This is a genomic window from Citrobacter rodentium NBRC 105723 = DSM 16636, from assembly GCF_021278985.1.
GTDB classification, from domain to species: Bacteria; Pseudomonadota; Gammaproteobacteria; order Enterobacterales; family Enterobacteriaceae; genus Citrobacter_A; species Citrobacter_A rodentium.
Genome location: NZ_CP082833.1, coordinates 5277993 through 5333095, shown reverse-complemented (window position 1 = coordinate 5333095; position 55103 = coordinate 5277993). Strand labels below are relative to the sequence as shown.

Genomic DNA, 55103 nt, shown 5'->3' with positions numbered 1-55103 from the left:
GCGTCGACTGCACGGCGGCAATCTCGCCTGAAGCCAGAGATTCACGCAGTTGCGCTGCATGCTTCTTTGGCACCATCACATACTGCGGACCGCTGAGGCCCAGCGTAGACCCTTTCACGCCAGCGTTAAAGGTCTTCAGCTTGCTGACAGGCATACCCGCCATATCCGCAACCTGCGCCATTTCAACCGGGCTGTTCAGGCGTACACGCGCCAGAGCGCGGCTTTCATCCGGCGTTGGCAGGTTTACGCCGTAGCGCTTGCTGTTCTTGAGAATATCACTCAGGGCCAGCATTTTAGGGACGTACAGCTTCGTTTCACGCGGCAACGGCAACGACCAGAAGTCGGTGGATTTACCACGCGCCTTGTTCGTTTTAATCGCCTTCATGACCCGACCTTCGCCGCTGTTATACGCCGCAACGGTCAGTAGCCAGTCGCCATCAAACATTTTGTTCAGACGCTGCATCATGTTGAGCGCTGCGGTTGTGGAGGCCACAACGTCGCGACGCGCATCATAGCTGCGGGTCTGTTTTAACCCATAATTGCGCCCCGTGCTCGGTATGATCTGCCAGATGCCTGCGGCATTGGCGCCAGACGTCGCGTGAGGATCAAAAGCGCTCTCCACTATGGGTAGTAGTACCAGTTCCATAGGCATGTTACGTTTTTTAACCTGCCCGGCTATCCAGTACATATACGGCTCTGCCCGTAAAGTTACATCGTGGAGATAGCTCTTATTGCGTAAATACTTCTGTTTCTGTTCGCGAATCCGGTCATTTTCCGGAATTCCCATCTTTAGCTCGTCGCCAATGAAAGCCCACAAGTCCTGATCCGGCGCGAGGGACGTCCCATCGTCCATCCATCGTGCCTGACTCGTAAACTTTCCTGCTTCCCCTTGACCAGCTGCAGAAAGGCTCTGTGCGTGCTGTTGGACGTTGCCTGCGTGCTGAGACGACTGGCAACCCACAAGCAGGACAGAGGCGAGTAATATCGCTTTTGCCTTCATGTGTGTGTCAATAGTTGCTTAAAAGACGACCGATCATAACGGCGAAGTTTTGAAAAGGCAACCCGGAATTGTCAGAAGCTGTCTTTCTTTGACCTTAACCATGCAAAACGCTGCTCAGGTTGTTGCAATATTGTTTCTTTGTTGATTTCTTTAATTAGATCAGCATCTTCTGTTCGCAAAAAAATATTATTTTGTCGCTCATTTTTCAGAATTACGGGGAGTGTCATTTGTTTTTTTGCCCGTAACTCATTAACTTTTAGGTAATAATCATTTATGAACGAATCGTGCGGAAGTATGCTAAGGGCAAACTTCATATTCGCTAATGTATACTCATGCGCACAACAAATTAACGTATCGTCAGGAAGCGCAGCTATTTTTTTAAGTGACTGATACATCTGGCTTGCCGTGCCCTCAAACAGGCGACCGCAGCCACCGGAAAACAGCGTATCTCCGCAGAAAAGATAAGGGTGACTGAAGTAGCAGATATGTCCTGAAGTGTGACCGGGCGTGGCAAAAATTCGAAATTCATGCCCCAGAATGAGAATGGAATCGCCATCATTGACTATCCGGGTCGCCCCTTTATCTTGCGTTTCTGCTGGCCCATACACCACAAGATGTGGGAACTTCTGCACCAGCGCCTTCACGCCGCCCACATGATCGTGATGATGGTGGGTGAGCAAAATGGCCTCTGGCTGCCACTGATTTTCAGCGATAGCCTGCAACACCGGGGCGGCATCGCCCGGGTCGACGATCAGGCATCGGCTCTGGTTATCGCTCAGAACCCAGATGTAATTGTCCTGAAATGCCGGAATACTGTTAAGATTCATAAATTACCTCTCAATGCGTAACGGATGGTTGTGATGAAACCGGCAAGGAACCCGAAAACAGTCGTCGCTCCTGAACGCTGGGGCGATATGCCCTGGGGCGAATACTATCGGCAGGCGCTGGAACAGCAGCTTAACCCGTGGTTCGCCAAAATGTATGGTTTTCACCTGCTTAAAGTGGGCAATTTGAGTGCGGAAATCAACTCGGAAGCCTGCGCGGTGTCTCATCAGGTTAGCGTGTCGATCGGCGGTTCGCCCGTCCAGGTTCAGGCCGATCCGCTTTTTCTTCCTTTTGCGCCAAAGTCAGTCGATGTGTGCCTGCTGGCGCACGCGCTGCCCTGGTGTACGGATCCGCATCGTTTACTGCGCGAGGCCGATCGCGTGCTGATTGATGACGGTTGGCTGGTGCTGAGCGGGTTTAACCCGGTGAGCCTGATGGGGCTGCGTAAGCTGGTGCCGGTGCTGCGCAAAACTCCGCCTTATAATAGTCGAATGTTTACCCTGATGCGTCAGCTGGACTGGCTGTCATTACTCAATTTTGAAGTGCTGCACTACAGCCGCTTTCACGTGTTGCCGTGGAAAAAGAATGGCGGAAAAATGCTGAGCGCGCACCTTCCCGCGCTGGGCTGTATGCAGCTGATTGTGGCGCGTAAGCGGACCATTCCACTTACGCTGAACCCGATGAAACAAAGCAAGGCCAAAGCGCGCATTCCCCAGGCCGTTGGGGCGACCCGGCAATATCGCAAGCCGGACGATCAGGCTTCGACCTGATAGCCGATATCTTCCTGCGTAGGGTTCATGGCGGCCGCGCGGGCCAGTTCATCGCAGCGTTCGTTTTCCGGATGACCGGCGTGGCCTTTTACCCATTCCCATTTGATCTGATGCTGACCGAGCGCGGCATCCAGACGCTTCCAGAGATCGACATTTTTTACCGGCTTTTTCTCGGCGGTTTTCCAGCCGCGTTTTTTCCAGTTGTGGATCCACTGGGTGATCCCCTGGCGCACGTACTGGCTGTCGGTGCTTAAAATGACTTCGCAATGTTCTTTCAGTGCCTCCAGCGCGACGATGGTCGCCATCAGCTCCATGCGATTATTGGTGGTGAGGGTATAGCCTTCGCTGAAGGTTTTTTCGCGCCCGCGATAGCGTAAAATCGCACCATAACCCCCGGGACCTGGATTCCCCAGACAGGAGCCATCGGTGAAAATTTCTACCTGTTTAAGCATCTCTGGTAGACTTCCTGTAATTGAATCGAACCGTAAACGACAAGTCTGACATAAATGACCGCTATGAGCACTGCAATTACACGACAGATCGTCCTGGATACCGAAACCACCGGTATGAACCAGATTGGCGCGCACTATGAAGGGCATAAGATTATTGAGATCGGCGCCGTGGAGGTCGTGAACCGGCGTTTGACGGGCAATAACTTTCACATTTATCTGAAGCCCGACCGGCTGGTGGACCCGGAAGCGTTCGGCGTCCACGGCATTGCGGATGAATTCCTGCTGGATAAGCCGACGTTTGCAGACGTAGCGGATGAATTTCTTGACTATATTCGCGGCGCCGAGCTGGTGATTCATAACGCTTCGTTTGATATCGGCTTTATGGACTACGAGTTCAGTAAGCTCAATCGCGACATCCCGAAAACCAGCAGCTTCTGTAAAGTCACCGATAGCCTGGCGTTGGCGAGAAAGATGTTTCCCGGCAAGCGTAACAGCCTTGACGCGCTCTGCTCGCGCTATGAGATAGATAACAGCAAGCGTACGCTGCACGGCGCACTGCTCGATGCCCAGATCCTCGCCGACGTCTATCTGGCGATGACCGGCGGACAGACATCAATGACGTTTGCGATGGAAGGGGAGACGCAGCAGCAGCAGGGTGAGGAGACAATCCAGCGCCTTGTACGTCAGGCCCGCAAATTACGCGTTGTTTTCGCCAGCGATGAGGAGGTGGCCGCCCATGAGGCGCGTCTCGATCTGGTGGAGAAAAAGGGCGGAAGTTGCCTCTGGCGGGCCTAAGGCGGCGCGTTAATGCTGTAAAAATCATCGTTCGGGCGATTTTTACAGCAAACGATTAAAAACGCGAGAAAAAGCGTTGACGAGGTGGATGGCAATCCGTAATATGCGCTTCGTTCCCGAGAGGAACACAACGCGGAGCGGTAGTTCAGTTGGTTAGAATACCTGCCTGTCACGCAGGGGGTCGCGGGTTCGAGTCCCGTCCGTTCCGCCACTATTTGAGGCCATGCTATTGATTAGCATGGCCTTTTTTATGTGTGCATTTTTCGGTATGTCATCTGGTATGCCGTTGCCGTCTGGCTTGCTCCGGCTGATCCGGGAAAGCGTCGGACAGGTTATTTCTCATCTCGTCATTTTAAGTGCGCCCCTTGAAGGGACGCACTCATATTGTTTTGGACTGCATAGAGCTATGTTAATTCCGCGTACTCCCGAACATGCAGGCCCCATGCGCCCCCCCGCTTACCGAGGAATAAGGTGCACAAACCTTCTGGCACTGAGCGTCTGAAAAACCTGCCTGAGTACATGCAAATACTTCTGAGGCCATAACACCAGAGAGTAATATTACAGAAATAATTAACTTATTCATGATTCTTTCTCCGCTTCGTTAATATAACGTCAGGTATATACATTTTCCATTTTGAACGGGCAGAATATTCCATTACTCCACGCATTTTTATAAAGTAATTGATTTTTTTCGATTCAAATCCTCCTGGTTTGTTGATGGTTAAGTTTTTTTAATTGATAGCGTAAGTCTTTGAGGTTTCTTTAACTTATGACGCATCCCCGTAATAGTTAATTTTGGAATTCAATAAATGACACACTGAAATATTTATTTGAATGTGAGTAAGGTTATCTTTTAATTAATAGCTTTCAATATGTGGACAGGGTACCCGGAGATTTTGTTCACCGGGCACCCTGTTAGTTATTCAAACCATCACAAACAGGGTAAAAAAGTCCATGGTGCGAGAGCTGTCCATTTACATACATCCGCGCATTCACTCGCCCCTTTTCCTGTAGCTATGCAGGCAAGCGCATAAGCCGGAGCTGTTGCTGACGCAGACAAGAGCACAACGGAAAATACAGCTGTAGCGATTCTATGTTTTTTCAGAAATGCTAACATATCTTACCTCCTGTTGTTTTTGAATTAACAGTGAAAGAAACTGACCCGACTCTTGCGTGGGAGTTTCCGTATATTAGTTAACAACCTTGCCGCCAACATTTCAAAAGAAGTATAATCTGGTTGATATACTGTTTATCAACGGACCAGAAGAAACAATAAACACAGACTTGCAAAAGAAACGTTTTTACTCTCTCCCCCCTGACAATTAATTGTTTTTTCTGGTTTTTGACGGGGGGCGTATATTTTATTCAACAATAAATTACTGGCTCAATAATGAGTGAGTAATCCCTCAGAAAAATATAGCTTGTCATTATAGCCAGCTAATTAAGCAACATAACCTGACGGTAATTATTTGCTCTGATTCTATTTTTATTAATTTTACTCTCGGGAAAAAACAGCTGGATGAACTCAATAATGTCATTTTTATCCATTCGATACTTTTCTGTGCCGGATACCGCCTTTCATTCGACCACGTGAAAGGGTTCACCTGAGCAATATGCAGTCAGCGACCGGCATTCCGTCGTTTCCGCGTCGCAAAAATTATCGCAGCGTAAACCCGTCGGCATCCTGCCAGGCCGGAAAATTCTCCCGATACTCTTTAAGCGCGCTCAGCGACAGCTCGGCATCAATGCGCGTTGCCTGATGCGCGTCCGCGGTGGCGATGACTTCACCCTGGGGATTGATCACCCGGCTGTCGCCGCGATAGTGATGGCCGTTGCCGTCCGTACCGACGCGGTTGCAGCCTGCCACATACGCCTGGTTTTCAATGGCGCGCGCGCTCAACAGCGTCTGCCAGTGCAGCGAACGGGGAGCGGGCCAGTTGGCGACGTACAGCGCCAGATCGTAGTCATTGAGATTGCGCGACCACACCGGAAAGCGCAGGTCGTAACAGACCTGCGGCAGGATTCGCCAGCCGCGCCATTCGACCACCACCCGGCGGTTACCCGGCAGGTAATGGCGATGCTCATCGGCCATCCGGAACAGATGGCGCTTGTCGTAAAAATGTATTTCGCCCTGCGGTTCCACCAGCAAAAAGCGATTGACCGCGCCAGAGGACGTTTGCAGGGCCGCGCTCCCGGCAATCATCGCATTGCACTGTTGCGCTTTTTCCCGCATCCACCCGCTCAGCGCCTGCTGAGAAAGCGAATTCTGCGCCGCCTCCATGGCGAAGCCGGTGGTGAACATCTCCGGTAAAACAATCAGGTCGCGTCCGGTAATCAGTTCCAGCTGACGATCAAAATGACGCAAATTAGCCGGACCATCCAGCCACGCCAGCGGTTGTTGCAACAGCGTAATTTTCAAACCAGGCACGATCGGAACTCCTCGTTGAACAGCGTTTTGACACTGTAGCACGCGCTTTCAGGAAAAACAGGCAATAAAAAGCCCCGCCAGGCGGGGCTGTATGGTGAAGCGAAGGCGTCAGGCGGCTTCGACTTTACGCACTTTCTCCGGCAGCTTTACCGGCTGCGTCGCCAGCGCATCGGCGTCGAAATCATCAACGTTAATGCTGCGCAGACGGCTCTCTTCCGCTTTGACCAGAATGGCCGCTTCCTCTTTATCGATTAAGCCTTTCGCCAGGGCATTCTGCGCCAGTTCATCCAGACGGGTGAAGGGCAGGTTTTTGCCAATCTCTTTACAGATCCGCTGGTGGACAGGTTCGGCGGCCATGACATCCCGCAGCGCCTCTTCCAGCAGACCCGGCGGATTATGCTCGCTCGGTTTCAGATACTGACCGCGGCCAATACGGTCGCGGGTCGCGCTCGGCACCTGGAGTATTTTCGCCACTTTGTGATCCAGCTTGTCAGACGGCGCCAGATAGTGACGGCCAGTCGGGAAGAGCGCGGCGTTCAGCAGACCCGCCACCAGGCGGTTCGGGAAGTTCTGTAACAGATCGTCCATTGCCTGTTCTGCCTGGTATAACGCATCCTGAACGCCCCAGTGAACCAGCGGCAGGTCGGCTTCATGACGGCCTTCGTCGTCATAACGCTTCAGGACCGCCGAAGCCAGATACAGCTGGCTCAGTACATCGCCCAGACGCGCCGAGATCCGCTCACGACGCTTCAGACTGCCGCCGAGCACCGCCATCGATACATCCGACAGCAGCGCCAGGTTCGCGCTCAGACGGTTAAGATGCTGGTAGTAGCGTTTTGTCGCATCGCCGGTCGGCGAGGCGCTGGTAAGACCGCGGGTCAGGCCGAGCCAGAAGCTGCGCACCGTATTACTGCCGACGTGACCGATATGTTTGAACAGCAGTTTATCAAAGGCGTTGACATCGTTGTTTTGCGCCGCCGCCATTTCTTCAAGCACATACGGATGGCAGCGGATTGCTCCCTGACCAAAGATCATCATGCTGCGGGTGAGGATATTCGCCCCTTCCACGGTAATGGCGATCGGCGCCCCCTGGTATGCGCGGGCGAGGAAGTTGCTTTCGCCCAGCATAATGCCTTTACCGCCAGTAATATCCATCGCGTCGATAATTGAACGCTGACCGCGGTGTGTACAGTGATACTTAACAATCGCCGACAGCACCGCCGGTTTCTCGCCGAGCATAATGCCATAGGTAATCAGCGTCGCTGCCGCGTCCATGACGTAAGCGTTACCGGCAATGCGCGCTAACGGCTCTTCAATTCCTTCCATCTTACCGATGGAGATTTTGAACTGACGGCGAATATGGGCGTAGGCGCCGGTGGCCATCGCGACGGACTTCAGGCCGCCCGTGGAGTTTGACGGCAGGGTAATACCGCGACCGACCGACAGACATTCCACCAGCATACGCCAGCCCTGACCGGCCATTTTCGGTCCGCCGATAATGTAATCGATCGGCACAAATACATCTTTACCGCGCGTCGGACCGTTCTGGAACGGCACGTTCAGCGGGAAGTGACGGCGGCCAATCTCCACGCCCGGCGTAGAGGTCGGAATCAATGCGCAGGTAATGCCCAGCTCTTCTTCACCGCCCAGCAGTTTTTCCGGGTCGGAAAGCTTAAACGCCAGTCCCAGCACCGTGGCGATAGGCGCGAGGGTGATATAACGTTTGTTCCAGGTCAGACGCATCCCCAGCACCTGCTGGCCCTGCCATTCGCCCATGCAGACGATGCCGGTATCCGGAATCGCGCCCGCATCGGAGCCTGCTTCCGGGCTGGTCAGCGCGAAGCAGGGAATTTCCTGACCGCGCGCGAGGCGGGGCAGATAATGATCTTTCTGTTCCTGGGTGCCGTAATGTTGCAGCAGCTCGCCCGGACCTAACGAGTTTGGCACGCCAACGGTGATCGCCAGGATCCCGGAGACTCCGGACAGTTTTTGCAGCACGCGGGACTGAGCGTATGCGGAGAACTCCAGCCCGCCGTACTCTTTCTTAATGATCATCGCAAAGAAGCGGTGCTCTTTCAGATACGCCCACAGCTCCGGCGGCAGATCGGCCAGCTCATGGGTGATCTGAAAGTCATTCGCCATCCGACATGCTTCTTCCACCGGGCCGTCAAGAAAAGCCTGCTCTTCGGCGGTCAGGCGCGGCTGCGGATAGTTGTGCAATTTTTTCCAGTCCGGTTTGCCCTGGAACAGATCGCCCTCCCACCAGGTGGTGCCGGCATCGATCGCTTCTTTTTCAGTGCGCGACATCGGCGGCATCACCTTACGAAAACCGCGAAATACCGGAACGGATATCATCGACTTACGCATCGGCGTGAGGTTAAACGGCAGCAGAATAATGGCCAGCGGGACCAGCAGCCAGATATTCCACACGCCAGCTGCGCCCAGCGCAGCTGTCCAGGCGAGCAGAATCAGGCTGCTGAGTAAGAGGCTGACGCGGTGATAGAACAGCGCGCCGAGCAGAACGATTGTCGCGAGAATACTCAAAATCATCATAACAAAAAGCTCCCTTGCTTGTAGGAGGTCTGACCACTTGTGATGATATGGTTGTAGTGGATGTAAATTCTTTTATCAATGTGTTTACAAAATAATTACAACAAAGCTCACATTGTTGCCGTTTCAGGCGGCACAAAAACGCAAAAGCCATGCGCGAGATGCAGGCTTATGCTTCTCGCATGTACCGCTATCCGGTACACTGCTTCCTGTCTTTACATTCATGCTGAAGGATATCCTCATGTACCAGGATCTTATTCGTAACGAACTGAACGAAGCGGCGGAGACGCTGGCTAACTTTTTAAAAGATGACGCCAATATTCACGCCATTCAGCGCGCGGCGGTCCTGCTGGCAGACAGTTTTAAAGCGGGCGGTAAGGTTCTTTCCTGTGGCAACGGCGGCTCCCACTGCGACGCCATGCACTTTGCGGAAGAACTGACCGGCCGTTACCGTGAAAACCGTCCGGGCTATCCGGCGATTGCGATTTCCGACGTCAGTCATCTCTCCTGCGTGAGCAATGATTTCGGCTATGACTATGTTTTTTCTCGTTACGTTGAGGCGGTAGGGCGTGAAGGGGATGTACTGTTAGGCATTTCCACTTCCGGCAATTCCGGCAACGTGATTAAAGCGATTGCCGCTGCGCGCGAAAAGGGGATGAAAGTGATCGCCCTGACCGGGAAAGACGGCGGCAAAATGGCGGGCACGGCTGATATTGAAATTCGCGTTCCGCACTTCGGTTACGCTGACCGTATTCAGGAAATTCACATTAAAGTGATCCATATCCTGATTCAGTTAATTGAAAAAGAGATGGTCAAATAATTTCACTGAGCGTTGCCGGATAGCGACGCCAGGCGTCTTATCCGGGCGCTGATAAGCGCAGCGCCATCAGGCTTAAAAACGTTTTAAGGCAGGTGATATATGTGCGAACTGCTCGGGATGAGCGCCAATGTGCCCACCGATATTTGCTTTAGCTTTACCGGACTGGTTCAGCGCGGCGGCGGAACCGGGCCGCATAAAGATGGCTGGGGAATCACCTTTTATGAAGGCAAAGGCTGTCGCACATTCAAAGATCCGCTGCCAGGCTTTAACTCTCCCATCGCCAGGCTGGTGCAGGAGTATCCGATCAAATCCTGTTCGGTAGTCGCCCACATCCGTCAGGCGAATCGTGGGAAAGTGGCGCTGGAAAACACCCATCCCTTTACCCGCGAGCTGTGGGGGCGCAACTGGACCTATGCTCATAACGGGCAGCTTAGCGGATATAAATCGCTGGAAACCGGAAACTTTCGTCCGGTCGGCGAAACCGACAGCGAAAAGGCGTTTTGCTGGCTGCTGCATAAGCTCACCCAGCGCTACCCGCGCACGCCGGGCAATATGACGGCGGTGTTCAGATACATCGCCGCGCTGGCGGACGAACTGCGGGAGAAAGGGGTGTTTAATATGCTGCTGTCGGATGGACGCTATGTGATGGCGTACTGCTCGACCCATCTGCACTGGATCACCCGCCGGGCGCCGTTTGGCGTGGCGACGCTGCTCGATCAGGATGTGGAAATCGACTTTAGCTCGCAGACCACACCAAACGATGTGGTCACGGTACTGGCCACGCAGCCGCTGACGGGCAATGAAACCTGGCAAAAAATTATGCCAGGCGAGTGGGCGTTATTTTGTCTCGGGGAGCGTATAGTTTGACGCCAGCTGCGGCTGGACCACTTCGTGGCTCAACGGCTTGCTGACCACGTAACGGCCATCGACCACGGAAACGGTCGGCGGCTTGCGGGTCTGCTCAAAGTAATCGTATCCCGGCTTTAACTGCGTCCAGAAATCTTTGTAATACGAGTACTTATGGCGCTGCATATTGGCATCGGTCATGCGGAACGGGTAGATGCTGACCTGCACGCTCGGTTGACCAAATACCAGCGCGCCGGTGACGAACTGGAAAATCTCGTCAATACCGCTGTCGGTCATGGCGTAGCAGCCTACGGAGACGCAGGCGCCGTGAATCATCAGGTATTTTCCCTCATAACCGTGCGCGCGGTCATAGGCGTTGGGAAAACCGATGTTAATGGCTTTATAGAAACGGCTGTCCGGCTTCAGCTGATTACGCTGAACGCTGTAAAAACCTTCCGGGCTTTTAAAATCCCCCTGGCGCTGCTTCGGGCCGAGTCCGCCGGAGTAATTACAAATTTTGTAGCTGTCGAGTAGCTGATACTGTTCGCCCATCTTGACGTAGAGGTCAAGCGTGCGTTCCTCTTTAAAGATCTGAATATAGACCGGCGAGCCCATCAACTGCTGCTTATACTCTTTGCTGATCGGCGTTGTCGGGCTGCTGCTGCCCAGCAAACCGGCAAACGAGACGCACGGGATCAAAAGCATCGCAATAAATAATGCGATTTTACGCATACTGCTTGTTCCTTGATAAAACGATTACACACGCCAGAACGGCAAAAATCTGCACCCAAAATCAGACTACTCTGCATTTCGAGCGCTCACATTATCACCACGGCATTTTTTCGCAAGCCCTCCGTGTCGCGTTTACAGTTGTTAACGCGATTAAACCCTCATGCCGCTCGTCACCTGCCGCCTGCGCCCCGTCAGACGCGGTTCGGGATGAAAACGGACCGCGATAAGTAATCTGCTGATACCACTGGGTTAATATTTTAATAATCGAGAATTAAGCCTGGCGGTTTTTGCCTCACGATACACTGTACCGACTTTGTTCTGCCTGGTAATACAACGTGAAGTTTTCTTCCTTCGCGCCGCGGCTGATGCTGCCGGGGCTGTTTTCGCTGTGCGTCGTTTTTTCTCCTGACTGCGCCGCGGTAATTAAGCATCCGGCGTCGCATCTCAATCAGAGCTATGCCGCTAAGCTGCGGCAGCGCAACCGTGAGCGGCTGCTCGGCAAATATCACGCGCTGATGCAGAAAAAAGCGCATTACATTGTGGAAGGCGATGCGGCGAGTAAAAGGGCGCTGCGTCAGCATAACCGTCAGCTAATCAAACAGCATCCGGAGTGGTTCCCGGGGCCGCTGAAGGCCAGCGACAGCCGCTGGCGGGCGCTGGCGGAGAACAGTCATTTCCTCAGCAGCGACCATCTGCATAATATGACTGAAGTCGCCATCCACCGCCTTGAACAGCAGCTGGGCAAACCGTACCTGTGGGGCGGCGCCAGCCCCGAGCAGGGGTTTGACTGTAGCGGACTGGTGTTTTACGCCTACAATAAAATCCTTGCCGCAAAATTACCGCGCACCGCTAACGAGATGTATCACTACCGCAGGGCGACCATCGTCGCGGATCGCGATCTGCGACGCGGCGATTTGCTCTTTTTCCACGTGCACAGCCGGGAGATTGCCGATCATATGGGGGTCTATCTGGGGAACGGAGAGTTTATTGAATCGCCGCGCACCGGGGAGACGATCCGCGTAAGCCATCTCGCCGATCCCTTCTGGCAGGCGCACTATCTTGGCGCTCGCCGGATATTAACGGAAGAAACCATCATCTAATAGGTGAACAGCAGCAGCATGGTGATAAAAATAAACAGCATCACGCCAGCGAAAACAAGATCCATCAGCTCGTCCACCGGTACGGACAGAGGGATAAATAACGCCTGATGCGCGTGAGTTTCCTCGTTTGCGGTACTATTGTCCTCTGTCGGGGGGCGATAATACCGGCCGTTCTGCCGTTTGCTCTGTTCCTGGTGGTGGACAAATTCCCGGAATGTTTGCCACTGACGGTGGGTGTGCTGCTGGCCGGATGCGGTAAGCGACCGGCCTTTCCTTTCATTCTTCGTCGTCATAATCATTCCCTGTAAACGATAAATTTCCGCGACGGCCATCCTGGTCGCCGGTAGTGATTGAAAGCGGCGGCCCAAAGCGAAACTTAAGCCGCCGGTCAGTGGGGAATTAACTTAATGAACCCATGATTTTCAGCTGCAGGTCGTCCGCCACCTCGTTATACGAAAGCACATGCAGCCCTGGCGCAAACAGGCGGGCGTAGCGCGCGAGCAGCGGCCGCAGCTGCGGCGCCACCAGCAGCACCGGCTCTTTACCCGCCGCCTTCATCTGCTCTTTCACCTGCGGCATATTGTTCTGGAACTGGTTGAGCATATTCGGATCGACCGGCACGCTGTCGAGCATCACTTTTCCGGCCTGCTGCGCCTGGTTCACGACGCTGGACAGCAGGTTTTCCAGCTCGTTATTCAGGGTATAGACGGCCAGCTCGCCCTTGCGGACAAACGGATGGGTAATGCTGCGGCGCAGGGCCAGACGCACGTCGGCGGCAAGCAGAATCGGGTCTTTGGTCACGGCGCTGCTTGCCACCAGCACGGTCGCGATGGTCACAATATCGCGCAGTGAAACCCCTTCGGTCAGCAGCGCGCGGTAGACCTTCAGCATCTGGCTGTAGTTCAGCGCGGCGCTGAGATCTTCCGCCAGCCTCGGCGCCATTGAGGAGAGGCGGTTATGCAACTGAGTAATATCGTCGTAGTTGAACAACTCCGGGATATAGCTGCGCACCACCTTGTTGACGTGGGTGGCGATAACGCTGGCGCTGTCGATCACCTGATAGCCCATATTCAGCGCCTTCGCTTTTTGCGCCGGCTGGATCCAGGTGACCGGCATACCGTAGGCCGGATCGTGGCCCAGTATGCCGTCGATCTCGCCGTAGGTTTCGCTGGAGGGCAGCGCCATCAGCTTATCGGAAGGGATATCCGCCTCGTCGGCCTTAATGCCGTTAATGAAAATCGCATACTGGCTGGGCTTCAGGCGGAAGTTTTCCCGGATGCGGATCTCCGGCAACAGCACCCCGTTGGTATCGGAGATTACCTGGCGCACGCCGCGAATACGTTGGGTCAGCGGGTTGCCTTTGGCTTTATCGACCAGCGCAACCAGCTTATAGCCCAGGCTCAGGCTAATGGGTTCGATAAGCGGGATCGTCTCCCAGCTAACCTGCTGCTCGGTGGTTTCGGCAATGGTTTTGCTCAGCGTTTCGAGACTCTTCTCCTCCGCTTCGGCGGCGGCAGGCCGCTTGCTCATGCGCCAGGCGGTAAAGCCGAGCAGACCGCTGAATACCAGAAACGGGAAGTGCGGCATCCCCGGCACTACCGCCAGCACGAGCATAATGGTCGTGGCGGTATAGAGTACGGAAGGGCTGGCCAGCAGCTGGCTGCGAACGTCCGAGGAGATATCGCCATTATCGCTGACGCGGGTGACGATAATCGCGGCGGCGGTAGAGAGTAGCAGGGAAGGGATCTGCGCCACCAGACCGTCACCGATGGTCATCAGCACGTACTGCTGGAAGGCGGCCTCAGCGCTGAGATCGTATTTGAAAATACCGATGCACACGCCGCCTATCAGGTTGATCGCCAGAATCATCATCCCGGCGATGGCATCGCCGCGCACAAACTTTGAGGCGCCGTCCATCGCGCCGTAAAAGTCGGCCTCGCTGGCGACGTCTTTGCGTCGCGCCTGCGCCTGCTGCTGATTGATTAACCCGGCGTTGAGGTCGGCGTCGATCGCCATCTGTTTGCCGGGCATCGCATCGAGGGTAAAGCGGGCGGAGACTTCGGAAATACGCTCGGCCCCTTTGGTCACCACGATGAAGTTGATGATCATCAGGATGATGAACACCACGAAACCGACGACGAAGTTGCCGCCAATCACCACCTGGCCGAAGGATTCAATCACCTTACCGGCGGCGCCTGCGCCCATATGACCGTGGAGCAGCACCACGCGGGTAGAGGCGACGTTCAGCGTCAGACGCATCAGCGTGGTGATTAGCAGAATGGTCGGGAACAGGCTGAATTCGAGAGGACGCCTGGCGGAAACGGAGACCAGCAGCACCATCACCGCAAGCACGATGTTAAAGGTAAACAGAATATCCAGCAGCGCCGGAGGCAGCGGCAGGATCACCATCGCCAGGATACTGAGTATCACCAGCGGCACGCCGATGTTGCCGTTACGCAGCAGCGCCATAAGTTGCTTAATTGTTTTCGGCATCCAGTTTAAGAACCTCTTTGGGAATGGAAATATGTCTGTTCAGCAACGGACGAGGCTGCGTGCCGTCACGCCAGTGCTTCATCTGCAACACATAGGTCAGCACATGGGCAATCGCCCGGTAGAGCTGAAAGGGAATCTGTTGGTTAATCTGCGTGGTGTAGTAGACGGAGCGCGCCAGCTTTGGAAACTCCACCACCTCCACCTGGCTTTCCGCCGCCACCTGGCGGATATAGAGGGCGATTTCGTCGGTGCCTTTCGCCACCACAAACGGTGCGGCGGCGCGCGACTGGTCGTACTGGAGCGCCACGGCGTAGTGGGTCGGGTTGGTGATTACTACGTCGGCTTTCGGCACCACCTTGCGGATCTGCCCCATCGCCAGCTGTCGTTGCAGACGGCGCACGCGGGCCTTCACTTCGGGCTTACCCTCCTGGTTTTTGTACTCCTCCTTCACCTCCTGTTTTGTCATCTTCAGTCCTTTGGTGAACATCTTCTTCGCCAGCGGCACGTCGATAACGGCAAAGAAAACAAACAGGATGACGAAGTTGCGCATTACGCTGCTGTAGAGCGCCAGGCCGTCGCTGACCGCCTGTTTAAACCAGAGCGCCTGCAGGCCGAGAAACGAGGCGAAGTTATTCCGCAGGCTCAGCCACAGCATCACCAGAATCACCACGGCTTTCACCATCATCTTGCCGGTTTCCACCAGATGCTCCGCCGAAAACAGGCGGCCAATGCCTTTCAGCGGATTCACTTTGCTGAAGTCGGGCAACATCTTCTTCGGCAGGAACAACCAGCCGCCGGGAATTAACGACGCCGCCAGCGCCGCGGCGGGCATGGGCAGCAGGGTGAGAATAAATTTCGCCATAATCAGCAGGTGATGCTGCAAAAACTGTCCGACGATCGCCGGGTTATTAATCTCCTGCGCGTACTGATGGACGCTGACGAAGCTTTCGCGCACGAAATCTTCATACCAGGGAAAACTGCTGCTGATGACCATAAAGGCGGCAAAAAGGCTGGCCGCCAGCCCCATGTCCTTTGAGCGCGGGATCTGTCCTTCTTCCCTGGCTTTGCGCAGCTTTTGCGCCGAGGGTTTTTCTGTTTTTTCTTCGCTGCTGCTATCCGCCATAGTGACCCTTTAGCGCGTCAAGCTGCTTTAAGATGAAGTTCGCCAGGTGCAGATAGTGGTCGGGCAGGTTATAGAGCAGGGTGGCGAAACAGATAAGTCCGGCCAGCATGTTGATCGGAAAGCCCAGCGAATAGAGGTTCAGCGGCGGCGCGACGCGGTTGAGCAGGCCGAAGCAGCCCTGCACAATCAGCATAATGAAGGTGGTCGGCAGCGCCAGCAGCATCGCCGATCCCAGCACCCAGCTGAACGCCAGCGCGAGGGTGCGCAGGCTTTGCGGATGCAGGGCGTTGCCGATGGGCCAGTAAGTAAACCCCTTATACAGCACGCTCACCAGCAGCAGATGGCCGTCCATCGCGAAAAAGAGGATCACCGCATAGACGTTAATCAGCTCCGCCAGCACCGTCGTTGAGGCGCCGCTGCCGGGATCGTTCATCACCGCCATGCTCATCCCCATATTAAAGGAGAGGATCTGACCGGCCAGCTGTAGCGCCAGAAACAGAAACTGAAACATCAGGCCAAACAGCATCCCCCACAGGATCTGCTCTGCCGTCAGAATCAGACTGTTCATGGACAGCAGGCTGTCGGGCACAGGGTGCGGGATCATCGGCGTGATGACGATCGCCAGCGCCAGAGAGAGAATGATGCGCACGCGAATCGTCAGCGCGGCGTTATCAAACACCGGCACGTAGCGGATAAACGCCATGATGCGCACAAAGGGAAACCACAATCCCAGTACCAGGTTGGCGAGCTGCGTAATATCGGATTCGCGCATCTCATTGCACCAGAGTGGCGGCCTGGGTGAACAGATGAATACAGAGATCGTCCAGCTGGACGATCATCCATTTTCCGCATACTCCCAGCACCACCAGCGTGACGATCAGGCGCGGCAGAAAGCTGAGGGTCTGTTCGTTAATCTGGGTCACCGCCTGAAAGATGCTGACCAGCAGGCCGACCAGCAGGCTTGGCACCACCAGCAGGCTTACCAGAATAATCACCACCTTAATGCCGCTGGCGACGATATCGGCTGCTACATCGATAGTTAGCATGGTTGCCTCATTCAGCCCAGACCCAGCCCGCGGATACTGGAAGTCAGCGTGCCGACGGTCAGCGACCAGCCGTCGATAAGTACGAACAGCATCAGCTTAAAGGGCAGTGAGACGATCAGCGGCGACAGCATCATCATCCCCATCGCCATCAGGACGCTGGCGACAATCAGATCAATGACCAGAAACGGGATGTAAATCATAAAGCCGATCTGAAAGGCGGTTTTCAGTTCGCTGAGCACATAGGCAGGCACCACGATGGTCAGATCCTGATCGGCGGCGTCGCCTTTCACGTCGGCGATAGTCATAATCTGCGCCATCGCCTTTTTGTTGGTTTGCGCCAGCATAAAGCGCTTCAGCGGCGTGGCGGCGGTGCTCAGGGCGTCAGAGAGGGTCATCTGGTCATTTTCAAACGGAACGACGGCGCGATCGTAGATGTTGAGCCAGATTGGGCGCATCACCAGCATCGTTAAGCAGAGCGCAATGCCGATCAGTATGCGGTTCGGCGGCGTCTGCTGCAGGCCCAGCGCCTGGCGCAGCAGAGAGAGCACGATAATGAAGCGGGTGAAGCAGGTCATCATCAGCACCAGCGTCGGCAGCAGCCCGACGAGGGTCATCAGGATCAGCACCTGAATTTTGACGCTATATTCCTGGCTGGCGCCGTGGGTGACCACGTTCAGCAAGGGGATCTCGCCCCCCTGGGCGCAGGCGAAGGGGGAAAGGGCGAACAGAGCGATGCCCAGCGCCAGCGTAAGTGTAGCCGACCGTTTCATGGCGCCAGATCGTTAATTTCTTGGGTATTGAATTCAAGCACGCGCAGGCCGTACTTTTCGTTGACCACCACCACTTCCGCTTTGCCGAGCAGGATATTATTGACCTTGATATCCAGCGGCTCCCCGGCGAGTTTATCCAGTTCAATCACCGTGTCGTCATCGATGTTCAGCAGATCGGCCAGCATAATTTCCACCGAAGAGACTTCCAGAGTCAGGGTGACGGGAATGCGCTTCAGCAGGCTCATGGATTCGGAAAAGCGATCCTCCAGGCGGGTTACCAGCGCTTCGGTTGCGGAATTCGCCGGGGCGGCAGGGGCTTCGGTGGTGAGTTCGAAACCTTGCTCTAAAATATCTTCTTGCTTACTCATAGGATTTCTCAGATGTCTTGCTCATCAGCTCGGATAAAAACAGCTTGTCTTTATCCTCCACGATCAGGGCGGTAAATAATTCGGATTTCCCGATGGAAACGGGAAAGCTGTCGGGAAGCGTAAACGGTAAAATATCGCCGGGTCTGATGGTGGCGAGATCGGCCACGCTGAGCGGCAGTTCAGCGATCTTCACCTGCATTTTCAGCGGCAGGGTATGAATGATCTCTTTGACCAGCTTCTTTTTTTCAACGGCGACAGCGGCCTTATCCGCCGCTGGTTTTCCCTGATTGTGTTCGCTGCGACGAATCAGGTTGAGAATATAATCGGTGTGGGCGTCATCGAGTAAAATCCGGAAGCCGCCATCTTCGTTATCGCCCAGCACGAAGGTGAGTTGATACGCCCAGTGCGTCTGTACGGTACTGCTGTCCAGCTTAAGCGCCAGCGGAACCCCTGAGGTATTTTTATTAAAGATAAGAGCGCCGATATCCATTGCCAGACGGCTTTTCAGACGGGTCTCGGTTTTGGTCGGTAAATTATCCTGTGAGTTTATTTCCGTCAGCGATGCGTCAAGCCCATAAAAATTACCTAACAGCGTCAGCAGTAGTGAACGATCGATATCAAACGCCAGATGCCCCATCTGAGAGATCATCAGTTCGGCGCTTTTATTTATCACATCCATCTCGCAGTTAATTTTTTTTAGAGTGATATTGGTGCGATGTTTTTTAAGAAAATAGTTTCCGAGATGTGATTCGATTGTGTCAAAATTACCCGTAAATAAAGACGGCAGGCGGTGATAGGGACGCCCAAGCCTGTTGCCTTCAAGTTTGAAGATGCCGGGGGTTTGACTGTACTTCAGCATGATAGGCTTTCTCTGCTGTAATGTTCTGGAGCGGATGGACTGATATCAAATCCCGCGGTTAGCAAAAAATTCAGAAGTGCATTTAATAAAGTGCTCATCCTTGTCGTTATACTCATGTTGTCGTTCTGCAATAACAAAGGTACTTGCTGGACTCATCTGTGAACCAGGGGGTGTTATTAAATAACTGGCGACATCATTCTGCAAATTATTAATAGTGAGGACAGCTCATTAAAAAATAATTAAACCTCATTTTTGCGCTTTTTTGTGCACAGGCTCCGGTTTTGGGTATAATTTATTTGTTTGCCAATGCGCTGTGCTTTATTTGTAACTTGCTGATTTTGCATGATTAATATTTTTATTATCTTTTAATTCAGGATTGTTAAACGTGCCGGTGGTACGCTTTTCTATGGGAAAAATCTCATTTGAGTTCTTTATTGCGTAAGGCTGCGTAGCTTTCGTCGTACATCGCGCCGTACAATGCGGCAAAACATGACCATGGACCGGATAAAATGACAGGAATGAGAGTGCTTAATTAACAATTGTGCCCTGCATATTTGTGTATTTCTCGTAACGGATGTTAATTTACTCATTGCGAAGTGTAAAAAAATTATGTTTGAACTTATTGCCGAAGCATCTTCCAGTATTAATGCCTTTTCACTGGCCAGGCGCGTTGCCGCTTTTAATGTTCCGGTGCTTATTCAGGGCGAAACCGGAACGGGTAAAGAGTGTGTGGCTAAATTTATCCACGCTATCGCCTTTGGTCAGAATGAGAATGCGCCCTATATCGGCGTAAACTGTGCGGCGATCCCGGAAAATATGCTGGAAGCCACCCTGTTTGGTTATGATAAAGGGGCATTTACCGGCGCGGTCGCCACGGTACCGGGAAAAATGGAGCTGGCCAATAACGGCACATTATTACTGGATGAAATTGGCGATATGCCGCTGGCGCTGCAGGCGAAAATATTACGCGTACTGCAGGAGCAACAGGTTGAGCGGCTGGGCAGCAACCGGCAGATTAAACTTAACTTCCGCTTAATCGCCTGTACCAATAAAAACCTTGAAGCAGAGGTCGCCGCCGGGCGTTTCCGTGAAGATCTTTATTACCGGCTGTCGGTGGTTCCGGTCAATATTCCCCCCTGCGCGAACGTACGCAAGATATTATCCCGCTGGCCGAGTCCTTTATTAAAAAATATTCCACGGTGCTGGTAAAAAATATCCGGCTTTCAGAATCCACCCGCCGCGCGCTGCTGAACTATTCCTGGCCGGGCAATGTTCGCCAGCTGGAAAACGCGATCCAGCGCGGGATGATCCTCAATCGCGACGGGGTGATCTACCCCGATACGCTTGGGCTGCCCTCCAGCAAAACCTGCGACAGCGTTGAGGCGGAATGGCAGACGCCGCCCCGTTTACCCGTCAACGGGAACGGCAATCTGGGTCAGCATGGCCGCAGCGCGCAGTATCAGTACATTGCCGATCTGATGCGGAAATATCACGGCAATAAAAACAAGATCGCTGATTTATTAGGGATTACACCTCGAGCGCTTCGTTATCGCCTGGCGTCAATGCGAAAACAGGGTATTGAAGTTTACTCCTGAGTCGGCCCGTAGCACCCATCACTTTAAGAGTAGGTCATGAGCATAACCAATATACAACCAGCCGGTACGATGCAGGCGCAAATGCTGCGGGAGATGCAGCAGATGCAGGCTGTCGCCCGCACGCCCGTTCTCTCATCCATGCAAATCAGCGCAGCGGGGGAGGCGAGCTCCACGGTCTCATTTCATCGCATCATGCAGGGGGCGCTGAGCCACGTCGACCAGTTTCAGCAGGCAGCGGAAGAGAAGCAGACGGCGATCGATATGGGCAAAAGCGACGATCTGGCGGGGGCGATGATCGCCAGCCAGCAGGCTTCATTATCGTTCTCGGCGCTGGTTCAGGTAAGAAACAAAATCGCTACCGGCTTTAACGATCTGATGAGCATGTCGATCTAACGCTATGAATGAACTGATTAAGAAGCTCACGCACTCCTTCCCGGCATTCGCTTTCCGGCTGGACGGCAACAGGCGCTGGATGCTGCTGGCGGCGGCCGCCGTCGCCGCAACGGCGATTATCGTCAGCCTGCTGTGGAACAGCAATCACGGCTACGTTTCGCTGTATGGCCGCCAGGAGAACCTGCCCGTTTCGCAGATCGTCACCGTTCTGGACGGCGAGAAGCTGGAATACCGCATCGACCCGCAAAGCGGCCAGATTCTGGTGCCGGAAGAGGCGCTGTCGAAAACGCGTATGGCCCTTGCCGCCAAAGGGGTACAGGCGCTGTTGCCCAACGGCTACGAGTTGATGGATAAAGACGAGGTGCTGGGCAGCAGCCAGTTCGTGCAGAACATCCGCTACAAGCGCAGCCTTGAAGGCGAGCTGGCGCAATCGATTATGACCCTCGACGCGGTGGAAAGCGCCCGCGTTCATCTGGCGCTGAATGAAGAAAGTTCGTTTGTGGTCAGCGACAGGCCGCAGAACAGCGCCTCGGTGGTTGTACGTCTGCACTACGGCGCGAAACTGGATATGGATCAGGTTAACGCCATTGTGCATCTGGTTTCCGGCAGCATTCCGGGGCTGAAGGCCACGCAGGTAAGCGTGGTCGATCAGGCCGGGAATCTGCTGACGGACGGAACAGGGGCGGGCGAGGCGGTCGCCGCCACCACCCGTAAGCACGACCAGATCCTGCAGGATATTCAGGATAAAACCCGCGCCAGCGTCGCTAACGTGCTGGACTCGCTGGTGGGGCCGGGCAACTACCGGATCAGCGTGATGCCGGACCTCGATCTGAGCGATATCGACGAAACCCGGGAGCACTACGGCAACGAGCCGAAGGTCAATCGCGAAGAGAACGTTCAGGACAGCGACACCAACCAGATTGCGATGGGCATTCCCGGTTCGTTAAGCAACCGGCCGCCGGTCGCCCCGAACCAGGTGACGAATAACGCCAGCGCAACAACTGCGGAGAGCAACCCGCCGCAGGCGCTGTCGAAACACAGCGAAAGCAAGCGTGACTACTCCTACGACCGTAGCGTGCAGCATATTCAGTACCCGGGCTTCACGGTGAAACGGCTGAAGGTGGCGGTGGTGCTTAACCAGGAGGCGCCAGCGCTGAAGAACTGGACGCCAGAGCAGACCAGACAGCTGACTGATCTGCTGAACAATGCCGCCGGGATCGACACTCAGCGCGGCGACAATCTGTCGCTGTCGCTGCTCCGTTTCGTGCCGCCAAAGACGCCGGTCGAGCCGGTTATCCCGCTGTGGAAGGATGAGAGCGTACTGGCGTGGGCGCGGATGATTGGCTGCGGCCTGCTGGCGCTATTGCTGCTGCTGTTTGTCGTGCGGCCAATGATGAAGCGCCTGACCGCGGTGCGTCAGAGCTTGCCTGCGCTGGAGAAGGTTGCGGCCAGCGTGCCCGCCATCGAACCGCAGTTCGCGGCGGCGGAGGATGATCGGAAAAGCATTGAGCTTCCCTCTTTCCCCGGCGATGACAGTCTGCCTCCGCAGAGTTCCGGCCTGGAGGTGAAGCTGGAGTTCCTGCAAAAACTGGCGATGAGCGATACCGATCGCGTGGCTGAAGTTCTCAGACAATGGATTACCAGCAATGAGCGAATTGACAACAAGTAACGGCAGTACCAACAGCTATCTCGAACAGGCCGCTATTTTGCTGCTGTGCCTGGGAGAAGAAGCGGCGGCCACGGTGATGCAGAAGCTCAGTCGTGAAGAGGTGGTGCGCCTGAGTGAAAATATGGCGCGCCTCTCCGGGGTGAAAACCAGCATGGCGAGAAAGGTCATCAATAACTTTTTTGATGAGTTCCGCGAGCAGAGCGGCATCAACGGCGCGTCGCGCTCCATGCTGCAGGGCATTCTCAACAAGGCGCTGGGCACTGAAATTGCCAGCAGCGTCATCAACGGCATTTACGGCGACGAAATCCGCTCGCGGATGGCGAGACTACAGTGGGTTGAGCCGCGCCAGCTGGCGATTCTGATCTCGGAAGAGCATCTGCAATTGCAGGCGGTATTTCTCGCCTTTCTGACGCCGGAGATCTCCGCCAGCGTACTGTCATACATGAGCGAATCGGTGCAGAACGAGATCCTCTACCGGGTGGCGAAGCTGAGCGACGTTAACCGCGACGTGGTGGATGAACTGGATCGCCTGATCGAACGCGGGCTGTCGGTGCTTTCCGAACACGGTTCGAAGGTGAAGGGCATCAAGCAGGCGGCAGATATCGTCAACCGCTTCCAGGGCAACCAGCAGGTGATCCTCGATCAGCTGCGCGAGCGCGATGAAGACGTGCTTGAACAGCTGCAGGATGAGATGTACGACTTCTTTATCCTCAGCCGCCAGAGCGAGGAGGTGCGCCGTCGCCTGCTCGACGAGGTGCCGATGGAGGACTGGGCGGTCGCGCTGAAGGGCACCGAAGCCATGCTGCGCCGCTCTATTTACGCCGTAATTGTAACTTCGCGTTTTTTTCTGGACTGATTGACGCGCAATTCTGGACGGTTCAGGTGCGCCCAAAAAGTCCAGAATTGACCGCTAACTGCTGCTAATCGTCATCGCTCTGATTGAGCGTAAATCATCCAAGTTATTCAGTTCCTCCTTCATCTCACGCTGGCGTTGATAAATCTCGTCATTGCGCTCAACCTGCGCCTGCGCCATCGCGGCTGCCAGTTCTTCCAGTTCCGGCATCGACAATTTCACCTGTTGATTATCGGCGTCACCCCACGCAAGGGCGGTTCGTGCCGTATCAGATTTTGCAGCCATTACCACAGGATAAAGACGGGTCATTGAGTCGGGGCCAGCGTTCCAGGTGTGGCCGTTCCATTCAAAGGTGAACGGCTGCGCTTCCTGTTCTGTGCGCCACGCCTCAATTTCCCGCTTTTTGGCATCTTTTGCCGCAGCGATAAGTTCAGGTGATGCGGTGAACGGGGTTATCTCGCCCCATTTGCCGCTTTGCAGTTCCTGCCAGATTTGCTGACCGGTTTTCGCTGTATCGTCCGGCGTGGCAGTGTAGGGAACAGGGGCTTCCATTTCCTCAAACAGAACGTCGCAGTCAATCGCACCGGATTCGGTGTAGCGGGGGCTGGTAATTTCTTTTATCTGCATCATGCAATCCTCATGAATAGCGCCACAAAAGCCTGGTCGCTGTATGTTGTGGGTGCTCCAGACAGTGAAATATAGGTTCCGGGGAGTGATTTGCTCTTGCAGCCGGTAATATAGAATCGCGGTGTTGCCGCATACGTACCAGACGGGGTGAACGGGCACTCTATCGCCACAGGTGCAAGTCGTGAGCCGGGGTAAGTCTGACCACGGGATACTTTAATATTTGTGTCGCCGTCAGCGGTTCCCTGGTATGACGCCAGAATTAAACCTCCCAGTTCCGGGTCTCGCCATTCTCTGTTGTAATTATTATAAATATATGAATACAGCATGGCCCTGACATCAGAGAGCGATGCCAGCTTGCGCCAGCTTATTGACCCGTTGCTCTGACCTGCGCGTCTGCCAATGTGCAAGTATCCGTCATTATCGTAAAAAGCCAGTATTTTCAGAACCTTCGAAGCATCGTTATATCCGCTGCCATTAAGCCACAGCGCATCAACAACTCCGTACGTGCCCCCGTCTGGTGTCAGATATTGTTTATCACTGGTTGTAACGTAATAACGCCCCGGCTTTACCCACTGTGACCACCAGGAACCAGTGTAACCTTCATTAAGGTTTATTCGTCCCTGGCTTTTATCTTCAAACGTGTAGCCAAATCCGTAAGCTCCGGCGAGTGGCAGATGCACCCTTTGTTCATACTCAGTTCTGGATGGCCATGTATAAGGGGTGGCAATTACCTGTTTATTTTTCACCCCGGAAATCTGTAAATTCCATTGGGCCTGAGCCAGTGCTGACGGGCCAGCATCAACAATTTCCTGAAAGTTGTTTTTTATCTTGAGATAGCCACCATCCAGAATTTCGTCAATTTCGCCTTTGGCGTTCTCTGCTGATTCTGCGGCGGTCGCTGCATCCTGCGCATATTGTTTAGTCTGCTGCTCATGTTGTTCAGCTTTCTGCGCGTGTTTTTGTGCGTTCTGTTCGCTCAGGGCGGCGTTGTCAGCACTGTTTTTTGAGTCAGTGGCACTGTCAGCAGAATTCTTTGCTGCCTGCTGCGCCTTTTTTACCGCATCAGTAACATTCTGCACGCCCTGCTGCACCTGCCCGGCGTGCAGCCCAACTTCTGATGCCAGCTGTTCAACGCGCTGCGTGTTTTCCTCCACAGCGTTTGTATTCTGCTGAACATTATCTGCCAGCGTCTCGCAGTCGCTCTTAATTTGTTGCGCATCAGCGACATGTTGCCCGGCCTGTTGTTCGCTTTCCGCTGCCGCTTCCGCGCTCTGCTGCGCCTGCGCCACCATTTCCTCAAAGCGTTTCACCACATCCGGTTTCAGGTCACCTTCATCGAGGGCGGTCAGAAAGTCGTTCAGTGTGCCGGGCTTTGAGTCGTCGTAAACCGAAATGTCACCCACGCAGCACTTAGGGCCGTTCTTTTGCTTGATGTGTACGGTGTATTTGCCTTTTTGTGCTTCAAAGGCATACTGTCCCGCCGCATCGGTTTCAATAACCGCGAATGATTCAGTGACCACTTCACTGGTATTAACCAGTGCATCTAAATAAATTTTGCATCCCGCCATCGGAACGCCGGCGCCATTAATAAGCGCGCCTGAGATTAATACAGACATAAAACCTCTGAATGATAAAAAGCCGCCTGCGGGCGGCTGTCTGATTTATTCAAAGTCTGACCAGTCAATATCTGGCGCGTTTTCCGGTTGAATGCGATTTAACTTTATTCGTAATTTCCTGAGGGCTGTCAGCTGTTCCTGTTCTTCTGGCGTCGCTTCACCAAAATCAACGGCATCCTGTAAAACGGCGATTTGCTCTCCCATCTGTTTAAGCAGACCCGCTTTCTTCTCTGCCGCCTGATTTATCAGCGCATTACGCCTGGCTTCTTCATCTGTCACCCACTGACTGCCATTCCAGCGTTGGTATTCGCCATCAGGAGAAACAGAAGTCACATTTTCAGGAAGGCTTCCCAGTTCAGACACTGTTACAGCTACTCCGGTTTCTGTTGAATAAACCGTTTTCCCTCGGTGGTCTTCCATCAGATGCCATTTCATTTCATCAGCATTAAACACGGCAGCAAAACCAGCCGGAATATCAGGAGGCGCAATATCTGTTGAATTAGCTGGCAGACCTGTATGAGGTGGAATATATGCGTCGCTTTCGCCAATAAATTCATTTGTGCCATCGAGATAATTAAATACACGAATGGTTTGTGCTTCTGCACTCATTTTGAAAGTCATTATGCCAGCCTCACAATATAGTTATATGCAATGTTTTTGACGGTGTTTTCGGTATTGCCTGTTGGATTTACCGTGATGGTGTGCCCGTGCGCACCCAATGCCACAGTGTGTGCATGGGCACCAATACCTACGGTGTGGTTATGCTGACCAATATCGACAGTATGAGCATGTGCTCCGGCAGTACTGGAAATCTGATTGCTCCCTGACGCCTGCACACGTTGTTTTCCGCCGACAGAGTCGCCGCCATAAACACCACCGACACTGTGCGTATGATTTCCTGTGTTATTTGTTGATTTTGTGCCGTGGTTAAACGTGCTGACTGTCTTGGTGCCGTAGTCAAATGAACTTGTCGTTTTCGTTCCTAAATCGGTATTTGACGCACTGGCACTGTGGGTATGCGACTTGATGCCATCCTGTTCCTGAGACAATACGGCACGACCACTGGCAGGCTTACCCTTGATAGTCCAGCCGCGCATATCAGGAATAACCCCGGACGGATAGGCAACCGCAAGTTTAGGGTAAGAGCCTTTATCAAAACTTTGCCCCTGCATTAAGGCATAACCGGATGGCACAGAATCAGATGGCCACGGGATTGGTGTCCCGACCGGTAAAGCCGTACCCTGTAAATCAGCAATTTTTTCTGCTAACGCCTTTATTGCCTTTGGGGTGGCAGCCAGTTCTTCTGAATCACTGTCTGTTGCACTACTGAGCTGAACGATACCCTTCTTCGTTAATGATGCGTCAGGAACTTTTTTCCCGACATATAAGGCCAGCGCCTCAACCAGTTGATTCTGTTTTTTCGGATCCGGGGTTACGCCAGCCTCTTTAAGGACGTTAATCACCTCCTGCTGCAAATCGCGCGTTGCCGCCTGATGATTATTCATATATTCGGCGTAAACGATGGTTCCCTCAATTCCCTGAGTGGGGTCACCATCATGAAATAGCTTATCCGGCGTATTCACCGGAGGCATTAAATTCTGCATTATTCCTCCACCTCATATGTGAAATAACAGTCTGTAAAAGCCGGTTTAAGATCTTTAAACGTGTTTTCTAAAATGGATTCACCAAAGGCCGTCAGCGGTTCGCCGGTTGCCGATGCCCCCGTTCTGAAACGGTAGACCGGCGTTTTTGTCCCGATAACATTGACCTGCCACACCCAGCGGATTTCCGGTATCAGCAGACGGTCACCGCAGCGATTTATCCCCACCCGGAACGCTCGCGGCTCCGTAATGGTGATGGTGTAGCCCAGGCTGGCGGCAAGACTCTTAAAGTAAGGAATTGACAGCCCGCCAGTGGCAGCCATTTTTACCAGAATGTTCTGCCGCCGCTCCTGTTGTGTTGCCCCTTCACGGGGGACAACACCGTACACGCGCTCCCAGTCGGACAGCGTCATCGATGCCTGCAACGGGGTGATTTGTGCCAGAACGCGCGCCGCTGAGGCCTTCACGGCCTCCATGACGTTAGCCTCGGCCATCAGTTCTGCGGAAATATATTTTCCGTTCTGGTCATAACTGACAGGCGGCAGCATGGCGCGAAATAAATCGACCATATTCATGAATCACCCCTCACGCGGAAAGGACTGAATATCAATATTTCCCGGACGCAGCCATTCCCACGTTGACGCGTTAATAATGGCTTTTACATTGTCTGCTGGCGTAATGATTCGCCGGTCACTGACACCGGAAATTAATGAAATCTGGGTTTCCAGTTGTGAAATAATTAATTCCTGCCCCGGCTCCAGTCGGTTCATAAAATCCGTGATAACGTCAGTTATCTGCGGTTTTATCTGCTCAACGGTCAGGCCGCTGGTTTTTACCCGGACAACGAAATCAACGGCTTTTTTCGTCGGGGCCAGTACCATTGTGTCCCTCGCTGTGACCGGGCGGACTTCCTCAATATGTGCCAGCACGGCATTAATCAGTTCCTGCGAAGGGAGGTCATTGGCTGACGTAATGGCCACATCAACCGTCCCCAGCCCACGACGTAACGGCTCCACATACGCAGACGTAACGCCATCCACTTCCAGCGCCCAGCGTTTGTAATCATATTTGTTACCGCCAGCGGGCGGCCTGCGCAGAATATCCAGATAACGCGCCAGCAGGTCGGCGTCGCTTTCCCTGTCCGTTCCGCCGGTCAGGGATTTAATCGTCACCGTGCTGTTGATGCCTTCCGGCGGGCTGACCAGAGTCGCTGTCTGCGTTGCGGATGCGTTCGTCTGTGCACCCGTGGCGGTGCTTTTTACCGTCACCTCTGCGCTGCCTTCATCGCCGACGGTGCAGTCTGCTGTGGTGGTCACGCTGACACCTTCACCACGAATTTCCGCACCGGCTGGCAGCGTCTTACCGGGGGTACCGGTAATCACTACCGGACCGGATGAGGCCGTTGCTTTTTTACGAAAAACATTGCGCGTACGGCAGTGCAGCTCCAGATATTCAGGGTCTGCCGTGTCAGGAAACACCTGCCGGAGTATCCACCCCTGATGCATATAAAGCCCGTCCGCCACGCCGGATACGGCATTTGCACGAATGCGGTAATCGCTGTCTGCGCCGGTATCGATGGTTTCTCCCGGCAGGGCGTTAGCGATATCACGTAGCTGGCGTTCTGTGTTTTCAGCAACGCCCGGAACAGGAAACGGCATTACATAATCCTCACAGGGTGTTCAAACGTCTGCGGTGTGCCCGCGTTATCCGTGACGGTGATTAACAGCAACAGCCAGCCTCGCTGGCCCGCTTTCGTGTCAACGGTAATGGATTTTGCCCGCCCGTCATCGAGCAGGGGCTGAAGTGCCTGACTGGCATACTGCGCCGCCAGCCTGTGAACACGGGAAACGTCTTTTTCCCGCTTCAGTTCGTGCAGGCGTGACCCCAGCGACGCATCCGCCCAGTAACTGCCAAGCGGTGTCGCCAGTCGCAGATAAACCGCGTTATGAAGGGTATAAATCCGACGGCGTTCGTAGTCGCCGGTTGCAGGTGAAATCGTCTGGTCCATGCCGCCAGTCTGGCAGCATGGACAGGTCAGAATCAGGTGAGGGTGTTCAGCACTTAATTAACCGGCGTGTCAGACATGCCGTGTGGGGTTGGATGTTTGTGCGTTCCGATTTTAACGCCATTAATGGTGACGTCAACGGAGGTAATCACTCCACCCACATGGTTGATATCGCCTTCAAAGGTGGCAGTGTATCCCTTGCCCCCACTGATGGCCATGCCACCGTTGCCGGTGATTTTGCCTTCCACCGTCAGCCTGTCACTGGCTGTCAGTAACGGTGTCGTGAATGTGGCGTTCTCCTCTGCCTCAACCTCGTAGCGTTTGCATTTCACGCGATAAACGTCACATTCGGTTTCAATAACCCGTCCGCGCTTCAGTACGATTTTCGCGCCTTCATCGGTATACAGGGCCACTTCCCCGGGTTTCAGTTCCGTCAGACGATATGCGCCGTGCTCTGTGGCCACCACGACAGTATGAGAGGTATTGCCGTTCAGCGGAACGGCAATACCCATTGAGCCGGGCGGCGGGGATGTGGTGAGGCCGTAATGCTGAAAATACTCCGCACCGTCCAGCTGTTCGCCTGCCAGCCCGTTAAGCTGAAGCAGCTGTACTTTGGTCGAACTGTCCACCGTACCGGTCACCACCCTGAACGCCTGGCGAACGGCGGCCAGTGCCTGCTGTACGCGCTGATTAACTTTGTCCCACATCATTTCTCCCAGACCTTAACAATGGCGACCTCTTTTTTCTTTTTGCCCCTGCGATGATGGCGTTTCTTCTCGCGCGGGAAGGCATCTGGTATCCACACGCCATCCTCCTTAAAGCGGAGCCGGGTTGTCTGCCCGTTCCGGCCTCCGCTGAACTCACGCCCCATCAGAAAAAAGATGGCATCGATGCCGTGGGGTTCGCTGACAATCCGCACACGCTGGCCGGGCTGCCACAGGACACCGTCCGCCGTGCGATGGCCTGCAACCAGTGCGACGATATCCAGCCCCGACAGGCGGGCATCACTCATCATTTTTTTGGCGCGCCAGTTCACCTGCTCCATGTTGCTGGTGTCGCCCTGGGTGATTATCTGCGGGCGGTAATAATCCACGGTGGGGTCGGTGGCCACGGCTTTCATGTTATGAATGCCTGTCTGACCACTGCCTGTATTACCGCTGTCCTGCCCGGATAATGTGCGCACGCTGCCGTCCTCGTTCCAGATGTCCAGTGGCACCACGGCCACCTGTTTCTTGCTGTCTGCGCGGCGGGCGTGGCTCTGGGCCAGCACCGTCAGCTCGGAGAAACAGCCGTTAATGGACCGGGTATCGTCCAGCTCCATCACGTTGTTCCCGGTGCCGTCCAGCTTCATAATCAGTGTATCCACCGGCGTGGTGGTGTAGTCAGGGCCACCCACAACCAGCGTCCCGTCAGGCTCAAACCACGGCCATAAGCCGCGACCGGCGGCAGCTTTAGCCAGTGCATCCCACGCACGCATCCCCGGCTCTATAACGACCTTGTCATTACGTGACACACCGGACGCCTGAATACGGATGCGCTGTATCCCCAGCGGTCTGACAATCCTGTCGATGACCTCGTCCAGCGTCAGTTGGTTGGCACTGAATACCGGCGCGGCACAGTCCACCAGGATGGCGGCATCATCACGCCCGGACAGGGTCAGCGTGCAGCTCTGACGGGATACACTGCGGCGCACGCTGTCCACGCGCCCACTGAGCACCGTCTCGTCGCCCACCTGCAAACGGACCGGCGCACCCCGGACGATATCCGCCGGGAACACCTTTTCAGGCAGTCCCAGCTGAAGCTGCCAGCCGTCGGCGGCTTTCAGGAAATCGCTGTCAATACGATAACTGCTCCAGTCAGAATGCGACCTTCCGGCAATGACCAGGCTGATTTTGTCGTCGTTATTTTGCGTAGGCATTAATCACCATCCCGGCGGTTATGTTGTTCGGGTCACGCAGCTGCGGGTTCAGACGTTGCAGCTCTGCCGCACGGCTGTAATCACCGTACCACTGCCACGCCAGCAACAGCAGACAGCTGTCCGCCTGCACCTGTTTCTGCGTCAGCGGTGGGCGGCGTGACAGAACCAGCAGGCCGACATCCTGCACGGATGCCGCCACGTTCTTCATGCTCTGAATGATTCCCGGGTACATCAGCCCCAGTGGTGATACGGTTTCGGTTATCCGTTCGCGTTCGCTTTCATAGCGTTCACGGAACAGCGTGATGGCTGCCTGTAAGCGGGTGCGCACATCCCCGACCAGTCGCCCGATATCCGCCGGTATAAGCTGCTCTGACTGAGCCTCATCTGACAGTATCGCCGTCGCCACGCTGGCCAGCTCTGAGGCTGCCAGAACCGCATAAGCCGCTTTCACGTCCTGCACGTCTTCCACGGACGCATCCGGCGGAAGTGCCACAGACGGCGTTTTATCACCGCTGACCAGTGCGACCGGCAGCGCGACCAGCTCATCCATATCTGCCATCACCTCATTCCAGCAGGTCATCACGGTCGCAGAACTGGCGACGCTGTCTTCCCCGGTCAGTCCGGTCGTGGTGGCGGAATCAGTACGCTCCAGCACCGGCACCGCGTGCCCGACATCTGACGTGTGGATTTCCAGCACCTCTGCCAGCCCGCCGATGAACTTTCCGGGTTCGCTGGCCAGTGACATCATATTGTCGATGGATGAGAGAAAATCGCTTTTGAACGTCAGCAGGGTATTCACCAGCGTGGCACGTACCGTCTGGATTTTTTTAATCACGCTGTTAATGGTCTTTAAAGGGGCCGTAACAGCGTCAAATAATTCGCTTAACTGTGCCAGTAACTTATCCAGTTCTTCAAATAACTGCTGTGCAAACAGCTCCGGTAACGGGGTGCTGAACAACGCGCTGCCGGTGCGGTTCTCCAGAAAGCTCATGTCGATGGTGCAGCTGTCCGGGCTTTCTGCGTCATGGCGAATGCTGTAGCCGGTCACAATCACCGACGGAACGGAGCCATAAACCGGGTGAATCAGCTCACCATCGCCGCCTTCGTCCAGGGCGGCGATCAGCTTTTCGAGTTTATATTCGTAATACTCCCCCCACAGGAACGCCGTCATGCGGAACGGTCGCGCCTTGCGCCCGAGGTCGTGCAAATCCGCCCCGTCAACAAACGGGTATTCATAGACCGCATGGTCGCGGCTGATTTGTTCATCCGTGTTCAGTACATCAAACTGCACACCGCGAAAGGAAGCGTTTTGCAGGTTTTCAGCCCAGCCCATCAGTAAGTTCCTCCCGTGCCTCTGTTGCCGTCCTGAAGGTTGTATTTGTTCACTGCTTCCGCCACGACCTGACCATCGAGCACCAGTTGTGTGGTGAAATTTATGGGGCTGGCAGGTGGTCCCCAGTGCGTGAGGTATTCCGGCTGGTTGATGCGTCCGGGGGGCTTTGATGCCGGTTCAGGCGCTGCCATTCCGGCTTGCTGTCGGACTTGTTCTGGTGTTGGCAGAGAATCACCGGCGATAACCCCGGTTTTTTTCAGTTCGTCAAGATACTGCTGGATCCATTTCTCGTTTTCTGTTGAGTAACCTTCGCCAAACTGCCACCACGGCTGATATTTTTCACGGGCAGCATCAATCAGCCACTGAGGATATTTAGCCCGTATATTTTTCCAGCGCTCCTCGCTTCCTTCGACGGCGGCGTCTTCTTCCGGGCTGGTTGCAGTGGCCAGTGCCGTAACGGTGCTACCGAAAGAAAGCAGGCCACCGGCAATGCCGGGGAATTTAAATCCTTTGCCTTTTTTGACCGTGTTTTCAATGACATCACCGACAACCTCGCCAGCCTTGCCACCGGGTTTACTCCCGGTCAGGATTTTGATCCCGGCCCATGTCAGGGCTGCTGCGGTCATCGCTTCAATGGCGGTCGTGGCACCCACCACTGCCGTGGTCAGCCCCGGAAACTCTTCACCCGCCCAGCTTATGGCATCAGCCACAGCACCGGACGCATCAGCCAGCTTTTTCATGCTGTCCATTTGTGAAAATTCAAGCGTGTTTTTAGCCTGCCCGGTTTTAAAATCATTCGTGTCTGATATGAATTTAAAATCCACATCACCCGCGCGCTGACCTTCTGGCAGGGTGCGTTGCTGACTGATTTCAGCTTCGACCTGCTTTCGGTATTCCGGGTTATTCCTGTAAGCCAGGATTGCCTTCAGTGCCTGCATATCACCGACAAGCTCACCAACACCGAACCCCTCAAGAATTTTCGCCATAGACTCCAGAATTTTGTCCTGCTGGCCTTTGTCTTTTGTTGCTGCCAGGCGCTTCTGAAGCTCCTGATATTGTTTGTTGTTCGCGGCGACTTTATCAGCAAGGCGTGAAAATGCCTCTATCGGATCAATGCCGTTTTCCATAGCTCGGGTCAATGTACCGGGTAAATCAATACCCTTGCCATCAATCGTGATGCTTTTCGCCCTTGTTGCTGATTCACTACTGAAAAGTTTGGCCAACAGGTTTACAACGTTATTACCTGCCTCACTGCTGCTGCCTGCGGCAATACCTGCGACCTCATTAAATGCCAGTAATTTCTGGAATCCATCCAGTCCTTTCATTCCGGCGTTACCAGCTAACGCCATCTGAGGTCCAAGATGCTCCGCCATATCCCGTAGCTCAAAATTACCGGCTTTACCGGCTGCAATAGCCATATTAAACATGGCCGGAAGATCGTTGTCTGTCAGTCCAAATGTTTGCTTAGCTTTGGCCGCCATAGTGACCAGATCGCGTGGGGATGCACCGGATGCAGTAGCAAATTTCATAATCTGCGGTAACAGATTATTCGCTGTATCCCAGGAAAAAGCGCCGCTGGCCAACATCTCATTCATTGCATCAGCGGCATCCTCTTTCGTTCCGCCACCATACGTTACCGCCGCGCGAATACTGTTTTTCAGTTTTTCACGCCCGGACTGCCTGCCTTCCAGACCACCATCACTGAAAGCGGTATTGGCCATCATTGTCAGCTGGCGTTCGTAGCTCATCTGCTTTTTGACCGGCTGCGCCATAATAGCCGCACCTGCTGCGATACCAGCGCCTGTTGTCACGGCATTCCCGCCAAATGCAGCCGCACGCGCAAAACGTCCCTGTTCAGGGATAACAGGCGTTTTCGCCATTTTCATCTGAGCCTGAGTAACGCCATCCAGTTCACGCTTGAGTGCCCGGGCTTTTTCCCGGGTGGCCTGCATGGCGCGTTCCTGCTCCTGCGCAGATTCAAAACCGGCGCGGGCCAGACGGTTATAACTGGCAACCGTCAGATAAATTTCACGCCGGATCTCGCGTTCTGCACGAATACCGAGCGTTTCCCGGGCACGGGCGGCACGCTGTATCTCTTTTGCGGCCTTTTTCGTGCTGTTAATGCTTTCCTGCTCGGTACGCTTCTGCTCTGCGCCTGCTTTCCGGGTTGCCTTTGTTACACCTTCGGTGGCTTTGATAACCTGTTTTTGTCCCTTTTCCAGGACCTGCGAGGCTTCGTCCTTCGCAGTCAGGGTCATGCCAACTTTGAAATTACCGGCCATTTTTCTGCTTACCTTTTCTGCGTTTCTTTCTGAGGGATTTAAATGACTGGCGGGTGGTCTGTGATGTGTCCTTTCTTCCTGAGCCGCCGCCGTTCAGTCTGTCAACGGCGGCAAGCCAGCCGTCCAGCTCGGGACGGCTCATGGTCATGATTTGCTCTTCGGTTATTCCGTAGCGCCCGAGGATGAGGACTGCGAGCCGGAGTCCGGCGAGCCGGGATTCCCGCCGTTCCGCTTTACCTTCAGGACGTTGCGTGATGCCAGCAGAATATTAAAATCGTCCGGCGTCATGTTGTCGTGCAACAGATCCGCCGTCAGTTCTTCCTGCGGGATATCCCCAAGACGGACCAGCGTTGCCGCCATCACTGCACAACGGTAGTAATAATCTGCCGCGAAGCCGTCCACCGTCTGAAAGCGTTCTTCGGTTTCTTCCAGTGCCTGCCCGTTATCACGCATGACCGGCAGACGCAGCTCAAAGTTTTTATGAACGGTGCCGTTAAATACCACGCCATCAGACAGTTCGCCGGTCTGTGTATTAATCAAAGTCATCCTGTCACCTTCCTGAGTGCAGCCATTTTGATATCAATTTTCGCTTCACTGTCGACGGTGTATTTCTCACCCACTTCAACAGTGAAGCAGTCCAGATAGGAGGTGCGCTTACCGCTGTTGCTGAGCGGATAAATTGAGATTTTCACACCTTCCAGATTTTCCCAGTCCGGCTCGTTGGTATCAGGGATAACCGCCGAAACTGAAATATCGTAAGTGGCAATGCCACGGGCAAAGCCTTTGGCCCTGCCGGTTTTGTTCATGGTCTTGACCAGCTTTCGCCCGGTGTTGATCTGAACATCGAAGTCGGTGATCTCGATTTCCTGGCTGTCCACCTCCAGCACAATCGAGCCGACATATTCTTTAATGGACATTTACCGCGCTCCTTACAAAATCATGTCGATGCGACCGGCAAACACATGCAGGCCGTTAACCACATCCGCCGGAACCACGCAGTCGAGACGGTTTGCATCTTTCCCGTTTCGCTGAACGCGCAGCTTTGCCTTGTTCGCTTCCACGTTCTCCAGAATTTCCGCTTCCTCCAGCTTGATCAGCACGTCATACAGTTCGCTTTCCACTTTTGCGATAGTGCGGATGCTGAGTTTTTCGCGCGGGAAGCGAAGGCTGATGCGTTCGCGGCACGCCTTGCGGGTGTAGTCCAGCGTTCTGATGGACGTGATATCCAGTAACGAGACGTCAGTCACGCCCTGTGCGTTTACCGTGTACGTACTGACCGCACGCACAATCTGCACCGTGTTACCCGGGCCAACCTCAACCGGCGTCAGGCCGTTATGCAGGGCGTTTTCCTGCTCGTTACGGCTTTCACGCTGTGACATGGCGACCACATCCAGCCCGGACAGCGCCAGCGAGTTCAGCGGACGCGCCGGGTCTTCCTCGCCCGCCATCACAGCGCCGTAGATGGCAGCCAGTACCGCTGGCAGCTTCACGGAGCCGCGATACCAGGGGACGGACACGCGCCCGCTGTTCACACCGGCAGCCAGGGTGATCCCGTTCCCGAGACTGCCCGTCCAGCCCGCACAGCCAATCGCGCCGCGCTGTTCCATCGCGTTCCCGGTTTTCTCCAGATGCTGCTTCAGGGCGGCAAGGGCTGGCGTGGTACTGAACGGACAAATCAGAATGTTGTGACCGGCGGCAAAGACCGCATCCAGTGCGGGCTGAATATCCGGGTCCATTTCTCCGTTCGCCATCGGTGTGGCGCTCACGGTCAGACCACCTGCCGTGGTGGACGCTGACAGGGTGATGTCATTCCCCCAGGCTCCTTTGGTCCGGGTGGTCACCGTCAGCTGAGAGGCTTCTGATTTGTATTCCCCCGTCACCAGAAGCGAGGGCGTCTGCGTCATTGCTTCCACCAGTGCCGGAATGATTTTCGACGGTTCATCACCGGTTTCCACATCCACCGTAACCTGCTCACCGGCAACCCATACCGACAGTGTGCCGCTGCTGATTGCCGTACCGCTGACGGTAACCGCGCCGGTTGCCGCCTGTCCTGCGCCACTGTCTGCAATACCGATAACATCCAGTTGCAGATAACTGTTGGCGTTAATGGCCGCGCGCGCCATTGCAGCGGCCAGCGAACCGGCCCCGAAATACAAATCCGCTTCGTCTTCGGAATACACGGAAACGGCATTCAGGGGCGTGGCGGTGCCGCCTGACAGCATCGGGCCAATCACCAGAACACGCTGTTCGTTACCCGGCAGCGTGTTAACGGCCAGCCGGGTATTGAACTCAAAATGCACACCGGGCTTACGGATGCCGCCCGAAATGGTGTCAAACTGAATTTCACTCATCGGAATCCACCTGTTTCTCTCTCTTCGCCTTCGCTTTTACCTGCACGGCGTCCTGTTCAGCCGTCACGGTGGTTTCAGGCTCAGCCTTCACCAGAATCAGGTCACCGTCCTGAACGGCGCGCCGGTAATAAGCGGTGTTCTCAACGGTCACCGCTTCCGTGGTGATGTATTTCCGGGCGTTATCCTCCATCGGGAACTTCATCCCGGGAGCCGCCTTAACCTTCATTTTGTTCATGCTGTTGCTCTCTTAATTCAGTCAGCCCTGATATTTCCGCGTCGCTGTCCTGCATCTGGTACCGGATGCCAAGGTTCAGCAGTTCCGGGTCAGGGTCTGACAGCCTGCCGTGGTAGCGGTTGAAGAGGCGGTCCGCTTCTGCACCACGCTCCGGCCATTTACCGTTCTCCAGCGCGTGCTCCACCCAGCGGGTATCGAACTCACAGGCAAACACGGACATTGCCCGCTCTGCCACGCCGGTGTTAAACAGCGTCCTGACCCGCCCGGGTTCGAAATAATCAATCTCCAGCCCCAAATCCTGACCGGTCAGCAGGCGACGGACGGATTCAACCAGCTGGTTTGTCCCGACCTCATCCCGGACGGTGCCTCCCTGTCTGGCGCTCTGTTCGCTGCGGGTGTTGTAATCACCCACCACAACCACAAAGCGTCCGGTGGCAATGTATTTCCGGCGTGACGTGGAATAGCGTTCGGTTTTCACGATGCCGCCGAACGTCACCCAGGCTGCCGGAAGGCTGCGAACAATCCGGCCCGGGTCTTCATCCAGTTCACCGGCATAGGTGCGGACATCCTGCACCATATGCCCCAGACCACAGCGCAGACGCTCAACCAGCGCCCGTTCAATGTCAGTAATCAGAATGCACCTCCCCGCGTGGACTCACGCCCGAACTGACGGGAGCCGGAGCGGATACGCACCTGTGACGATGACTGGATCACACTGCCGGACGTATCCCGCCCGAGGTTGATTTGTCCTGCCGCGACTTTCTCCAGAAAGCGGATGGCATCCCGGTAGCGCATCTGAATTTCTTCTGAGCAGATACGGTAATCGGTCGCCAGGTGATAACGGGCGATATCGCAGCAGTAACCCACCAGTATCCCCGGGCTGTCAGGCCACGGGGTCCGGTAACGCCCCACCAGATAGCCATCAATCTGGGCACTGGCGCGCGCAAGCGCGGAGGCCAGCTTTTCTTCGTCGATGAATCCCGTCATGTCTTCATCCGTCAGTGTGCGCGCCTCGCGTTCACTGAACGCCCTGATGAACTGTTCCGGTGTGGCGTAAGACATGAGTTACTTCTCCTTTTTGTCTGCTTTCTGCGCTGCTTTAAGCGCCGCTGTCAGTTCCCGGACCTTCCCGCGCTCTTCTTCCAGCTGCGCCGTCAGTTCGCTGACTTTCTGGCGTTCGGCATCCAGCTGTGCGGCCAGTTCATCCCCCCGGGCCGTGTCGTTCTGGCCGGACGCTTTATCGCGCTCCACCACAATCAGCATGGGGTCAGCCTTCAGCACCGCCAGCTGTTCCGGGGTGAACGCATCCACAGGCCATTCCTTCGTGGTTGCGCTGTGTGCCACACCGCAGCGGCGAAAACCCTCACGGCGGGCGGTAATTTCAATCACCTTTTCCATGCATTACTCCGTCGTACCATCTGAACCAAATGCCATCTGCCAGAAGCCGTAACCGCCGTTACAGCGCGCTTCGGCACCAAACCGAAACTTCTTACGCATGAATACGTTGTCGCTGTTGTAGTCCGTCTGCTCCACAAAAACCGGTTTCTTACGCTGCTGGAAGATCAGCGGCTTGACCGAGCGGGAGGTGTCGAACAGGAACCATGCAGAATCCGACGTCAGCTCCGGCATCACCAGCACTTCAGCGGTGTTGCGATACGGGTTCGGCGTACCGTCCGGGAACTTCTCGGCGGTCATCAGGTAGTTCGCGTCATCTTCCAGCGCCGGTGGCACAACCAGCAGATTCGGACGGATTCTGAGAGACGCGCCTTCGTCATCTTTCAGGCTGCGCATGGCCGTACGGGCGGCACCGTAGGAGGCTTTCGCTTCAGCAAGCGACCCCACTTTGAGTTTTTTGGTGCCTTTGTTGGACACCGATTTACCGGCGACCAGGTGGTCGGTATCAAAGAACATCTGGCCGTCGTAACAGGGACTGGTAAAACCGTTATTGATAAGGGACGCCACAATATCTGCCGGGAGTTCTGCCGCTGACTGGCCTGCGTCTCTGGCCTGAAGGGCATAGCCCATAATCTGGTCGTCCTCGATGTCGTTACGATCGACTTCAACCGTGGCTTCCCAGTCCTTGTTGCGGATGGTGTAGTTGAAGGCTTCCAGAGATTTAACGTTTTTATCACCGACCCACTCGCGCATTTTCGGGAAACGACTCAACCAGCTGTAGTCGTTCTCCTTGCTGCCTGATGGCACTTCCATTGCCACTTTTTGCCAGTCAGTGGGAGTCTGGTCGAAGGCTTTCTGATAGGTGGTCTTCAGATTAATAAAAATCTGGTTGAGGTTTTTAGCGTTGACTATCACGTTTCGCTCCTTAACTGAAATGAACCCAGACGCCATCGCCACAGATGCCGATCACTTTCCCGGCGACAGGACGGGCGCTGCTGTTGTCGGTTTTTGCCACGGTCACGCTGTCTTCCACGTAGCACAGCTTGCCGACCTGCGATTGTGTGACCGGGTCTGAGGTGCTGTTCACCATCAGAAAATCTTTGCCGCAACGCACCAGAACAGTGACATCGCCATCGCTGCCGGTACTGTTATCCGCCCAGCTATCAGACACGCCCAGCGTAATCTGTGAGGCCGTGGCACTGGCCGGAACGGCATAACCGGATGCGTTAACGGCCACCATATGACCGCCAAAAATTTCGGTCGCAGCGGCAACCGGCACCGGGTTCAGTTCGCCGTCACGATAGGGGGTATTGCGATCCATTTACTTGTCTCCTGCGTAACGGGCGACATCCTCTGGATCAACGCCCATCATTGAACAAATGGCGATATCGACATCGACGTCATCGCCGGTTTTAATCTGCGCCGGGGCCGGTGACGGCGTTTTGGGTGGTTTGCCGCCGGTCTGGGTGCTGCTGAGTGCGGCAAGCGGGGTGGTTTTATCCAGCCAGGTTTTAAAACCGTTGATATCGCGACGAGCGTAATCTTTCGCCCAGTCTTCCAGCGTCGGAAGCAGTCGTCCGTCAGACAGCGCCGCCTGAATCAGTGCCCCGGCTTCGGCCTCACCGGACTGTTGCGCCAGTACGGCATAACGCTCCTGAAGTTCTTCATATGCCGTCAGAGGAATATGCTTCGTCGGGTCATAGGCATTTGCTGACAGGCTGGCGATTTGCTCGTCTTTCTGATTCAGCAGGGCCAGCAGGCTGACGGATGCCGCCGCCGTTCCCTGACCGTTCGAAATCAGGTCAACGACTTTTTGCAGCTCGTTTTTGATATCTTCTGCCGTCGAGGTCACCGGAAGGTTAAGCATCCAGCGCAGACTGGACAGCAAATCGTTTAACAGTTCTTCATCCACTGTTGTGGTCTCCGTTTCAGTTGACAGACTCGCCAGACGGCTGGCCGCAGCCAGCATGACCGCGTCCATACCGTCCAGCGCAGGGGTATTGGTCAGCGCAGCATGTAACAGCTCCAGCACTTCGCCGCGCTTGTTGTAGGCAAAAACAGGGGAAATAAACTTGTACTCACCGGCGGCAATCATGGCCGCCGCGTTCTCCGTCCACTCCACACCGGTGGCATACAGGCCCGCACCTTCTCGCCATTCCACCTGGCTGAACCAGCCCGCCGCCGGGGCGGGCTTGCCGTTGTTTACGGCGCGCAGCGTCTGATGTTCGTAATCAATGACAAAAGGCGTGGCACGGGCTGCCACCTGTGCGACAAGCTGCGCGGCCAGTTCAGCGGTCAGCACCCATTTACCGCTTTCGACTTCATCGGTATGTGGGCGACCATCCACCGCACTGAACTCGCCTGCCGGAAACAGCTGGATTTCGCTGTGAGTTGCTTTGGTGATTTCGAGGCTTAATGCCGCAATGTTCATCTTCATACGCGGCATGATGACGGAAGGAGAAAACGGGGTACTGTTGAGGGTGTTCAGCACCCTGCCATAACGGGAAAGGATAAAAGGGGAAATAAAACCGTTTTTAAAACCCTTTTAAAAACGATTCTGACAGCATTTACGGGGTGCAGCGCTGTAATGCCTCATCCGTGAGGCGTTTATGTTGTCACAGACGATTACAGCGCGTTTGTGACCATTCAGTCAATCACACGCGCAAAATAGCGGTTTGCGGTGTTCTCCAGCTCGTCGATGTCGTCCTGCACAAGCTGAAGGAAGGGACGCGCGGGCATGTTGACCGTATACGCTCCGACCGTTGCGCTCTGCACAAAATTACTGTTGCGCTTTTTCACAAAGCGGGTGCTGACGCTGCCGTTTTTGTACTGTTTAAAATACAGGTTCTGCGTCCGTGCCTGATGGCGGATTTCGCCGCCTTCGTTGTGGATACGGGCGTAACGGACGTTTGTCCCGACCGTGGCCTCGTTATTGTTAACCGCAGAGCGGATACTGGCAGCCAGTCGCCCGGACTTCTGAAGGATTTGCCCGGGGCCGCGTCGCTTCGCATAAGCCGGACTCCAGCCCATCCATTTCGGGCGACCCTGTTGTTCCAGGTTAGTCTCAACCGCATCCAGCATGGAACCCGCAAGCGCCGTCATCAGGTCGCGCCGGTCCTTCACGGAACGAATCAGTTTCCCCAGCGTGGTGTTATACGCGCTTAAATCAATCTTAATATCCAGTTTACCGGTGCTCATGATGCCTCCGGGGTGTCCTGCATAACCCAGTCTGTCAGCACGTCATCCTCAACCGTCGCCACTGACCAGCGGTCGCCCGACTGTAACGCATACCGCCACGCGTTGCCGTCCTGCGTGACATGCTCCGCCCGTTCGATGGTCTGCTGCATCAGCACATAGTCGGCGGCGGTCGGGGGCGTGTCTGTTGCACTGAGGCGCTTCATAACGTCAGCCGTAAGGTTTACCGTCTGCCGTGCAGCGCCCGTGGCGGCGACCTGTTCCGGTGAACGGATGGCCAGCGGATATCGCTGGCGCGCATCCAGTTCGCTGACGTTCGCCAGTCCCCGGGCAAAATCCGGCCCGGTCAGGGTGCCGGTGACATACTGGCGGGCGCTGCGGTAATCGTATTTTTCCAGTTCCGGCTGCCATGCCACTTTGCCGGGGTTAAAACCGAAGCCCGGGTCGGCGGTATACACGGAGCCGTCCGGCATCTTCAGCCCCATTGTTCTGATGGTCTGGCCCGGCTGGCCATATTCCTGTTCAACCTCAACCAGTCGCCCCTCGCTGCTCTGCACCGTCAGGCCATATTTCTCCACATCAGACGCCGAACGCGCCCGGATACGGCAGCGGCAGTGATAACCGTCAGGGGGATATAAAAACGCCCAGACAGGGTCATCCGCCCGGGCGGTAAAGCCGTTCAGGGCGGCGTGTTTCGGGCGGGTGTGAAGGTCCATTACTGCCACGCGCTCAAAATAAGGCCGGTCAGCCACGTTCGCCATCTGCTGCTGATAACGTCCGGCGTTATATGACGACTGAATGTTGGTATCAAATATCGTGCGCAACCGGCGCGGCGTCAGCTGTCTGCCGTGCAGTTCGCCGGTGTCCTCGTCCACAATCAGCCGTTTACCCAGCCAGCCTTTTGATTCCAGCAGTGGCTCCAGTTGTGCAGCAAACTCCCGGAACGTCCCGCCGTCAGCTATTGCCGCCGTCAGGCCATCACGGATATCCTTCAGCACATCCAGTTTCAGCACGCCCGCCACTGTGAACGCCCGGGCGTGTGCGATGTCCTTCACATCGTGCCAGCGGAAGCCGATAACGTATCCCTTGCTTTCGAAATACGTAATCGCTTCTTCCGGTTTCAGGGTGTACGCATAACCCAGGTCAACATCGTCAGCTGTCGGCATTCAGTCGCCCCCAGATATCCGCCACAAAGAATGCCTGCGTCAGCAACTGCCGCAGCGTTTCATCCGGCAGCTCCGGCCACGCTTCCGCCAGTACATTCATGGCCTCGTCTGCATCCCGGCCTTCCTGTATGGCCTGCACCAGCGGGGCCACCAGTTCGTTCATCCCCTGCGCGATGGCCTCTGCCGGAAGTTCTGCACGGTCGATGGCGCGCTGTGCCGGGTCGTCCTCCCCGTTGTCCTGCTGACTGAGCGCGGCAACATTCAGCCGCTCACGCAGCTGGCTGAGGCCCGCCTGCACAGGGAGACGCTGTGCCACCGGCACCAGTACCTCTTCGCCGTCTTTCGGGGTGGGGATACCGGTTTTTTTGCGTACCCACGACACCGGGATATCCTTCATTCCCACATTGTTGACCAGCACGTTGACGGCGTCCGCCACGCCCTTAATGTCGGCTTCCTGCTGCACATCAAACACCAGTCGCGGCAGACGGCGTGGCGGGATATCCTGCCAGCCGTTGAGGCTGGCCATCATCTGTATCAGGCTGCTGAACATGCCGGACAGCTGGCGTGCATCGGCGGCCAGAATGTCGTGCCGGACCTCGTTATGCACATTACCCAGCGCGTTGGTGGAGGTTTTACCGTCAGCCTGGCTGGTCAGCGTACTGCCCAGAATCACTTTTGAGGTGGTACGCTCCGCCCATTCCACCATCGACATGAACGCCTCCGGCCCGCCGGAGGCTGCCTCCTTGAATTCAATCTCGTTACCCTGCGGCAGTGCGGCCACCGCTTCATGGCCCAGATTGACCAGGGCTTCGAGAATGTTGTCCCGGTCCTCGTCACTGGTGCCCTGTGCATAGTAGGCAATACGCGCCGGAAGGCCGTAAATCTCCAGAAATTCTGCCATATCACGCAGCGCAAAGTTTTTGAACAGATATGGCCAGACCAGTACGCGGAACAGGCCGGATGAACCCAGGAACCCCGACCGGGCGTTGTAACGGTGAACCAGCCAGCCGAACGGCCACAGTGCGGAGCCGTCCTTGCCATCTTCCCCACGGTTGCCGTCATCAAGGCGGAGTTCGTCATTGTGTTCCGGCAGAGTTATGAACCAGTTATGCGGGCGCAGCGTCACCGCATCCGGTAACCACGTTTTATCCACGAACGCCCAGCTGATTTCCTGACAGCTGAAGCCGTAACCGACACTGCTCATCCCGTTGAGGATGATGTCCTCCATGTCCGGGATGCCGTGCAGCCATTCATCCACGGCGGCGGCCAGCTCCTTTTCTGCCTTCGAGGCATTGCGGGGCGGCTCCACCGACCAGTCCAGCGTCAGCAACGCTTTTTTGCGCTTTTCCATCTCGGCGAACAGGTGGCCATCACGTTCTTCCATATCCGCAAACAGCATCGCCTGCGCCGGAAGATAACCGCGCTCGGCGGCTTCCAGAATGCGCGGCAGTTTTCTGATGTTCAGACCACGGGACGGGTGGTCGGGATAAATGCGCAGCCGTTCCGCCACTCTGACCGACTGCGTGGTTTTGAGTGCCTCACGTTTCAGCGGGCGTCCGTAAATATCAACAAGCTGTGCCATTACCATCCTCCTGAACCAAAACGCCCGCCACGGTCACGCCCGGTGCTGCGTGGGGTGTGAATCTGAAATTTTGCGCTACGCGAAACCGCCAGCGTCCACAGCATGTGCAGACAGTCCGGGCCATCATCGTGGTCAGCTTTGGGGTAGTGGCGCAGCTGGTCAATCAGTGTCTGATGTGTGTGACTGATACGAATCAGGCCGTTGGCCATATGCGGCTGAAGGGACTCGATACGCAGTGCCTTATCCTCCAGCGGGATGACCGGCAGCGCCGGAACCGGCACACCCAGCGCCGCCGAACGCTCAACCAGCACGGTACGCAGAAACTCCTGAAACTGGACGGACTCAAACGACCAGCACAGACAGTGGTATTCCCGCTGATACTTAATCACGTCTTCGATAAGTTTGTTTGGCAGACGTCGGCGGATATCGGCTTCAACCACATCCAGAATGCCGGTAAAGCGGTTAAAGCCCCCCACGAGAATGGCCGACGGGTCGCGGTTTTTGTTTTTCTTCCCGAGACTGGGGTCAACAGCACCATAAAACACCCATTCATCAAGACGGTTAACCCAGAACTTAATGCAGCCCGCAAACAGCGCATCTTCACCGCTGACCGGGTCGTTCTGGTATTCAGAATCAAAGGTGTCATGACCGTCACGAACACGGATTTTCATCAGCGCCAGCAGGGGACGCGCCGCCCATGACACCACCGACCCGGCGAGCATCTCGGCTTCGTTCTGCCGGTAAAGTGCCTCCGCCGCTTCCGGCTGTTTGTTGCGGATGAGTTCTTCCCACTCGTCCCACAGCTTCATGTTGGCAGGCCACTGAATGACAGCCTTAAAACGGGCCGTTTTCCACATCGGGTTATTCAGTGTGCGCGACAGCACGGAGTCGTAATGCAGGATGGTTCCGATATAAATAATATCGGTTTTACCGCCAGCCTCACCCAGCGGCATCACGGTTTTGGTGAGCCAGTCGTGCAGCTTGTCGCGCTGCTCCGGGTTACGCACCATCTCGTCGTTCTCGATGTCGTCGAGGATGATCAGGTCAGGACGGTACGGGCCGTGGCGCAGACCACGCAGTTTTTTACCACTACCGGCAACGGTCACCTTGATATTGTTGGCCGTGACGATGGTCCCCATACGCCAGACGCGCCCCTGCCCGCACACTTCCGGGAAATCGTTTTTTAAACGGGGGTTAAATTCCAGTTCAGCCTTGATGGCTTCCAGCATCGGATAAGCCTGGTCGATACTGTCCATAATGATGACCGGGTAATGCTTAATGGCCCGGATAATGGTCCACAGGGTAAACAGCTGAGTCACCAGCGTGGATTTTGCCTCACCACGAGGCGCGGCGATGGCGTCGTTCTCCGGGGCCGGGCTTGCCACAACCTGTGGCAGACGGCTGAACAGGTATTTATGCAGCTCACTTTTTGCCGGGTTGCGGACGTAATGCGGGAAATAGTTTTCGACAAAATAATCGTAGCCCGTCACCGGGTCGCAGACTGCCGCCCGGCGGGCCTGTGTGGCCTGCGGGTTTACATCGAACCCCAGACATTCAGCCTCGATGGTCTGGCGGAGGTTGGCGATGTACTCCTGCAGGCTTCTCTGAAACTCTTTAATGGAAAGTTTACGTTTTGCCACGTCACACCTGCGCTGCTTCTGCCTGCGCTTTTTCGATACGTGCGCAGGCGATATCAAAATACTGGTTAGTCATTTCAATGCCGGTAAACCGTCCGCCACGGGCAAGTACAGGGATGGCGGTGGTGCCGCTTCCCATAAACGGATCGAGAACGTGCGCATCCGGTGCCAGCGGTTTAACCAGCTCGGCCATCAGCTGAACCGGCTTTGCCGTCATGTGCAGTTTTTCGGACGGGACAACACGCTGCGTAATCACGCCCGGGAACGGGCCACCGTGCGGGCATTTGTCGAGTTTTCCGTTGCTGCCCCAGACCACATACTCGGCCTGATGCCGGAAATAGCCGGTGTGTGGCGCACGGGAAGCCTGCGTTTTATCCCAGACAACCAGACCGCGCCACAGCACACCACCGGCCTGAAATGCATCGGTAAGCGCCGGTAGTTGTCGCCAGTCACTGAACACCATGAAATAACCGCCGGGATTCAGCCTGTGCAATGCATGAGATATCCACATGGAACACCAGAACGCCCAGCTGCGCTGGTCGCGGTTATCGCCGGTGAACTCGGCATACTGAGTGTGACCGACATACTTGTCCGAAGGGGCCATGCTGCGGTCTGATTTGTGTGTGCCACCACTGCTGTAAGGCGGGTCGGTAATGACGGCATCAAAACGTTCAGATAACGCCGGCAGCACATCAAGAACATCACCGCAATACAACGTTGCGTTACCAATAATCTGTTTTTGCATTACAAATCCCGAATATCAGACGGCCCGGAAAACCGGGCCGCTGTGGTTAACTGAAATTATCCTCAAGCTCTTTAGCGAAGCCTTCGAGCACCTCAAGGAACGCGGCATACTGTGCCGGGTGACGCTCCTTGATGAACGCGCCGAGCCGCTGCACCACTTCCAGTGCTGTGGCGAGCCGGTCGGTTTCCGGCAGGATTTTTTTACTGCTGGCCACCGCCTTACTGAGACTGTCAGACAGACTCGCCAGCAGTTCGACGGACTCCTGCGGCGGGATGTCCGGGTTCTGGTTCAGCCGTTCAAGCGTCGTCTGACACTTCACCACCAGACTGATAAGTACGGTGCGGGCGACACTTTCCAGCCCGTCACCGGCGAGCGCGTGCGCGGCCCGCAGCTTGTCCCAGTCGTCGCCGTTCTTCATCGCCTGCGTTTTCCAGCGCCGTGCGGTGTCGTGCGGCACGGCGTACTTCATTGCGACGATATCCAGCGGAAGCTGGTCAAAGATGTACCCGTTACGGACTTTGTCCCTGATATCCTGTGACCACGCCATCAAACGCCCTTCCGGGTATCTGAAACCGTTGCGTCATCAGGTAGTTCGGTGACTGCAAATACAGGCATTCCGGGATGGCGGACATCCTCAATCATTTCCAGCATGGACTCGCCAAACCATTTCAGCTGTGCTGCCTTGCGGGCGTCCTGGTAATAAACCAGATAACGGTTTTCACCATCTGCATACTGGGTACGGGCTTTAATTTCCCCGCATTCTCCGCTGACGTGCAAAGCCACAACCTGCGTCAGTCCGAACTTAAAGGGACGCCCGGGAACAGCGGCTTCCACCAGTGCAATCGCGGTGTTTTCTTTTTGTTTCATCTGTCCAAAACCTTAAAAAATCAGTTCTGCGAACACTGCCGGATACCGTCAATAATCCGGCAGACCTGCGCCGCCGCGTCAAACAGCTGGCCCGCTCTGTTAATGTCTGTGCATCCCAACGGAAGCAACATCATCAGAAACAGGGCCAGAACACAGCGCGCGGCTTTACGTGGCGTTCTGTGTGTCCAGTGCTGACGCGTCATACCGCCACGCGCTCCTCCAGCCAGCCATAAACAAACGATTCGTTAGCCTCGCGTTTCTCTGCCAGTTCCAGATAGCGGTCACCCTGCGTGCAGTTCAGGGCCGTCAGCATCACCCGTTCACCGTCCTGACCGCGATTATTCAGGAAGGCGCGCAATGCGCTGATGGTACGAGGTCCGATGCGTCCGTCTGCGTCCATATCCGGGTACAGCCTGCCGCGCAGGTTGAAAACGTTCAGCCAGCGCTGAAGCATTTTTGACGCCACGGATGGCCCCATATTCACACCGGTATCACACAGCTCTGCGGCAATATCAGGGGATAACGCTGCTACCTGGTCAAATCGCGGACCATACCAGTAATCAGCTTCAAGGATGTCCAGCGCCTGTTCGCGGGTTAAATCGCGCATATCGCCACGATATCCGTGGGCGCGGGCGACTTTTTCCGTAATGCCCCATTTGGTCGGACCGCCCTTATCGTCCGGGTGATTGACGTAACCGCCTTCTTTGCCCAGGACTTCATCAAAAATGTCATCTTTTGATTTCATGTGGATGCCTCAGTAACGAAAGGATTTTTGACAAATTCCCGTGCGCCCACACGATAAGCGCACAGAAAACCAGATTCAGCGCCACAACCAGCCAGCTGGAGTGCGTGTATGTACCGGACAGCCAGCGGAACGGGATGATGATGTAGCCGAGCATCAGCCAGTACGCCAGCCAGGTAATCATCGGTTTATGCGCCGCACCGTGGCGGCGATACACAAACAACCCCAGCACAATGGCGAGACACAGCCAGACGTTCACGATACCGGCAAGGCTACTTTCCATTTCCACCCCCTCCGCCGCGCAGTCTGGAAAACAGGCCGAACAGCGATGAAATTTCCTGTTGATAAAGAAAAGTCAGTATCTTGATGGATAAAGCAGAGACACCGACCGCACACAATGCATCGAGCGGTTTGTCGTTATAGTGGGTCAGCCACTGCATCAGTGACGCAGCCACGCCAGCCCCCAGAACGCCAACCACAAACGCGACGAGCAGGTGAATAGCCATTCGCCATACCGGGATTTCTTTCTGCTGAGTGACAACAAAAAGCGCCCCGGCAAACGCGCCCACCACGACCCCGAAATCGGTATTGGTGAGAAGGCCAAACACACTGGCACCACCGATGGTGACTGCCACAGCTCCGCCGCCTGATAAGGGTTCAGACATGAGTTTCTCCTGTAAATCTGAGCCACTGACGGCCCGTAAATAACACCCTGTCAAAGGCACAAAAGCCTTTTGCAGGGCGCTATCCCTTAAGGTGCCTTGTGGTCTGAGTGGACAGGGTAAACGGTCTGGTGTGGTGGGTACTGCTGGGGGAGTTCAGCACCCCGCGGCGGCGGGGTGATAAATCAGAAGCGGGAAAGGGAATCCGGCGTAATAAGAGGTTTATTGCAAAGCGGAGCAGAGGCGTTTGCTTTTTCCAGAGCGGCGCGCATCTCGTTTTCGCTGGCGATGATGTCAGCAATAGCACACTGCAACGCTTCTTCCTGAACAACCATATCCGGTTGTTCGGCCATTCGGTTTAGCTGGCTGGCCAGATTTTTCATATAAGCGAAGCGGCGTCCGGCAGCATCCCGGGCCTGCTCTGAGTAGGCCGTATACTCGCCAAGTGCCGTATAGTTGGTCATAAGTGTCTCCTTTTTTCTGAGGCCCATTAATCAAAAAGCCCCACCTGGGTGTAATGCCGATCAGTTAAGGATCGGTTGACCGATCCTTAATCTGCGGCACTATAACGGCTTCCACAACAGGGAGCCGTTTTCTTATGCCACTTCTCAATGACCTGCTCGATTTCAGCGACCATCCGCTGATGCCGCCCCCTTCTGCACAACTGTTTGCTCAGCATCTTCCCGTCGAATGGATACAACACTGCCTGACTCTTTCTGCACATGCGACCGTTCGCCGCCGTCGTTTACCTGGCGACATGGTTATCTGGATGGTCGTGGCTATGGCCTTCTTCCGTAATGAGTCGATTACCGATGTGGTTCGTCGTCTGAACCTGAGCGCGGATGGTGAAGCGGGGATGAACCTGCTGGCCCGCAGCGCTGTCACCCAGGCGCGTCAGCGCGTGGGTGCTGCACCGGTGGAATGGCTTTTCCGCCAGACCGCGCAGACATGGGGAACTGAGCGTTACCAGAAAGATGACTGGCATGGCCTGCAACTTTTTGCCATCGATGGCGCACAGTTCAGGACACCTGATGAACCTGAGCTGCGTGAACATTATGGCTCTGCCAACACATCCACTGAGCGGCAAAGCGCATACCCGGTAATGCGTCTGGTGGCTTTAATGAACCTGGGTAGTCACATTCTGCTGGATGCCGCGACCGCGCCTTACCGACGGAGCGAAACCCTGCTGGCCCACTCAATGCTCGTCACCATTCCGGATAACTCCATTACGCTGTTTGACAAGCTGTTCTACAGCGCAGACCTGTTGCTGTCGCTGAACCGGCAGGGTTGTAACCGCCACTGGCTGCTGCCCGCCTGGAAGAATATCGCAGCAGAAACGGAAGAAAGTTACGGTCCCGGAGACCGGCTTCTGAAACTGAAAGTGTCACCACAGGCAAGGAAAAAGAATCCTTCGCTGCCGGAATACTGGTATGCGCGGGCGGTAACTTATGAACTGAACGGAGTGGAAAAAACGGTCCTGACGTCACTTCAGGCAGACCGTTATAAGGCCAGAGAGGTGGCAGAGCTTTATCACTCAAGATGGGAAATCGAAGTCGGGTTCAGAAACCTGAAAAGCAGCCTGCTGAATAACGCTCTGGTACTGAGAAGCCGGAAGGTTGAGTTGCTGGAACAGGAGGTGTGGGGCATGTTGCTGGCTTATAATCTGATACGGCGTGAGGCAACAAAAGCAACGGAGAAACACAAAAAAGCGGCGTCGGAAATCAGCTTTAAGTTCGCGTTCCAGTTTATCGCCACAGAAATGATAGTGCTGGGAAATACGGTGTCACCGGGGACCATCCCGAAACGGCTGGAGCATCTGCGGGGGGCTCTGGAAGCGGTGTTCATAACAAAACGCCCCCGACCATCAAGGCCGAGGGCGGTTAAGATATCAAAAACCCGTTATCCGGTGAAACGCAATGCCGCACCGCTTAAGTGAACGGCATTACCACCTGGGTGGGGCTTTTCAGCGAAGTCTGTTTTTGTCGTCGGTGTATCAGTTGCCATGCATACCGGTCTGAAATCCCGTAACGGGGACAGAGTAGTGCCAGCGCCTGCCGGTGTGAGCATCCGTCTTTTACATGCTGCTGTAAATCAGCCATAAAACGGGTGTTACGCAGGGCACGTAACGCATGATCACAACGGGGAATGTAAAACGGTGCACCGCCAAGAAAGCGGATCAGTTTGTTGATTTCGTCTTCGGTCAGCACATCATGTAACAGGGCATGGACACCGCCGGTGCGTCCGGCGTGTGCGCCGGTTTTACCGCTTAACGTCACGCCACCAAAAGAACGGATTAACCGGGTCAGGGCGGGGAAGCCAATCACGCTAATCAGTTGCTGCACGGAATCGGGCAGCAGTGCCTGCGCATCGCGAAGATCTGTTTCACTGAAGGTCTGCATGATGGCGTCTCCGGTAGTAACTTACTGTTATTATAGCCATACATGATCGCCTGTACAGACCACAAAAAAGCCCCTGCAAGGTAGGGGCTGATTCTTTATTGTTTACGTGCTGCTCTGGCTCGTTTTCTGGCGTCTTTTGTCAGCGCCACCATCACCCCGAACAGTTGATCATCTGTCAGCCATTCGATCACATGTTGCTTATACATGTGAGATGCCAGTCCTTCTGCATACGCCCAGGAACGACCTGCATCAGCCAGCAACGCTTCAATTTTGGATAATACTGATTTTCTGCTCATTGCAACACGAGGGCGGCGACCTTTACCGGCGGGTGCCTTGCGCGGGAATCCCTGTTCGTGCATGTATTCCCGGATGATGCGCAGTTCATCGAGATTGCAGCGTGTGGTACTGGTTTTACCGGTCAGGCGGGCCAGCGTCTGGCGATAAAGGGCATCATCCCACCCCAGATACGCCTGACCGGCTTTAATGGCCCCGATCATCTTTTTCAGCATGTTTGTTATCCTCGAAACGCACGGTAAAACGTGAAACGCCAATTCCTGACAGGAACGCGGCGGCACGGTCAAGAGACAGCCACGTCTTGTAATCGCCACGGCGTTCCTGTAGAAAATAGGACACCCCGGCGCGGCGATTCACAGCGAAGAGGTGATACACACCACCGAACCGCTGCACGACGAACTCATCCACGCCACCGCTTTCAGCCTGCTGCCGGAAGGCTGCCATTCCGATTTGTTCAATCTTCATAATGACCAAAACATTGCTTTTGGCAGACCAAAACATATGTTTTGGTCTGCGCATGATTATTATCCGCTCAATATGATGAATTATTTATCTCCATCACCGAGCGTCACTTCATGACAGGATGGCGAGCCATTCTTACCTGTTGAGCAGTAGATAAACTTATCACCATCAGTAACCGTGGCGCTTCCATCATCACAATGCGTAATGGTTCGCTGGCTGAAATTTTTCCTTACTACGCAATGAGGGGATTCTTGCTCGTTCGTTGTTGTATGAGTGGTATTATCAACAAGGAAAAAACAAGCGCCGAAAACAATAAAAACAACAGCGACAAGACATCCGTTATTCATAAAGCACCTCTTTCAGTCATTGCGCCAAAAACAAAAGACACGATTGATGCAATAACAAGGATTAATACCTTGATAGTTTTCATTGTGTTGTTGCTCCGTGATTCAGAAAATTTCATGCCGGGCCTCAGTATGTGAAATAGACAGTTGCCACGCCGTTATAGTGATCAAACGACACGGCGTTTACCTCATAACTGGCCGGGAGCTTCGAGCCAAGAACGTATCCGGGCCACGTTTTCCATGGAATTTCTCTGCTCTCACTGTCGCCATATACCGTACATCCCAGTGAGCCTACAGCTTCATAAGAACGCTTACCGCACGTTATGAACCCCAGATGTTGCTTACTGCCCTTAACAGAAATCGGGAGAGCACTAGCTGATGCGTTAGCAGCGTCCCGCTCCTGTTGGCTTGCGATATTCGCAGAGTTTGCAGCAGCTACAGCAGCCGTGGTCGCAGCGGCAGATGCCACAATAACTGCTGAAGCCTGCGCCTGTTGGGTAACGGTCAGCAATGCCGCCACAAAAACCATTTTCTTCACCTGGCACCTCCTTTACATACCGTGATTTTTCCTGCGGTTTTGCGCCGCGCTGGGCTTTTTGCAACAGCTGTGCAACATCACCCCGCAACACCCCGTCAACCTCACTCGTCTGTTACTAATCCTCAACCATCGCCAGACCCCAACACCGTTTCTGCGAGCTAACAGAATTTTTGCTTTACGGTTTTTCATCTTACTGCGTACCCTTTCTTCCGCCTGTTCTGTGACGCGGTGGGTTTACGATTTACGGTAAAAGCCACCTGACCAAATGGATGGAGTACAGCTATCTTATGGTTGCTGATAACCAGCTCCACCACACACACAGGTCGCTGTAAAAGAAGTCGTATTGCTTTACGGTTTTTCATCGTTTCATTCTCCTGTATTTACTACTGACTCTGTACTGTCAGCCCTGCGGCGCTCCTGAAGTTCCAGCATTGCGGCCCGGAAATCCTGCCACCATTCCTCATCGGCAACGGGGGTGTTCCGCTCCAGCACCTTGTCCGCATCGGCAATCAGTCTGGTCAGGCTCTTATCGCTTATTCTGGTTTGCTGGTTCACTGCGCCGCCTCCTGCTCATTTTTTTCACTCCGGTATACCAAAATCACGACATCTCCCCGGGTAATTACGCGTGCCGGGTCGCCCTGTTGCATACGGTCAATATCAAAAGCGTCATTAAACGCATTCAGTGCCTTCACGCGCTTGTCTTTGCAGCGACGTCTTTCACATTGTTTAAAGACCGAAGAAATCAACCACCTGAATGACATAAAAGTGATATAGCCATAACCAATAAGCGCCAGACCTGTATTCATGGCTACATCTATCGTTATCGTTTTATCAATGACCATTGCCAGCCTCCTGTTTTGCCACTTTAAACGCCCGTAACATCGGGACAGTCTTGCCGGTGATAACAGTTCTCATTAAAAGACCGCCACCGCTCTCATGGTGCACTTCAGGGGCTACAAACAACGCCGCATCCACAACCCGGTTATAGCGGCGAAACTCCCAGAGCCAGCAGGTAACAATGATTTTTGCTTTAGTCCCATAGTTATAAAATTCAATATTCATTTGCAGTTAAACCTCCTTTTGTGACGTTCTACAGCGGCTTTCATGGCGTTGTGTACGGTTCTTTTAATAATCCGGTGTCCCGCACTGTCATAGAACCGCCACCGGGAAGCCCCCGGATATTTAGGGAACTCAACCGCCGCGCTGCCGTCATTCATCCTGTATTCGTGGCGTTCTCCGGGCGGCTGGTATATTGCTTCGGTAACACTGAGAAGTTTAAAAGCCATCGTTACGCCCTCCCCAGTGCCAGCGGTCTGTTGCTCTGACCATTAACCCCCTGATGCAGCCTGGCGTTTTTCCCGGCGATAAAACCGGCTGTAGCGGCAAACTCTGCACCCCGGCACGCTTTAGCTGTGCGCATATCCCCGTCGCGCAGCCCCTTAGTGTTGTGCAGGTTCTTTCTGTAAAGCTCAAGGCGGCTTTTTTCTTCCGGGGAGACGTCATACACCGCAATGACATCACGGGTACCAAAGACCCAGCCTTCGCAGAACTGGTCGCCACGGGCTACCCGCGTGGACGGACCGCAACGTTTGCAGTGTTTATCCTGATATTTTTTACGTT

65 protein-coding genes, 1 tRNA gene and 2 pseudogenes (2 of these 68 cut by a window edge) are annotated in these 55103 nt (G+C 54.8%); 11 read left to right on the top strand and 57 right to left on the bottom strand.

Annotated features, from left to right (window positions below; genetic code table 11):
• Positions 1 to 1000, bottom strand: the 5' portion of a protein-coding gene (gene mltD / locus K7R23_RS25480) for a murein transglycosylase D (protein ID WP_012904594.1). Its footprint begins 368 nt before the window's first position; only the first 1000 of its 1368 coding nucleotides appear in the window; the start codon lies at positions 998 to 1000; its stop codon lies off the left edge, out of view.
• Positions 1001 to 1071: 71 nt separating this feature from the next.
• Positions 1072 to 1827 carry a hydroxyacylglutathione hydrolase gene (gene gloB / locus K7R23_RS25475; protein ID WP_012904595.1) on the bottom strand — a complete coding sequence of 252 codons (756 nt, stop codon included), beginning with the start codon at positions 1825 to 1827 and terminating at the stop codon, positions 1072 to 1074.
• 33 nt (positions 1828 to 1860) lie between these two features.
• On the opposite strand from gloB, the gene K7R23_RS25470 reads away from it, so the two are divergent.
• Positions 1861 to 2595 (top strand): class I SAM-dependent methyltransferase, encoded by a 735-nt coding sequence (locus K7R23_RS25470; RefSeq protein WP_012904596.1) that lies wholly within the window; start codon positions 1861 to 1863, stop codon positions 2593 to 2595.
• Here the strand turns inward: K7R23_RS25470 and rnhA are convergent.
• Positions 2580 to 3047 (bottom strand): ribonuclease HI, encoded by a 468-nt coding sequence (rnhA, locus tag K7R23_RS25465; RefSeq protein ID WP_012904597.1) that lies wholly within the window; start codon positions 3045 to 3047, stop codon positions 2580 to 2582. The genes K7R23_RS25470 and rnhA overlap by 16 nt on opposite strands.
• A gap of 63 nt (positions 3048 to 3110) precedes the next feature.
• Here rnhA and dnaQ point away from each other — a divergent pair, with 63 nt between their 5' ends.
• Positions 3111 to 3842: a DNA polymerase III subunit epsilon gene (gene dnaQ, locus K7R23_RS25460; RefSeq protein ID WP_012904598.1), complete on the top strand. Its 732-nt coding sequence runs from the start codon at positions 3111 to 3113 to the stop codon at positions 3840 to 3842.
• 134 nt (positions 3843 to 3976) lie between these two features.
• Positions 3977 to 4053: transfer RNA gene (locus tag K7R23_RS25455), tRNA-Asp, on the top strand.
• A gap of 1446 nt (positions 4054 to 5499) precedes the next feature.
• On the opposite strand, the gene K7R23_RS25450 is transcribed toward K7R23_RS25455, so the two are convergent.
• The gene (locus tag K7R23_RS25450) at positions 5500 to 6270 is read right to left on the bottom strand and encodes an amidohydrolase (RefSeq protein ID WP_012904599.1); all 771 of its coding nucleotides are present in this window, start codon (positions 6268 to 6270) and stop codon (positions 5500 to 5502) included.
• 108 nt (positions 6271 to 6378) lie between these two features.
• Positions 6379 to 8823: an acyl-CoA dehydrogenase FadE gene (gene fadE, locus K7R23_RS25445; RefSeq protein ID WP_012904600.1), complete on the bottom strand. Its 2445-nt coding sequence runs from the start codon at positions 8821 to 8823 to the stop codon at positions 6379 to 6381.
• 238 nt (positions 8824 to 9061) lie between these two features.
• On the opposite strand from fadE, the gene lpcA reads away from it, so the two are divergent.
• Entirely contained in the window at positions 9062 to 9640 is a 579-nt protein-coding gene (gene lpcA / locus K7R23_RS25440; protein ID WP_012904601.1) for a D-sedoheptulose 7-phosphate isomerase, read from the top strand.
• A 99-nt stretch (positions 9641 to 9739) separates the two neighbouring features.
• The gene (locus K7R23_RS25435; protein WP_012904602.1) at positions 9740 to 10507 is read left to right on the top strand and encodes a class II glutamine amidotransferase; all 768 of its coding nucleotides are present in this window, start codon (positions 9740 to 9742) and stop codon (positions 10505 to 10507) included.
• On the opposite strand, the gene dpaA is transcribed toward K7R23_RS25435, so the two are convergent.
• Positions 10478 to 11218: a peptidoglycan meso-diaminopimelic acid protein amidase gene (dpaA, locus tag K7R23_RS25430; RefSeq protein ID WP_012904603.1), complete on the bottom strand. Its 741-nt coding sequence runs from the start codon at positions 11216 to 11218 to the stop codon at positions 10478 to 10480. The genes K7R23_RS25435 and dpaA overlap by 30 nt on opposite strands.
• 365 nt (positions 11219 to 11583) lie before the next feature.
• Here dpaA and K7R23_RS25425 point away from each other — a divergent pair, with 365 nt between their 5' ends.
• Positions 11584 to 12318 (top strand): C40 family peptidase, encoded by a 735-nt coding sequence (locus K7R23_RS25425; RefSeq protein ID WP_042623030.1) that lies wholly within the window; start codon positions 11584 to 11586, stop codon positions 12316 to 12318.
• On the opposite strand, the gene K7R23_RS25420 is transcribed toward K7R23_RS25425, so the two are convergent.
• From K7R23_RS25420 to K7R23_RS25385, 8 genes are all read right to left on the bottom strand, one after another.
• A complete protein-coding gene (locus tag K7R23_RS25420; RefSeq protein WP_148222055.1) occupies positions 12315 to 12611 on the bottom strand; it encodes a hypothetical protein in 297 nt (98 codons plus the stop codon). The genes K7R23_RS25425 and K7R23_RS25420 overlap by 4 nt on opposite strands.
• A gap of 106 nt (positions 12612 to 12717) precedes the next feature.
• Complete coding sequence (gene flhA, locus K7R23_RS25415; protein ID WP_012904605.1) at positions 12718 to 14811, bottom strand: flagellar biosynthesis protein FlhA; 2094 nt, start codon at positions 14809 to 14811, stop codon at positions 12718 to 12720.
• A complete protein-coding gene (gene flhB, locus K7R23_RS25410) occupies positions 14795 to 15934 on the bottom strand; it encodes a flagellar biosynthesis protein FlhB (protein ID WP_012904606.1) in 1140 nt (379 codons plus the stop codon). Before flhB ends, flhA begins: the two co-directional genes overlap by 17 nt.
• Entirely contained in the window at positions 15924 to 16706 is a 783-nt protein-coding gene (locus K7R23_RS25405) for a flagellar biosynthetic protein FliR (RefSeq protein WP_012904607.1), read from the bottom strand. Before K7R23_RS25405 ends, flhB begins: the two co-directional genes overlap by 11 nt.
• A 1-nt stretch (position 16707) precedes the next feature.
• Positions 16708 to 16980: a flagellar biosynthetic protein FliQ gene (locus K7R23_RS25400; protein WP_012904608.1), complete on the bottom strand. Its 273-nt coding sequence runs from the start codon at positions 16978 to 16980 to the stop codon at positions 16708 to 16710.
• 11 nt (positions 16981 to 16991) lie between these two features.
• Positions 16992 to 17750: a flagellar type III secretion system pore protein FliP gene (fliP, locus tag K7R23_RS25395; RefSeq protein ID WP_012904609.1), complete on the bottom strand. Its 759-nt coding sequence runs from the start codon at positions 17748 to 17750 to the stop codon at positions 16992 to 16994.
• Complete coding sequence (locus tag K7R23_RS25390) at positions 17747 to 18118, bottom strand: FliM/FliN family flagellar motor switch protein (protein ID WP_012904610.1); 372 nt, start codon at positions 18116 to 18118, stop codon at positions 17747 to 17749. Before K7R23_RS25390 ends, fliP begins: the two co-directional genes overlap by 4 nt.
• Positions 18111 to 18977: a FliM/FliN family flagellar motor switch protein gene (locus K7R23_RS25385; protein WP_012904611.1), complete on the bottom strand. Its 867-nt coding sequence runs from the start codon at positions 18975 to 18977 to the stop codon at positions 18111 to 18113. Before K7R23_RS25385 ends, K7R23_RS25390 begins: the two co-directional genes overlap by 8 nt.
• 609 nt (positions 18978 to 19586) lie before the next feature.
• On the opposite strand from K7R23_RS25385, the pseudogene K7R23_RS25380 reads away from it, so the two are divergent.
• The 4 genes and pseudogenes from K7R23_RS25380 to K7R23_RS25365 form a co-directional block, all read left to right on the top strand.
• Positions 19587 to 20572 (top strand): annotated as a pseudogene (locus K7R23_RS25380) (sigma-54 interaction domain-containing protein).
• 36 nt (positions 20573 to 20608) lie between these two features.
• A complete protein-coding gene (gene fliE, locus K7R23_RS25375; RefSeq protein ID WP_012904613.1) occupies positions 20609 to 20965 on the top strand; it encodes a flagellar hook-basal body complex protein FliE in 357 nt (118 codons plus the stop codon).
• A 4-nt stretch (positions 20966 to 20969) separates the two neighbouring features.
• The gene (gene fliF, locus K7R23_RS25370) at positions 20970 to 22634 is read left to right on the top strand and encodes a flagellar basal-body MS-ring/collar protein FliF (RefSeq protein WP_012904614.1); all 1665 of its coding nucleotides are present in this window, start codon (positions 20970 to 20972) and stop codon (positions 22632 to 22634) included.
• Positions 22612 to 23463, top strand: a pseudogene (locus K7R23_RS25365) (FliG C-terminal domain-containing protein); the annotation flags it as partial. The gene fliF and the pseudogene K7R23_RS25365, both read left to right, overlap by 23 nt.
• Positions 23464 to 23544: 81 nt before the next feature.
• Here the strand turns inward: K7R23_RS25365 and K7R23_RS25360 are convergent.
• The 34 genes from K7R23_RS25360 to K7R23_RS25195 form a co-directional block, all read right to left on the bottom strand.
• Complete coding sequence (locus tag K7R23_RS25360; protein ID WP_012904615.1) at positions 23545 to 24117, bottom strand: DUF4376 domain-containing protein; 573 nt, start codon at positions 24115 to 24117, stop codon at positions 23545 to 23547.
• Positions 24114 to 25730 (bottom strand): prophage tail fiber N-terminal domain-containing protein, encoded by a 1617-nt coding sequence (locus tag K7R23_RS25355; protein WP_012904616.1) that lies wholly within the window; start codon positions 25728 to 25730, stop codon positions 24114 to 24116. Before K7R23_RS25355 ends, K7R23_RS25360 begins: the two co-directional genes overlap by 4 nt.
• A 45-nt stretch (positions 25731 to 25775) precedes the next feature.
• Entirely contained in the window at positions 25776 to 26351 is a 576-nt protein-coding gene (locus tag K7R23_RS25350; RefSeq protein ID WP_000143149.1) for a tail fiber assembly protein, read from the bottom strand.
• On the bottom strand, positions 26351 to 27334 hold the full coding sequence (locus K7R23_RS25345; protein ID WP_012904617.1) for a phage tail protein: 984 nt from the start codon (positions 27332 to 27334) through the stop codon (positions 26351 to 26353). Before K7R23_RS25345 ends, K7R23_RS25350 begins: the two co-directional genes overlap by 1 nt.
• Positions 27334 to 27906 carry a YmfQ family protein gene (locus tag K7R23_RS25340; RefSeq protein WP_012904618.1) on the bottom strand — a complete coding sequence of 191 codons (573 nt, stop codon included), beginning with the start codon at positions 27904 to 27906 and terminating at the stop codon, positions 27334 to 27336. Before K7R23_RS25340 ends, K7R23_RS25345 begins: the two co-directional genes overlap by 1 nt.
• 3 nt (positions 27907 to 27909) lie before the next feature.
• Positions 27910 to 28989 (bottom strand): baseplate J/gp47 family protein, encoded by a 1080-nt coding sequence (locus tag K7R23_RS25335; RefSeq protein WP_012904619.1) that lies wholly within the window; start codon positions 28987 to 28989, stop codon positions 27910 to 27912.
• Positions 28989 to 29339: a phage GP46 family protein gene (locus K7R23_RS25330; RefSeq protein WP_000372931.1), complete on the bottom strand. Its 351-nt coding sequence runs from the start codon at positions 29337 to 29339 to the stop codon at positions 28989 to 28991. The genes K7R23_RS25335 and K7R23_RS25330 overlap by 1 nt, the downstream gene beginning before the upstream one ends.
• Positions 29340 to 29392: 53 nt before the next feature.
• On the bottom strand, positions 29393 to 30043 hold the full coding sequence (locus tag K7R23_RS25325) for a phage baseplate assembly protein V (RefSeq protein ID WP_012904620.1): 651 nt from the start codon (positions 30041 to 30043) through the stop codon (positions 29393 to 29395).
• Positions 30043 to 31254 (bottom strand): phage baseplate assembly protein, encoded by a 1212-nt coding sequence (locus tag K7R23_RS25320; protein ID WP_012904621.1) that lies wholly within the window; start codon positions 31252 to 31254, stop codon positions 30043 to 30045. Before K7R23_RS25320 ends, K7R23_RS25325 begins: the two co-directional genes overlap by 1 nt.
• Complete coding sequence (locus K7R23_RS25315) at positions 31238 to 32587, bottom strand: DNA circularization protein (RefSeq protein ID WP_012904622.1); 1350 nt, start codon at positions 32585 to 32587, stop codon at positions 31238 to 31240. The genes K7R23_RS25320 and K7R23_RS25315 overlap by 17 nt, the downstream gene beginning before the upstream one ends.
• A complete protein-coding gene (locus tag K7R23_RS25310) occupies positions 32587 to 34869 on the bottom strand; it encodes a phage tail tape measure protein (RefSeq protein WP_012904623.1) in 2283 nt (760 codons plus the stop codon). Before K7R23_RS25310 ends, K7R23_RS25315 begins: the two co-directional genes overlap by 1 nt.
• Positions 34859 to 35017, bottom strand: coding sequence for a hypothetical protein (locus tag K7R23_RS25305; protein WP_000178828.1), 159 nt, complete (start codon positions 35015 to 35017; stop codon positions 34859 to 34861). Before K7R23_RS25305 ends, K7R23_RS25310 begins: the two co-directional genes overlap by 11 nt.
• A 14-nt stretch (positions 35018 to 35031) precedes the next feature.
• Positions 35032 to 35415, bottom strand: a complete 384-nt coding sequence (locus tag K7R23_RS25300; protein ID WP_000172650.1) for a hypothetical protein — start codon at positions 35413 to 35415, stop codon at positions 35032 to 35034.
• On the bottom strand, positions 35412 to 35786 hold the full coding sequence (locus K7R23_RS25295) for a hypothetical protein (protein WP_000023097.1): 375 nt from the start codon (positions 35784 to 35786) through the stop codon (positions 35412 to 35414). Before K7R23_RS25295 ends, K7R23_RS25300 begins: the two co-directional genes overlap by 4 nt.
• A gap of 12 nt (positions 35787 to 35798) precedes the next feature.
• Positions 35799 to 37220 carry a phage tail sheath C-terminal domain-containing protein gene (locus tag K7R23_RS25290; protein ID WP_012904625.1) on the bottom strand — a complete coding sequence of 474 codons (1422 nt, stop codon included), beginning with the start codon at positions 37218 to 37220 and terminating at the stop codon, positions 35799 to 35801.
• The gene (locus K7R23_RS25285) at positions 37213 to 37422 is read right to left on the bottom strand and encodes a DUF2635 domain-containing protein (RefSeq protein WP_024132484.1); all 210 of its coding nucleotides are present in this window, start codon (positions 37420 to 37422) and stop codon (positions 37213 to 37215) included. The genes K7R23_RS25290 and K7R23_RS25285 overlap by 8 nt, the downstream gene beginning before the upstream one ends.
• A gap of 13 nt (positions 37423 to 37435) precedes the next feature.
• Positions 37436 to 38089 (bottom strand): DUF1834 family protein, encoded by a 654-nt coding sequence (locus tag K7R23_RS25280; RefSeq protein WP_012904627.1) that lies wholly within the window; start codon positions 38087 to 38089, stop codon positions 37436 to 37438.
• Positions 38086 to 38517, bottom strand: a complete 432-nt coding sequence (locus K7R23_RS25275; protein ID WP_000119402.1) for a gp436 family protein — start codon at positions 38515 to 38517, stop codon at positions 38086 to 38088. The genes K7R23_RS25280 and K7R23_RS25275 overlap by 4 nt, the downstream gene beginning before the upstream one ends.
• A gap of 3 nt (positions 38518 to 38520) precedes the next feature.
• Complete coding sequence (locus K7R23_RS25270; RefSeq protein WP_012904628.1) at positions 38521 to 38853, bottom strand: HI1506-related protein; 333 nt, start codon at positions 38851 to 38853, stop codon at positions 38521 to 38523.
• Positions 38854 to 38856: 3 nt separating this feature from the next.
• Positions 38857 to 39765, bottom strand: a complete 909-nt coding sequence (locus K7R23_RS25265) for a Mu-like prophage major head subunit gpT family protein (protein WP_012904629.1) — start codon at positions 39763 to 39765, stop codon at positions 38857 to 38859.
• 10 nt (positions 39766 to 39775) lie between these two features.
• Complete coding sequence (locus K7R23_RS25260; RefSeq protein ID WP_012904630.1) at positions 39776 to 40171, bottom strand: hypothetical protein; 396 nt, start codon at positions 40169 to 40171, stop codon at positions 39776 to 39778.
• On the bottom strand, positions 40172 to 41287 hold the full coding sequence (locus tag K7R23_RS25255; RefSeq protein WP_024132486.1) for a phage protease: 1116 nt from the start codon (positions 41285 to 41287) through the stop codon (positions 40172 to 40174).
• Between the two features lie 209 nt (positions 41288 to 41496).
• Positions 41497 to 42048: a phage virion morphogenesis protein gene (locus K7R23_RS25250; protein ID WP_012904632.1), complete on the bottom strand. Its 552-nt coding sequence runs from the start codon at positions 42046 to 42048 to the stop codon at positions 41497 to 41499.
• Complete coding sequence (locus K7R23_RS25245; protein WP_012904633.1) at positions 42045 to 43211, bottom strand: phage head morphogenesis protein; 1167 nt, start codon at positions 43209 to 43211, stop codon at positions 42045 to 42047. The genes K7R23_RS25250 and K7R23_RS25245 overlap by 4 nt, the downstream gene beginning before the upstream one ends.
• A complete protein-coding gene (locus K7R23_RS25240) occupies positions 43198 to 44793 on the bottom strand; it encodes a DUF935 domain-containing protein (protein ID WP_012904634.1) in 1596 nt (531 codons plus the stop codon). Before K7R23_RS25240 ends, K7R23_RS25245 begins: the two co-directional genes overlap by 14 nt.
• On the bottom strand, positions 44793 to 46433 hold the full coding sequence (gene terL / locus K7R23_RS25235; RefSeq protein ID WP_012904635.1) for a phage terminase large subunit: 1641 nt from the start codon (positions 46431 to 46433) through the stop codon (positions 44793 to 44795). The genes K7R23_RS25240 and terL overlap by 1 nt, the downstream gene beginning before the upstream one ends.
• A 1-nt stretch (position 46434) precedes the next feature.
• Positions 46435 to 47175, bottom strand: a complete 741-nt coding sequence (locus tag K7R23_RS25230) for a DNA-methyltransferase (protein WP_012904636.1) — start codon at positions 47173 to 47175, stop codon at positions 46435 to 46437.
• A gap of 46 nt (positions 47176 to 47221) precedes the next feature.
• Entirely contained in the window at positions 47222 to 47722 is a 501-nt protein-coding gene (locus K7R23_RS25225; protein ID WP_000312574.1) for a DUF1804 family protein, read from the bottom strand.
• A complete protein-coding gene (locus tag K7R23_RS25220) occupies positions 47722 to 48042 on the bottom strand; it encodes a hypothetical protein (RefSeq protein WP_012904637.1) in 321 nt (106 codons plus the stop codon). The genes K7R23_RS25225 and K7R23_RS25220 overlap by 1 nt, the downstream gene beginning before the upstream one ends.
• A gap of 20 nt (positions 48043 to 48062) precedes the next feature.
• Positions 48063 to 48245 (bottom strand): hypothetical protein, encoded by a 183-nt coding sequence (locus K7R23_RS25215; RefSeq protein ID WP_012904638.1) that lies wholly within the window; start codon positions 48243 to 48245, stop codon positions 48063 to 48065.
• Complete coding sequence (locus K7R23_RS25210) at positions 48242 to 48787, bottom strand: glycoside hydrolase family 108 protein (protein ID WP_012904639.1); 546 nt, start codon at positions 48785 to 48787, stop codon at positions 48242 to 48244. The genes K7R23_RS25215 and K7R23_RS25210 overlap by 4 nt, the downstream gene beginning before the upstream one ends.
• Positions 48771 to 49067 carry a phage holin family protein gene (locus tag K7R23_RS25205; RefSeq protein WP_000445983.1) on the bottom strand — a complete coding sequence of 99 codons (297 nt, stop codon included), beginning with the start codon at positions 49065 to 49067 and terminating at the stop codon, positions 48771 to 48773. Before K7R23_RS25205 ends, K7R23_RS25210 begins: the two co-directional genes overlap by 17 nt.
• Positions 49057 to 49449, bottom strand: a complete 393-nt coding sequence (locus K7R23_RS25200) for a phage holin family protein (protein WP_001372993.1) — start codon at positions 49447 to 49449, stop codon at positions 49057 to 49059. The genes K7R23_RS25205 and K7R23_RS25200 overlap by 11 nt, the downstream gene beginning before the upstream one ends.
• Before the next feature lie 182 nt (positions 49450 to 49631).
• Positions 49632 to 49910 (bottom strand): hypothetical protein, encoded by a 279-nt coding sequence (locus K7R23_RS25195; RefSeq protein ID WP_024132487.1) that lies wholly within the window; start codon positions 49908 to 49910, stop codon positions 49632 to 49634.
• A 134-nt stretch (positions 49911 to 50044) separates the two neighbouring features.
• Here K7R23_RS25195 and K7R23_RS25190 point away from each other — a divergent pair, with 134 nt between their 5' ends.
• Positions 50045 to 51382: an IS4-like element ISCro3 family transposase gene (locus K7R23_RS25190; protein WP_012904641.1), complete on the top strand. Its 1338-nt coding sequence runs from the start codon at positions 50045 to 50047 to the stop codon at positions 51380 to 51382.
• Here K7R23_RS25190 and K7R23_RS25185 read toward each other — a convergent pair.
• From K7R23_RS25185 to K7R23_RS25145, 9 genes are all read right to left on the bottom strand, one after another.
• Positions 51375 to 51845, bottom strand: a complete 471-nt coding sequence (locus K7R23_RS25185; RefSeq protein ID WP_024132489.1) for a Mor transcription activator family protein — start codon at positions 51843 to 51845, stop codon at positions 51375 to 51377. The genes K7R23_RS25190 and K7R23_RS25185 overlap by 8 nt on opposite strands.
• A gap of 95 nt (positions 51846 to 51940) precedes the next feature.
• Complete coding sequence (locus tag K7R23_RS25180) at positions 51941 to 52354, bottom strand: regulatory protein GemA (RefSeq protein ID WP_012904642.1); 414 nt, start codon at positions 52352 to 52354, stop codon at positions 51941 to 51943.
• On the bottom strand, positions 52326 to 52604 hold the full coding sequence (locus tag K7R23_RS25175; protein ID WP_000687850.1) for a hypothetical protein: 279 nt from the start codon (positions 52602 to 52604) through the stop codon (positions 52326 to 52328). The genes K7R23_RS25180 and K7R23_RS25175 overlap by 29 nt, the downstream gene beginning before the upstream one ends.
• A gap of 80 nt (positions 52605 to 52684) precedes the next feature.
• Positions 52685 to 52948 carry a hypothetical protein gene (locus K7R23_RS25170; protein WP_012904643.1) on the bottom strand — a complete coding sequence of 88 codons (264 nt, stop codon included), beginning with the start codon at positions 52946 to 52948 and terminating at the stop codon, positions 52685 to 52687.
• A gap of 124 nt (positions 52949 to 53072) precedes the next feature.
• On the bottom strand, positions 53073 to 53483 hold the full coding sequence (locus K7R23_RS25165) for a hypothetical protein (protein ID WP_012904645.1): 411 nt from the start codon (positions 53481 to 53483) through the stop codon (positions 53073 to 53075).
• A gap of 366 nt (positions 53484 to 53849) precedes the next feature.
• Positions 53850 to 54038 (bottom strand): hypothetical protein, encoded by a 189-nt coding sequence (locus K7R23_RS25160; protein ID WP_001076058.1) that lies wholly within the window; start codon positions 54036 to 54038, stop codon positions 53850 to 53852.
• Positions 54035 to 54325: a DUF4752 family protein gene (locus tag K7R23_RS25155; RefSeq protein ID WP_012904647.1), complete on the bottom strand. Its 291-nt coding sequence runs from the start codon at positions 54323 to 54325 to the stop codon at positions 54035 to 54037. Before K7R23_RS25155 ends, K7R23_RS25160 begins: the two co-directional genes overlap by 4 nt.
• On the bottom strand, positions 54315 to 54545 hold the full coding sequence (locus K7R23_RS25150; RefSeq protein WP_012904648.1) for a hypothetical protein: 231 nt from the start codon (positions 54543 to 54545) through the stop codon (positions 54315 to 54317). The genes K7R23_RS25155 and K7R23_RS25150 overlap by 11 nt, the downstream gene beginning before the upstream one ends.
• A gap of 226 nt (positions 54546 to 54771) precedes the next feature.
• Positions 54772 to 55103 carry the 3' portion of a DUF2786 domain-containing protein gene (locus K7R23_RS25145; RefSeq protein WP_012904649.1) on the bottom strand. It continues 379 nt past the right edge of the window, so the window shows 332 of its 711 coding nt (coding positions 380-711); its start codon lies off the right edge, out of view; it ends in the stop codon at positions 54772 to 54774.

Coding starts and splice junctions, on each gene's coding strand:
- K7R23_RS25470 (WP_012904596.1), top strand. CDS start 1,861: ATGAAACCGGCAAGGAACCCGAAAACAGTCGTCGCTCCTGAACGCTGG.
- K7R23_RS25275 (WP_000119402.1), bottom strand. CDS start 38,517: ATGTCTTACGCCACACCGGAACAGTTCATCAGGGCGTTCAGTGAACGC.
- gloB (WP_012904595.1), bottom strand. CDS start 1,827: ATGAATCTTAACAGTATTCCGGCATTTCAGGACAATTACATCTGGGTT.
- dpaA (WP_012904603.1), bottom strand. CDS start 11,218: ATGCGTAAAATCGCATTATTTATTGCGATGCTTTTGATCCCGTGCGTC.
- K7R23_RS25260 (WP_012904630.1), bottom strand. CDS start 40,171: ATGGATCGCAATACCCCCTATCGTGACGGCGAACTGAACCCGGTGCCG.
- fliE (WP_012904613.1), top strand. CDS start 20,609: ATGAGCATAACCAATATACAACCAGCCGGTACGATGCAGGCGCAAATG.
- K7R23_RS25290 (WP_012904625.1), bottom strand. CDS start 37,220: ATGAGTGAAATTCAGTTTGACACCATTTCGGGCGGCATCCGTAAGCCC.
- K7R23_RS25170 (WP_012904643.1), bottom strand. CDS start 52,948: ATGAATAACGGATGTCTTGTCGCTGTTGTTTTTATTGTTTTCGGCGCT.
- K7R23_RS25310 (WP_012904623.1), bottom strand. CDS start 34,869: ATGGCCGGTAATTTCAAAGTTGGCATGACCCTGACTGCGAAGGACGAA.
- K7R23_RS25335 (WP_012904619.1), bottom strand. CDS start 28,989: ATGCCGTTTCCTGTTCCGGGCGTTGCTGAAAACACAGAACGCCAGCTA.
- K7R23_RS25305 (WP_000178828.1), bottom strand. CDS start 35,017: ATGACCATGAGCCGTCCCGAGCTGGACGGCTGGCTTGCCGCCGTTGAC.
- K7R23_RS25185 (WP_024132489.1), bottom strand. CDS start 51,845: ATGCAGACCTTCAGTGAAACAGATCTTCGCGATGCGCAGGCACTGCTG.
- flhA (WP_012904605.1), bottom strand. CDS start 14,811: ATGCCGAAAACAATTAAGCAACTTATGGCGCTGCTGCGTAACGGCAAC.
- K7R23_RS25240 (WP_012904634.1), bottom strand. CDS start 44,793: ATGGCACAGCTTGTTGATATTTACGGACGCCCGCTGAAACGTGAGGCA.
- fadE (WP_012904600.1), bottom strand. CDS start 8,823: ATGATGATTTTGAGTATTCTCGCGACAATCGTTCTGCTCGGCGCGCTG.
- K7R23_RS25420 (WP_148222055.1), bottom strand. CDS start 12,611: ATGACGACGAAGAATGAAAGGAAAGGCCGGTCGCTTACCGCATCCGGC.
- K7R23_RS25230 (WP_012904636.1), bottom strand. CDS start 47,175: ATGCAAAAACAGATTATTGGTAACGCAACGTTGTATTGCGGTGATGTT.
- K7R23_RS25295 (WP_000023097.1), bottom strand. CDS start 35,786: ATGTCCATTAAAGAATATGTCGGCTCGATTGTGCTGGAGGTGGACAGC.
- K7R23_RS25385 (WP_012904611.1), bottom strand. CDS start 18,977: ATGCTGAAGTACAGTCAAACCCCCGGCATCTTCAAACTTGAAGGCAAC.
- K7R23_RS25180 (WP_012904642.1), bottom strand. CDS start 52,354: ATGCTGAAAAAGATGATCGGGGCCATTAAAGCCGGTCAGGCGTATCTG.
- K7R23_RS25340 (WP_012904618.1), bottom strand. CDS start 27,906: ATGAATATGGTCGATTTATTTCGCGCCATGCTGCCGCCTGTCAGTTAT.
- K7R23_RS25200 (WP_001372993.1), bottom strand. CDS start 49,449: ATGTCTGAACCCTTATCAGGCGGCGGAGCTGTGGCAGTCACCATCGGT.
- K7R23_RS25405 (WP_012904607.1), bottom strand. CDS start 16,706: ATGCGCGAATCCGATATTACGCAGCTCGCCAACCTGGTACTGGGATTG.
- K7R23_RS25255 (WP_024132486.1), bottom strand. CDS start 41,287: ATGAAGATGAACATTGCGGCATTAAGCCTCGAAATCACCAAAGCAACT.
- K7R23_RS25285 (WP_024132484.1), bottom strand. CDS start 37,422: ATGAAGTTCCCGATGGAGGATAACGCCCGGAAATACATCACCACGGAA.
- K7R23_RS25400 (WP_012904608.1), bottom strand. CDS start 16,980: ATGCTAACTATCGATGTAGCAGCCGATATCGTCGCCAGCGGCATTAAG.
- fliP (WP_012904609.1), bottom strand. CDS start 17,750: ATGAAACGGTCGGCTACACTTACGCTGGCGCTGGGCATCGCTCTGTTC.
- K7R23_RS25330 (WP_000372931.1), bottom strand. CDS start 29,339: ATGGACCAGACGATTTCACCTGCAACCGGCGACTACGAACGCCGTCGG.
- K7R23_RS25155 (WP_012904647.1), bottom strand. CDS start 54,325: ATGGTCATTGATAAAACGATAACGATAGATGTAGCCATGAATACAGGT.
- fliF (WP_012904614.1), top strand. CDS start 20,970: ATGAATGAACTGATTAAGAAGCTCACGCACTCCTTCCCGGCATTCGCT.
- K7R23_RS25320 (WP_012904621.1), bottom strand. CDS start 31,254: ATGCCTACGCAAAATAACGACGACAAAATCAGCCTGGTCATTGCCGGA.
- K7R23_RS25220 (WP_012904637.1), bottom strand. CDS start 48,042: ATGAAACAAAAAGAAAACACCGCGATTGCACTGGTGGAAGCCGCTGTT.
- K7R23_RS25315 (WP_012904622.1), bottom strand. CDS start 32,587: ATGGGCTGGGCTGAAAACCTGCAAAACGCTTCCTTTCGCGGTGTGCAG.
- K7R23_RS25435 (WP_012904602.1), top strand. CDS start 9,740: ATGTGCGAACTGCTCGGGATGAGCGCCAATGTGCCCACCGATATTTGC.
- K7R23_RS25355 (WP_012904616.1), bottom strand. CDS start 25,730: ATGTCTGTATTAATCTCAGGCGCGCTTATTAATGGCGCCGGCGTTCCG.
- K7R23_RS25270 (WP_012904628.1), bottom strand. CDS start 38,853: ATGGAAAAGGTGATTGAAATTACCGCCCGCCGTGAGGGTTTTCGCCGC.
- K7R23_RS25150 (WP_012904648.1), bottom strand. CDS start 54,545: ATGAATATTGAATTTTATAACTATGGGACTAAAGCAAAAATCATTGTT.
- K7R23_RS25205 (WP_000445983.1), bottom strand. CDS start 49,067: ATGGAAAGTAGCCTTGCCGGTATCGTGAACGTCTGGCTGTGTCTCGCC.
- K7R23_RS25175 (WP_000687850.1), bottom strand. CDS start 52,604: ATGAAGATTGAACAAATCGGAATGGCAGCCTTCCGGCAGCAGGCTGAA.
- K7R23_RS25250 (WP_012904632.1), bottom strand. CDS start 42,048: ATGAGCACCGGTAAACTGGATATTAAGATTGATTTAAGCGCGTATAAC.
- rnhA (WP_012904597.1), bottom strand. CDS start 3,047: ATGCTTAAACAGGTAGAAATTTTCACCGATGGCTCCTGTCTGGGGAAT.
- K7R23_RS25350 (WP_000143149.1), bottom strand. CDS start 26,351: ATGACTTTCAAAATGAGTGCAGAAGCACAAACCATTCGTGTATTTAAT.
- K7R23_RS25425 (WP_042623030.1), top strand. CDS start 11,584: ATGCTGCCGGGGCTGTTTTCGCTGTGCGTCGTTTTTTCTCCTGACTGC.
- K7R23_RS25210 (WP_012904639.1), bottom strand. CDS start 48,787: ATGAAATCAAAAGATGACATTTTTGATGAAGTCCTGGGCAAAGAAGGC.
- K7R23_RS25325 (WP_012904620.1), bottom strand. CDS start 30,043: ATGTGGGACAAAGTTAATCAGCGCGTACAGCAGGCACTGGCCGCCGTT.
- K7R23_RS25360 (WP_012904615.1), bottom strand. CDS start 24,117: ATGATGCAGATAAAAGAAATTACCAGCCCCCGCTACACCGAATCCGGT.
- lpcA (WP_012904601.1), top strand. CDS start 9,062: ATGTACCAGGATCTTATTCGTAACGAACTGAACGAAGCGGCGGAGACG.
- K7R23_RS25390 (WP_012904610.1), bottom strand. CDS start 18,118: ATGAGTAAGCAAGAAGATATTTTAGAGCAAGGTTTCGAACTCACCACC.
- K7R23_RS25190 (WP_012904641.1), top strand. CDS start 50,045: ATGCCACTTCTCAATGACCTGCTCGATTTCAGCGACCATCCGCTGATG.
- flhB (WP_012904606.1), bottom strand. CDS start 15,934: ATGGCGGATAGCAGCAGCGAAGAAAAAACAGAAAAACCCTCGGCGCAA.
- K7R23_RS25245 (WP_012904633.1), bottom strand. CDS start 43,211: ATGCCGACAGCTGACGATGTTGACCTGGGTTATGCGTACACCCTGAAA.
- K7R23_RS25225 (WP_000312574.1), bottom strand. CDS start 47,722: ATGGCGTGGTCACAGGATATCAGGGACAAAGTCCGTAACGGGTACATC.
- K7R23_RS25195 (WP_024132487.1), bottom strand. CDS start 49,910: ATGACCAACTATACGGCACTTGGCGAGTATACGGCCTACTCAGAGCAG.
- K7R23_RS25300 (WP_000172650.1), bottom strand. CDS start 35,415: ATGACTTTGATTAATACACAGACCGGCGAACTGTCTGATGGCGTGGTA.
- dnaQ (WP_012904598.1), top strand. CDS start 3,111: ATGAGCACTGCAATTACACGACAGATCGTCCTGGATACCGAAACCACC.
- K7R23_RS25215 (WP_012904638.1), bottom strand. CDS start 48,245: ATGACGCGTCAGCACTGGACACACAGAACGCCACGTAAAGCCGCGCGC.
- K7R23_RS25345 (WP_012904617.1), bottom strand. CDS start 27,334: ATGCAGAATTTAATGCCTCCGGTGAATACGCCGGATAAGCTATTTCAT.